The sequence below is a fragment of the Bradyrhizobium sp. BR 1432 genome, assembly GCF_051547705.1.
GTDB lineage: Bacteria > Pseudomonadota > Alphaproteobacteria > Rhizobiales > Xanthobacteraceae > Bradyrhizobium > Bradyrhizobium zhanjiangense.
On sequence record NZ_JBPUGF010000003.1, the window covers coordinates 2,362,113 to 2,416,656 of the forward strand.

Sequence of the window (54,544 nt, forward strand, 5' to 3'; positions counted from 1 at the left end):
GAAGCGCGCTTCGGGGCAGGTGACGCGGAAGTCGGCCGATACCGCAAGACCGAGGCCGCCGCCGATGGCGGCGCCCTGCACGGCGGCGACGATCGGCTTCTTGGCGCGGAAGATGCGCACGGCCTGAATGTAGAGATGGTTGATCGGCCCGAGACTGTCGGCCGGATCGCCCTTGGCGGTCTTCTCAGCCTCGCGCGCTTCCTGCGCCTGCCGTGCTGGATCCTGGAAATTGGCGCCAGCGCAGAACGCTTTGCCCTGCGCCGACAAAACCGAGGCACGGATCTCGATGTCGCGGTCGAACTCGTCGAGCGCATCCGCGATCTGGTTGATCAGCGAAATGTCGAAGAAATTGAGCGGCGGACGGCGGATCTCGATGGTGCCGACGTGTCCGACCTTCTCGACGCCGATATCCTTGTACGTGGTCATTTTGTGCCTCCAGTATCTCAGTAGCGAAGAACCACCTCTCCCAGAGGAAGAGGTCGATTTGCGCCAGCAAATCGGGTGAGGGGCTCAGCTCTATCGTGGGATCCTAACCCCTCACCCGGGGCTACGCGCCGACCTCTCCGGATGGGAGAGGTGAAGGGCGCGCGCTGCCAGAGCATCGCTCTCATCCGCACTATCGAAGTCCCAGTCCGCGGGCGATGATGCCGCGCAGCACCTCGGTGGTGCCGCCCTGGATGGTGAGTTTGGGTGCGGTCTTGATGGCGAAGTCGAGCTGCCGCTCCAGCGTCTCGCGGTTGGTCGCGGTCTCCTCGACGAAGGCGGCGAGATCGCGCACGCGGTGCGGCAGCTGCTGCTCCCAGACCGTGCCGATGTCCTTGACGATCGACGCCTCCACCACCGGCTCCTTGCCGGCTTGCAGCATGCCGGCAACCGAGACCGACATGCGCCGCATGGTGTGGAGCTGCGCGACGAGGCGCCCGATGCCTTCGGCACTGCGCGTGTCCGGGTTGGGACCGATCGCGCGCACCAGCTCGGTCAGCACGTAATAGGTTTCGAGGAAGCGTTCGGGGCCCGAACGCTCATAGGCAAGTTCGGATGTCGCCTGCTTCCAGGCGCCATCGACCTCGCCGAGCACATGATCGTCGGGGATAAAGTGATCGGTGAAGACGACCTCGTTGAACTCGTACTGGCCGGTGATCTGGCCGATCGGGTTCACCTGGATGCCGGGCTGCTTCATTTTGACCAGGAATTGCGTCAGGCCGTGGCGGCGATTCTCCTTGGTCGGCGGCGACGTCCGGAAGATCGCAATCATGTAGTCCGCGATATGCGCCGACGAGGTCCAGATCTTGGTGCCGTTGATGAGATAGCCGCCGTCGGTCTTGGTCGCGCGCGTTTTCGCGGCGAACAGGTCGGAGCCGGAGTTCGGCTCGCTCATGCCGATGGCAAAGCAGATCTCGCCGCGGCAGATGCGCGGCAAAATCTCCATCTTGATGTGCTCGGGCGCGTATTTCAGCAGCACCGGCCCGCTCTGGCGATCGGCGACGAAGAAGCGCCGCGTCGGCGCATTGGCGACGCGCATCTCCTCGGTCACCACGTAGCGTTCGAGGAAAGAGCGCTCCTGGCCGCCGTATTTTTTGGGCCAGGTCATGCCGAGCCAGCCCTTGGCGCCGACCCGGCGGGAAAATTCCGGCGCGTCGGTGTCTTCGCGATTGGGCTTGTGCGGATCGAAAGTGCCGGCGGCAATTTCCTCGGCGAGGAAGGCGCGCACTTCCTTGCGCAATTGCTCACATTTTTCCGGCAGGCGGATCGGATCGAAACGGAGGGCAGCGGTCATTGTGGTCGTCCCCTGATCAGCGCGAAGCCACGAGCGGCCACAATTCATCGGCGCCGCGTCTTGCAACGAGCTTGCCGAGCTCGACGGCCCAGTGGCTTTCCGAGCCGAAATCGTCGCGCCAGGCCAGTGCCCGCAGCGAATAGCGGTGCAGGATGTGCTCCATGGTGAAGCCGATTGCGCCGTGAACCTGGTGGGCGATGCCGCCGCCTTTCTCTGCTGCTTCCGCGCAACGGATCTTTGCGGAGGCGGCTTCGAGATAGACCTCGTCGTCGAACGATTTTGCGTTCGCGATGGCATCGGCCGCCGAGGTCGCCGCTGCAAGCGCTGCGGCGGATTCACCGGCGAGGCGTGCGAGATTGTGCTGCACCGCCTGGAATTTCGAGATCTTCTTCTCGAAGGCGACGCGCTCGTTGGAATAGCGCACGGAGATATCGAGCATCGATTCCAGCGCGCCGGCGATCTGGAGACTGCGCGCGACACCGCCCATCAGCATCAAGGTAGTCTGGTCAAAACCTTTCGGAGCGGGCTTGACGGTGACGGGCTGAACCTTGTCGAGCGTGACGGTGTCGCTGTGGTCGTAGCCGACGTTGATCCCGGCTTCGATCCGCGCCTTGGCCGCATCGACCAGCGCGATGGAAATGCCGTCCTTGCCGTGCGCCAGCACCGCAAAATGCTTCGCCGCCTTGGCAAAGGGCACGCCGCGGGCGCGGCCGGAGAGCGCGCCGTCGGCATCGAGCGTGATGCGATCCTTTGGCGAGGCCGGCAGCACCGTCATCTCGCCCGCGGGCGATGCGATCTTGGCCTGCGCCAGCAGCCAGCCCGCGAGCATGGTCTCGGCCAGGGGAACGGCGACCGCAAAGCGGCCGGCAGCGTTCAGAAGCGCAAAACCGTCGGCAAGGCTGGCGCCGGAGCCGCCGAGGTCGTCAGGCACCCACGATAGCGGCAGGCCGGCCTCGCTCAGCGCCTGCCACAGCGGTGCCTGCCACGAATTCTTCTTGTCGTTGTTGATGGTTTGCGGATCGGCGAGATCAGCGAAGATTTTTTCCGCGGTCTCGACGACGATATTGTCACTCTCCGCCACAGCGTTCCCCGTGTTTTGCCATTGGCGCGTCCGCCCCGGTGGGCCGGCGCGCAGGTTCTTCTTGCGCCCGATGATCGGAAAAAGCCATGGCCCTGACAAGCGCTGATCGCAGGTCAACCTGCGGCGCAGGCATGGGCGCAAAGACCAATAGGAGGTTAATTCCGCTTAGCGGAGTTTGCTCGATTTGCAGGGCGCGGCAAACTCGCTAAACAAGGCGCCGAGATCAGAGACAGGGGAAGGAAACCAGGATGGCCAAGGATAGTTTGTGCGCAATCGTGACGGGATCGGCATCCGGCCTTGGTGCCGCGACCGCGGAAATTCTCGCGCGGAACGGGGCCCGGCTCGTCATCAACTATTCCTCGAGCCAGAAGGAAGCTGAGGCCACGGCTGAGCTCTGTCGCAAGGCCGGCGCCGCGGAAGTCTTGGTCGCGCAGGGCGACGTCTCGAAGGATGACGATTGCCGCAAGATCGTCGCGACGACGGCCGGTTGGGGCCGGCTCGACGTGCTCGTCAACAATGCCGGCACCACCAAGCACGTTGTCCATGCCGATCTCGATGGCTTGTCGGCGGAAGATTTCCAGCGCCTCTACGGTGTCAACACCATCGGTCCGTTCCAGATGGTGCGCGCGGCGCGCAGCCTGCTCGAGGCCGGCGCCAAGGCCTCGGGGCGGCCCTCCGCCGTCGTCAACGTGTCCTCGGTCGCCGGCATCAGCGGTGTCGGCTCGTCAATCGCCTATGCCGCGAGCAAGGGCGCGCTCAACACCATGACGCTGTCACTGTCGCGCGCGCTGGCGCCGCTGATCCGCGTCAACACGGTGTGCCCCGGCTATATCGACACGCCCTGGTTCACCAAGGGCCGCGGCGAGGCCGGGGCCAAGCAGGTGCGCGACAGCGTGGTGGCGAAGGTGCCGCTCAAGGTCGCCTCAAGCGCGGAAGACATCGCGCAGCTCGTCTGCTTCCTCGCAATGCCGGCCTCCAGCAACATGACCGGCGAGGTCGTGCGCATGGACGCGGGGATGCATTTGATTACGTGATTGCGTTCGCCGAGCGCGGCAAATACCGCTGTCGTCCCGGCGAAAGCCGGGACCCATAACCACGGGCCGCGATTGTAGCGCAAAGTCGGCAATTGCCAGTCTTCGCCAAACTCAGTTCGGTGGCTATGGGTCCCGGCCTTCGTGCGCAATTGCGCACTAGGCCGGGACGACACCGAGTTTGTTGATAGGTCATACCGCAAAGCGACAGCGGTCTACCCCTTGATCACGCCGCTGGCCACCAGGCGGTGCCAGATGAACAGCACCACCACCGCGCCGATGGTCGCGGTGATGAAGCCGGCGCCCTGGTCGGGGCTGTAATGGCCGATGGCCTGGCCGACGAAGGTCGCCAGAAACGCGCCGGCGATGCCGAGGATGGTGGTGAGGATGAAGCCGCTCGGATTGTTCGGCCCCGGTGCGAGCCAGCGCGCGATGAGGCCGGCGACGAAGCCGACGAGGATGATCCACAACAGGCCGCCCATGCTCATGACAGTGCTCCCCTCCCTTTGTCGACAATCAGATGCGACCCGAGAGCTCGTTCTCGGTCGGCAACCTTCCGTCCGGCGTCAAATGATCGATCACCTGCGGTAGATACTGGCTGAGGCCGGACAGCAGCTCCTCGCGTGACAGGCCGCTCTGGGCGGACAGGCTGTCGATCTGGTCGGCGCCGAGCGCGCTGGCGAGATCGCCCGGCGCAATCGGCTTGTTCTCGCCCTTGCCAACCCAGGAATTTGCGGTGTCGCCGTGTCCGCTCTGCTGGAGCTGGTTGAGGAGATCGCCGAGCCCGCCGCTGAGCACAGTGCCAGCCGCGCCGCCCGCGAGCAGGCCGCCGAGACCGCCCTTGAGCAAATCGCTGAGGCCACCGCCCGCGCCGGCGTTGACCGGCGGCGGCGCAGGCGTCGGCGACGGTTGCGGCGCCGTGCCGGATTGGTTTGCGGTCAAATGCTTGAACGCCTTCCAGGCGATCAGGCCGAGCAGCGCCATGGTCATCGGCGACATGCCGCCGGAGGATTTCTCGGAGCTCGGCGCGCTGGGCCCGCGCGGGCCGTTCTGCATGCCGTTGAGGACGTCGAGTAGACCCATGGTGCTCTCCTTTGGCGTCTCGTTCGGCGAGCGCTCGCCGCTGACAGGCTCCCCCGGGGCGAAAACATATGGGGCGGTCATGACGGTTACAAGGCGGCCGCGACGCGATGGGCAGCCGGCCTCGCCTCTGCTATCGAAGGCCGGTCATTCAGGGAGCGAGGTCAGTGGTTACGGATCGACCGATCGTGGTGGCCGGCGCCGGTGCCATCGGCTGTTTCGTCGGCGGCATGCTGGCGGCCGCGGGCCGCCGCGTCGCGCTGCTGGTGCGGCCGCGGGTGAAGACCGAGATCGAGCGGTTCGGCCTGCGGTTGACCGATTTCGACGGCTCCGAGAACAAGCTCGGTGCTGGCCAGCTCGCGTTGTCGGAGGATCCTTCGATCTTCCACAGCGCCGGCATCGTGCTGGTGACAGTGAAGAGCGCCGACACCGCCGATGTCGCGGAGCAGATCGCGCGGCATGCGCCGCACGACGCCGTTATCGTCTCGCTTCAGAACGGCATTGGCAATGTCGCGGTGCTGCGCGAGCATCTCGGCGATCGACGTGTGCTCGCCGGCATGGTGCCGTTCAACGTGATCGCGATGGGCGAGGGCCGTTTCCACCGATCGACCTCCGGCGACATCCATGTTGGTAAGGACGATGCGAACACAGCTCTCGCGCTGTCGGTGGCCCGCCTCACGGTACGCGCGAGCCGCGACATCACCGGCGTGCAATGGGGCAAGCTGATCATTAATCTGAACAATGCGCTCAGCGCGCTGTCCGACATGCCGCTCGCCGCGCAACTGGCGGACCGCGACTGGCGAAGGCTGTTCGCGGACCAGATGGCGGAGGGCCTCGCCGCGCTGAAGGCCGCCGGCATCGCGCCGGTCTCGGCAACGCCGATCCCAATGGGATGGACGCCGGCCTTGCTGCGGCTGCCCGACGTGATCTTCAACGCGATCCTGGGACGCACGATGAAGATCGATCCCGAAGCGCGCTCCTCGATGTGGCAGGACCTGAAGCACGGGCGCAAGACCGAGATCGACTATCTCCAGGGCGCCGTCATCGCGCTGGCCGAGCAAAGCAATGTGGATGTGCCGCTGATGCGCCGCATTGTTGCGCTGATCAAGGAAGCCGAAGCCGCGGGCAAGGGGCCGCCCGGGCTGACGCCGCAGGCAGATTGGGGGGCAGCGTGAGTGAAGGAGGAGCGCGATGAAGCGTTGTTTGGCGGTCGGGATCGCGCTGGCTGCGCTCTGCGGCGCATCGACGCTCGCTCATGCAAGACCGCCGACGGTCGTGAACTCTCCAGGCTATGACGCGCGATTGCAGGAGAGCCGCAAGGCGCTGAGCGCTTCGCCAACGGCAGCGGCGCCCGCGAGTGCGTCGGTGGCCAAACCGAAGCGGAGCAAGAAGAAGCACGCGAATTGACGCCAGCCTCGGCGCAACAACCTCCGCTGTCGTCCCGGCGAAGGCCGGGACCCATTACCCCAGGGAGTAGTTGGGGCGCGAGACTGGTCACCACGAGTCTTCGCCAAACTCAATTTGGTGGTTATGGGTCCCGGCCTTCGCCGGGACGACTGCGGAGTGTGGCGACAGCGTTACAAAAACAGCGAAACTCAGCCCTTCTTCGCCGGCTTGGTCGGCGTTGGATTGAACAACTTCTTCAAATCGTTCAAGCTTTCCGACAGCCGCGGCCATTCGCAGGAGAAGGAGCCCTTGGTGCAGGGCGCGCCCTTTCGCTGGCCGACATTCTGCTGCACTTTCGGCCGCTGGACCGGGACGGGCACGCGCTCGATGTCGGTTCGCAGCGCGACCTGGTGGAACTGCTGTACCTGTTGTTCCTGCTGCTCGCGCTGCTGACGCGCGGTGGCCTGGGCCGCTTCATTAATGCGGCGCTGGTTGGCGAGATAGGCGGTGTAGGCTGCGTCGATCTTCTTCTGCTCTTCCGGGGTCGGATTCGGCCCGGCGATGTCGAAGGTGCGATCCTGGAGGAAGTCGTAATAGGAATAGCCGCCGCCAGCCTTGCGGCGGCCGGCGAATTTCGCGTTGCAGTCGGCAAGCGCCGCGGTCTTCTCGGCCTTTGTCGAGGATTTTTCAGCGGCGTCGGCGCATTCCTCGAAGTCGACGGGCGCGCGCTTCCACCATTGGGCCTGGGCATGCGGCAAGGTCAGCAGAAAAATCCTGCTGCGGCAACGAGAAGCGCCGCACGACGCGATGCAACTACGACCGACATTCTACGAGAGCATTCCTTGCAAAACTCAACCCGCCCCGAGTCGAGTTCGGATTTTTGCCTCTTTATCGCCGGCTTGTCACCCATGGAACCCGGGAATTTCATGGCTGGGCTGCTGACATTTTTTGCTTGACGTGGCGCGCGAGTCACAGCCGCGCGCAGATGATGTGCTTAGACTTTTATCGATTTGACTTCGAAGGGGAATGTCCGTCATGCGAGCGTTGGCCGGTCTCGTCGCAATCGCGCTGGTGCTGATTTGCGGCCATGCCTTCGCGGCGGACGAAGCGGCGCCCAACCGCAAGCCGGTGAGGGCGATTGCGGACGCGCGGCTCGCGGTCGGCGCCCAGGGCATTCTGCCGCTCTACCTCTCCAGCGACTGGTCGATGCCGCTGCCGGCGATCTCGCGCGCGATCATCGTGCTGCATGGACGGCTGCGCAATGCCGACGAATATTATCTGTCAGCCCACACCGCGCAGGTCGCAGCGGGCGACGACGGCAAGCGCGCGCTCATGATCGTGCCGCAGTTCTTGGCGGAGATCGACGTCGAGGCCCACAAGCTGCCGGCAGATATGCTGCGCTGGTCGCTGGAGGGATGGGAGGGCGGGGACGCCGCGCTGGCGCCCAATCCGGTCTCCTCGTTCGAGGCGCTCGATGCGATCATGGCAAAGCTCGCCGACCGGCGCATCTTCCCGAACCTGAAGCAGGTCGTGGTCGCCGGCCATTCCGGCGGCGGCCAGGTCGCGCAGCGCTACGCCATCGCCGGCAAGGGCGAAGCGATGCTGTCGCGCCAGCACATCGATGTCCGCTACGTCGTCGCCAACCCGTCGTCCTATGCCTATTTCAGCGCCGAGCGGCCGGTGCCCGCCATCGCCGCCTCCTGTCCGGGCTACAACAATTGGAAATACGGCATGGATGAGCGGCCGCCCTATCTTGCGAACGTCACGCCGGCTGCGCTCGAACAACGCTATGTCGAGCGCGAGGTGATCTATCTGCTCGGCACCCTCGACACCAATCCGGAGCATCCCGCGCTCGACAAGAGCTGCATGGCGAAGGCGCAAGGGGCCACGCGCTACGCCCGCGGTCACGCCTATGCGGAGACGATGGCCAAGCGCAACCACGGCACGCCCAATCACCGGGTCTGGGACGTCGCGGGCGTCGGCCACGACGCCGACAAGATGCTGACCTCGACATGCGGGCTTGCGGCGCTGTTCGATAGTCCGGGCTGCGGCGCGGAGCGCTGATGTGCATGCGTTGAAGGCTTGCGTCTTGAAGGCTCGTCTCCGGCTGTTACACTTCGCACCGTGAACGCCTCATCGTGAGGCGGCGCCAAGAAGACGAAGTGGAAACGCCTGATGCTGCTGCCCCTGTCCGACGTGCCGCGCTGGTACGCTGAACGCAAACCACACGGCACGATCGCCGTTCGTCATGGGCAGGATACGCTGACATGGGATGAACTCGAGCGTGGCGCCAACCGGCGCGCGCAGGCGTTCATGGCCAGGGGCGTCAAGCCCGGTGACTTCGTCGCGATCGGATTGCCCAACGGCAACGCGTTCTTCGAGACGTCCTTTGCGGTGTGGAAGTGCGGGGCGACGCCGACCTCGCTGTCGTGGCGGCTACCGCGCGGCGAAGCCGCCGCGGTGCTCGACATCCTCAAGCCGGCGCTGGTGGTCGGCGGCGAGGCTGATTGGAACGCGCCGAACCGCCTGCCCGCGGATTTCGTGCCGCAAGGTTTTTCGGACGAGCCGCTCAATCCGCCGGTGGCGCGTTATTGGAAGGCCATGACCTCGGGCGGCTCGACCGGCCGGCCGAAGGTGATCCTCGATCACCATCCGGCGGTGACCGACACGGTGGCCGCGCCGCCGCTCAACATTCCGTTCGGGGTCTCGTTGCTCAATCCCGGTCCGCTCTATCACAATGCGCCGTTCATCGTGTCGCACTACGCGCTGTTCACGGGCGGCCAGCTCACCGGCCTCGTCAAGTTCGACGCCGAGGAGACGCTGCGGCAGATCGAACGCGAGCGCGTGCAATGGGTCAATTTCGTGCCGACCATGATGCACCGGATCTGGGCGCTGCCGGAGAGCGTGCGCAATGCCTACGATCTCTCGAAGTCTTCAGACGGTCTTCCACATGGCAGCTCCGATGCCGCCCTGGCTGAAGGAGAACTGGATCGCCTGGCTCGGGCCTGACAGGATCTGGGAGCTCTATGGCGGGACCGAGCGCCAGGGCTCCTGCATCATCTCCGGTGCGGAATGGCTGACGCACAAGGGCTCGGTCGGCAAGATCGGCGACATGGCGAAGCTTCGCATCATCGGCGAGGACGGCAACGACGTCGCGCCGGGCGAGACCGGCGAGATCTATTTCCTCAACAATGACGGCAAGGACGCCACCTATCACTATCTCGGCGCCGAGCCGAAGCGCCGCGCCGACGGCTGGGAATCGCTCGGCGATATCGGCCGGCTGGATGCGGAAGGCTATCTCTATCTCGGCGACCGCCTCGCCGACATGGTGCTGCGCGGCGGCGCCAACATCTATCCGGCCGAGGTCGAGGCCGCCGTCTCCGCCTGCCCCGGCGTGCGCTCCTGCGTCGTGGTGGGATTGCCCGATCCGGAATTGGGCCAGCGCGTGCATGCCATCATCGAGCCGGAGCCGGACGGCGGACGGCCAGGCCATCGCTGATGGCATGGCGGAGTTTTTGAGGGACAGGCTCAGCCGCTACAAGCATCCGGAGAGCTTCGAGATCGTCAGCACCCCGCCGCGCGATGATTCCGGAAAAGTCCGCCGCACCCTGTTGCGCGACGAGCGCGCGGCGTGGATGAAGGAGGGGCGCGCCTTCCGGATTTGGCCGGCCAAGGCGCGAGCGCACGCCGACTGAGACACATCACGGAAGGACTGACGAGATGACCATCACCATCGCTGCCAACGGCGTGCCGAAGCCGCCCGCCGACATCATCGAGGGCTTCCGCGGTGCGCCGACCTCGGTCATTTCAGACAATCTCGCCCGGTTGCCGGGCGCGGTGGGGCTGAAGCCGTATCACCGCGGCGGCAAGCTGGTGGGGACGGCCTTCACGGTGCGTACCCGTCCCGGCGACAATCTCGCCATCCATCGCGCGCTCGAGCTGGTCGGTCCCGGCGACGTCATCGTGGTCGACGGCGGCGGCGACGAGACGCGAGCCCTGGTCGGCGAGATCATGAAGAACATTGCGCAGTGGCGCAAAGCCGAGGGCTATGTCATCGACGGCGCGATCCGCGATGTTGCGGCGTTCGCGGCCGATGACTTTCCCTGCTACGCCCGCGCCGTGATCCACCGCGGCCCCTACAAGAACGGTCCCGGCGAGATCAACGTGCCGGTGGCGATCGGCGGCAGCGTGATTGCACCCGGCGACATCGTCGTCGGCGACGAGGACGGCGTGGTGTCGTTTCCCGCCGCGGGCGCCGCCGCGCTGCTGGAAGCCGTCCGCGCCCAGGTCGCGCGCGAGGAGGAAACATTGAAGGCGATCCGCGAGGGACGCTATCAGGGCTCGTATGGAAAATCCTGATCAGGCGAGAACGAAGGGGAGGATGGCGTGAGCCAGAAGGACGAATTCCATAACATTGATAATCCCAGCGACGGCTTGTTTCGCGAGCTCGCGGCGGGAGTGACCACGCGCATCTTCTCGGGCGAGCAGGCGATGCTGTCGGTGGTGACGCTGGCGCCGCATGCGCAGGGCACGCTGCATCATCATCCCGAGGAGCAATGGGGTGTGTTGCTCGACGGCTCCGCCGTCCGCGTCCAGGGCGACGAGGAGATCCCGGTGAAGAAGGGCGATTTCTGGCGCACGCCTGGCAATGTGCCGCACACCATGCGCGCCGGCCCCGACGGCGCCCGCGTGCTGGACATCTTCAGCCCGCCGCGGCCAGAATACAGAAAACCGGGGTCGGGCTTCGGGACGACCTAAGCGCTTCGCGCTTAGGTTATTTTCTTGAGCATGATCTTTCGGAAAACCGCTGCACACTTTGCGCTAACGCGGCCCTTCGAGTCCGGATCATGCTCTAGCGCCAAAGAGCAAAAGCGGGGCGCAAAGATCAAAGGGAGGGGACCATGACGATCACACGACGCACGCTCTTGGCCGCGCCGGCCATTCTCGCAATGGCGCCGGCAGCGGCGCAGGCCGGAAAGATCACGCTGGTGGTGCCGTTCCCGCCGGGCGGATCGACCGACGCCATGGCGCGGCTGTTGCAGTCCAACCTGCAAACCAAGCTTGGCCGCATCGTCGTGGTCGAGAACAAGTCGGGCGCCGCCGGCGCGCTCGGTGCGGCACAGGTCGCCAAGAGCCCGGCGGACGGCTCGACGTTCCTGGTGACATTCGATTCCCACGCGGTGATCCCGGCCATCCTCGACAAGCCGCCGGTCGATGTTGAGCGCGAGCTGATGCCGGTGCTGCTGATCGGCACCGCGCCTTACGTGATCGCCGCCGGCGCGGGCCGTCCCTACAAGAGCTTTGCCGACGTGGTCGCCGCCTGCAAGGCGACGCCCGGCGCGGTCAAATACGCTTCCGTCGGCATCGGCACGCTCGGCCATCTCGCCATGACCGTGCTCGGCAGCAAGGCCGGGGTCGAGATCATGCACGTGCCCTATCGCGGCGGCGGCCCGGCCATGAACGACGTGCTCGGCGGTCATGTCGATCTGATCGCAGGATCGGCGGCGCTGGTCGCGGCCCAGCTCGGCACCAACATGCTGCGCCCGATCCTGCAGCTCGGCCGCGAGCGGCTGCAGGCCTTGCCGGATACGCCGACCGCGATCGAGGCCGGCTTTCCGGATTTCGAGACGCTGGCCTGGTGGGGCATCTTCGCGCCGGCGGGCACGCCGCCCGACATCGTCTCGGCCATGGCGACGGCGTCCAGGGAGATCCTGAGCGAGCCCGCGACCGCCGCTCAACTCAAGGACACGCAGCACATGACCTTGCTGCTCGAGGGCGGCGCCGCATTCAAGACCTTCTTCGACAAGCAGGTCGCCTATTGGGGCAAGGTGGTCAGGGACAACAATATCAGGGCGTAGCCGACCGCCGTTTCACGGCCGGCGCAGGGGGCGCGCGAAGCTGAGCTCATGGCCGTCGGGGTCGGTGAGATGGAAATAACGTTCGCCCCATTCCGCATCGCGCGGCGTGGTCGACGGCTGCCATCCGGCGGCGCGCGCCTGCGCAAAGGTCGCATCGACATCGGCGACATAGAAGATGATGCGGTCCCACCAGGACCAGCGCTTGTCGTCCGGCTGTGCCGTCAGGTTGAGATAGCCGGTCCCGGCGCGAAAGCTGGTAAATGCAGCGGCTTCGCCGCCATGGAGGAGCTCGAACCCCAGCGAACGATAGAAGTGCACAGCACGCGCCATATCATGCGTGCCGAGCGTGATGGCGCTGATGCTTTCGATCATGTGGGCTGCTCCGCAGAGAGGGATCCGGGAGGAGATTGTACAGCCGCCTCGCTTCCCTTGACGACAACCCGGCCCGCGATGCGGCTGGCGAACGGCATCCTGCTCTGCTAAGAGGGGACCGAACCCGCAACGTTCGGGTTCCGCGGTCCCGTAGCTCAGCCGGATAGAGCGACGGTTTCCTAAACCGTAGGTCGGAAGTTCGAGTCTTCCCGGGATCGCCATAATCTCAGATACTTAACGTATTGCTCGCCAGATGCTGGGTGGGCTCGCGCGCATATTCCCTATCTTTTAGTTTCGCCCTCGCGTTCGCTTGCTGTGACCCTGCGGGGGCCAATTGCAACGCAACATCATCCGACTAGCGCGAAAATAGCGCCGGGTCTATCGTGCTCGCTCTGCGGTTGAATATCTGGACGCCTGTTCATAGCGAAACAGCCCGCAATCATTTCCGCGAACTCGCTCATCATCATTCTTTTTGGAAAGTTCTGGCGGTGATCAAGCAGAAGTCAAATAGCCGCGGCGGGATCGGGCCGCGTTCATTTCTGGACGACAATAGAGAGTTCGAGCGCTGGCTGCGTTCCCAATGCAAGGTCGTCGAGCGCGACCTCGACGAAAAGCACAAAAAGATGAAGGACGACCCGTTCGTCTTCCTTCGTGCAACCTTCTTCCGCTGGGCCAGGTCTATCGAAGCGCTCTGCCCGGAGTTGACGGACGCGCCGCGCGTGCCGTCCGTGGGGGACACCCATATCGAAAATTTCGGGACTTGGCGCGACGCGGAGGGACGCCTCGTCTGGGGCGTCAACGATTTCGACGAGGCCGCGAGCATTGCCTATCCCTTCGACCTCGTGCGCCTTGCGACAAGCGCCCGGCTCGCGCCAAAGGCCAAGAAAAAGAAGGCGAGGGCCATGACCCACGTCGGCAATGGTGACGCCGCAAAGGCGATTCTCGATGGTTACAAGAAGGGTCTCAAACAACCGCGGCCCTCGCTCCTGGATGAGCAGGCGAGCTGGATGCGCGCTTACGTGACATGCACCGACGACGAACGCCATGAGTTCTGGGGCGACGTGGAGAAATATCCGCGAGCGAAGCCACCGTCTGCTGTTGCCGCAACACTCCGCAAGAAATTACCGCCCGATGCCGCATTCGATCGCTTCGCGACGCGCGTGGCAGGTGTCGGCAGCTTGGGCCGGCCGCGATTCCTCGCCATTGCCGATTGGTGCGGCGGCCAAATCGTCAGGGAAGCTAAGGCGCTGGTGCCGTCGGCCTGGGATTGGGCGCATGATCGGAAAGGCAAGCTGCGCTTTCTCGACCTCGCAAAAGGTTCGTATCGAGCTCCCGATCCACACCTCGTGCTCGAACGCCAAAATGGCTTCGTGATCCGGCGCCTTGCGCCCGACTCCCGCAAGATCAATCTCGGGGATCACGCGAACATGAGCCTGGAGCTCGATCTGCTCAACGTCATGGGCTTTGACATCGGCGCCATTCACGCCGCGACGGCAGGCGCATCGACCACGATCGCCGCAGACCTGATTAAACGCGACAACGATTGGCTGGATGCTGCTGCAAAGGCCGCCGCCGCATTCGTCGAAGATGATTTCAAGGAGTGGCGCAGGCACGGTTGACCGGCGAGCGGCGGGCTCCGATCACCTCCGCGCTTTGCCCGGTTGGTGCAAGATTTGCTACAAGATTTGCTATAGGCAGGACGGCGACTAAGGTCGCACGGCTGCCATCTGCAATGCCTGCCCACAATTCCGGAGACCATGATGCCTTTCGACTTGATCCTGCGCGGCGGCCGTGTGGTCGATCCGTCCCAGAAGCTCGACGCCGTGACCGACGTCGCCTTTGCCGGCGGCAAGGTCGCGGCGGTCGGCGGCGGGCTCAAGGCCGATCCGGGCACCGAGGTCCGCGACGTCTCGCGGTTCATCGTCACGCCGGGGCTGATCGATCTCCATACCCACGTTTACTGGGGCGGCACCTCGCTCGGCATCGATGCCGAGGAATTTTGCCGCCTCTCCGGCGTCACCACGGCGATCGACACCGGCAGTGCAGGGCCGGGCAATTTCGCCGGCTTCCGCAAGCATGTGATCGAGCCGAGCCAGGTCCGCATCCTCGCTTACCTGCACGTCTCGCATGCCGGCATCTTCGGCTTCTCGCACCGGATCATGGTCGGCGAGAGCGAGGAGCTGCGGCTGATGAATCCGGTCGATGCGGCGAAGGTTGCCGATGCCAACCGCGACCTCATCGTCGGCATCAAGGTGCGCGTGGGCCTGCATTCGTCGGGCACGTCGGGGACCGTGCCGCTCGACATTGCGCTGGAAGTTGCCGACGAGGTCGGCATGCCCCTGATGGCGCATATCGATCATCCGCCGCCGAGCTATGAGGACGTGCTGGCGCGCCTGCGTCCCGGCGACGTGCTCACCCACGCGTTCCGGCCCTTCCCCAACACGCCGGCGACCGCGCAGGGCACGGTGAAGAAGGCGGTGCTGGATGCGCGCGAGCGCGGCGTGCTGTTCGACATCGGCCACGGCAAGGGTTCGTTCGCGTTCAAGACCGCGCGCGCCATGCTCGCCAACGGCTTCTATCCGGACACGATCTCATCCGACATCCACATGCTGTGCATCGACGGTCCCGCCTACGACCAGGTCACGACCATGTCGAAATTCCTGTGCATGGGCATGGAGCTGCCGGATGTGATCGCGGCCTCGACGGTGAATGCGGCGATGGCGTTGCGGCGCCCCGAGCTCGGCAGCCTCAAGCCGGGCAGCGTCGGCGACGCCACGCTGATCTCGGTCAAGCAGGGCCAGTTCGATTACGAGGACGTCGTCGGCGAGCACCTGATCGGCGACCGCAAGATCGTCTCCGAAGGCGTCGTGATCGGCGGCCGCTGGTGGCATCCGAATTGATGATCGCTAGCCCTGCTCGCGATAGAATTGGAGCAGGCGCGCGCCCGCGGGCGAGAGCCACTCGGGCGCACCGGTGATGTAGCCCTCGACGCGGCCGCTCATTCCGACGAGATAGGTGATGGGCATGCCGACAAGCGAGAACATCGCGGTGGATGCTTCGGCCGCTGTGCCATAGGCATCGACATAGCAGGCGAGGTTTTGCACGGCGAGGCCGCCAAGGAATGTGCGGATCTTGCGCAGGTCTTTGGTGTCCGTGCAGATCGCAACGATGTCGAGCCGGTCAGGCCGTGATGCCGCCAGACTTGCGAGCATGGGTAGATCGAGCCGGCAGGCTGCGCACCAGGTGGCCCAGAAGTTCACCAATGTGATGTGGCCCGGCTTGGCCGTCACGACGGCGTCCCGACCGTGCGGGTCCTGAAGCCTGAGCTGTGGCATCGGCGCGCGGGGCCGCACCACAGTAAATTGGCTGCGGCCGGCCTCGAACACTGGCGGCCAGCTGTCCTGGGCGTGACCTGCGCGCAGGAAAGCGAGACAGGCCGGCGCGGCCATCAGGATCGATCGTCGCGACAGCACTGAGCCTCCTTCGCGCGCCGCCTCACGCATGGATATAGGCCCAGTCCTTCAGCTGCAGATCGACCACGCGTCCGATGCCGAATGGGACGAGGCTCGCGCCTGCTATCAGCGGGATCGAGACCTGCTCCTTGGCCTCCGCAATCGCCTTGGACGAGGCGCACATGCTGTAGGTGAGGTTCGGCAGCGACTGCCGCAGCGTCGCGAGCGGCTCGACCAGGGGAGTCTTGTCGGCCCGGAAGACGTCGATGCCCTTGCCGTTGGCGACGACCTCGATCAGCAATCTCGCGCCCCTCTCGGCAAAATGCTTGGAGAGATTGGCGGAATAGCTGATCGCGTGACCCATGACGTAGGGCTCGTTGCTGTCGATCAGGATCACGACGCCGTCGGCGAGACGATCCTCCTTGGCCGCGGCGGGGCCGCCGGCCGTGAGGATTGATGCGCCGGCGAGCAGCCCCTGCGGGACCATCCGTTGGCTGAAATCATGGCTGTGGCGACCGGTCAGAAATGACGCGGTGCGATCGGAGCCTTGCTGTTGCGTCCCCACAGCACGAACAGGCTGAGCGCCAGCAGGACGACGTTGAGCGGCGCGATCGGAGCCTCGCCGCGCGAGAGGTGGAAGACCAGCGCGAACACCTGCAGCACGGAACAGCCGAGCGCGGCCAGCACGGTCAGCCGCGGCAGGATCCGTGTCAGGGCTGGCAGCAGAATGCCGATGCCGCCGGCGAGATCGACCAGCGCGACGAAGCGGACGAAGGGCTCGGAATACTGGCCTGCCCAAGGCATCATCGCCGCAAGCTGGGGAATGGGTGTCGTCAGCTTGACCAGCCCCGCCGAGATAAAGACGAAGGCGAGGAGGACCTGCGCGACCCAGAGGCCGATGCGCAAGGCGCGGCCGGGGGCGGCGGTCTCGAAGGTGGTGGTGGACATGGTGGTTCTCCAGGGATGTGAGGGTCGCCACCATTTGATAGTTTCACCATTTTTGATCATTATCCGTTCCAGGATTGGTTCATTTCCTGGATATTGATGATCTCGTGGACAACCTGGTCAGCATGAGGGTGTTTTGCCTGGTCGCCGAGCTGAAGAGCTTTGCGACTGCGGCGCAGCGGCTGCGCATCTCGCCCGCGATGGCGAGCAAGCATGTGATGCAGCTCGAAAAGCGGCTCGGCACCCGGCTGTTGAACCGGACCAGCCGGCGCGTCAGCCTGAGCGAAAGTGGCGCACTCTATTTCGAGCAGGCGCGGCAGATGCTCGACTCGCTCGACGAGGTCGAGGCCGCCGTCAGCAAGGCGACCGTTGTTCCGCGCGGCACGCTGCGGCTGACCGCGCCGGTGTGGATGGCGAACGCGATCTTTGCCGGCGTGCTGGCAGACTATCAGGCGCGCTATCCGGACGTGCGCCTCGATGTCGATCTCAGCGGACGGCTGGTCAATCTGGTCGAGGAGGGAATCGACCTCGCCCTGCGCGCGACCGGCGCGCCCGACGAGGCGCTAATCGCGCGGCCCATCACCAAAGTCCCGTTCTATTTGGTTGCAGCCCCTGCGTTTCTCAAACGCGCAGGCCGCCCGACGACCTTTGCCGATCTCTCCGGCCAGGCGCTGTTGCACTACGCGCTTTATCCCGGCGAGAGCTTCTCCTTCCAGGGCGAGCACGGCCCCGAGACCGTCAAGCTCAATCCGGTGCTGCGCAGCGCCAACGAAACGCTGCTGCACATGGCCGCGCTGGAGGGCATGGGCCTCGCCTTCCTGCCGAAATGGCTGGTCACTGATGACATCGCCGCCGGACGTCTCGAGCACCTCATGTCCGAGCAGGTCATTTTCGAGGGAAAGCTGTTCGCGGTGTATCCGAGCCGCAAATATCTCTCAGCGAAAGTGCGGACCTTCATCGACTTCATCGCCGCCGACAAGCGGATGAAGTAGCCGGACCGGCGCACGCGATGAATGGAGCTACAGCGGCTTGATCATCATAGCGACCTTGCGATCAACAGCTTCATGATTTCGTTGGTGCCGCCGTAGATCTTCTGAATGCGGGAATCGATGAAGATGCGGGAGATCGGATATTCCTGCATGTAGCCGTAGCCACCGAACAGCTGGAGGCATTCGTCGGCGGTCTCGACCTGCTTCTCCGAGCACCAATATTTCGCCATCGACGCCGTGACCGTGTCGAGATCTTTTGCGATCAGACGCTCGATGCACCAGTCGACGAAGACGCGGGCGATCATCGCCTCGGTCTTGCGCTCGGCGAGGGTGAAGGCGGTGTTCTGGAAGTCCATCAGCGGCTTGCCGAAGGCTTTGCGCTCCTTGGTGTAGTCGGTGGTGAGCTTGATCGCGCGCTCCATCGCGGCAACGGCGCCGACCGCGAGCGCAAGGCGCTCCTGCGGCAATTGCTGCATCAGCTGCACAAAGCCCTGGCCTTCCTCCTTGCCGAGCAGGTTTTCCGGCGGCACGGTCACGTTGTCGAAGAACAGTTCCGACGTGTCGGAGGCGTGCAGGCCGATCTTGTCGAGATTGCGCCCGCGCTTGTAGCCGTCCGCGCCGGCGGTCTCGACCACGATCAGCGAAATGCCCTTGGCACCAGCATCGCCGGTGCGTGCGACCACGATGACGAGATCGGCGGCCTGGCCGTTGGTGATGAACGTCTTCTGGCCGTTGATGACGTAGGAATTGCCCTGCTTCTTCGCCGTGGTCTTCACGGCCTGCAAATCCGAGCCGGTGCCGGGCTCGGTCATGGCGATGGCGCCGACCATCTCGCCCGAGGCCATCTTCGGCAGCCAGCGCTTCTTCTGCTCCTCCGAGCCGTAATTGAGGATGTAGTGCGCGACGATGGCGCTGTGCACGGAGACGCCTGTCGTCAGCTCCGGCACCGTGCTCTCGAGATCGTCCAGCACTGCCGCATCATAGGCGAAGGTGGCGCCCAGCCCGCCATATTCCTCCGGCACGCTCGCTAGCAGCGCGCCCATCTCGCCGAGCCCGCGCCAGGCGAAACGGTCGACCATCTTCTGCTCGCGCCATTTTTCGGCGTGCGGCGCCAGGTCCTTGGCAAGGTATTTCCGGAACTGGTCGCGGAAGATTTCGAGCTCTTCGGTCATCCAGGAGGAGCGGTAGGACATGGAAACCTCGATCGGTGATGTCGCGCCTTGCGACAGCCAGCGTGTCAGGCCTGCCACAACGGCTGGCACGGGCGCAAGGCTGCTCCTCTTGGTACGTCATTCGAGCTCGCCGCGAATTGTGTTTTCAGGCTGCGCCCGATCTAGCCGCCATGTGCGGTCTTGCCGCCGTCGATGATGAACTGACCGCCAGTCGTGTAGGGATGATCGTCGGAGGCCAGCACGAGCGCGAACGCGGCGATCTCCTCGGGCGTTGCCACGCGCTGCAAGCCCGGAACATTGGATTTGGCCCATTGCGCGATGCCGACGTGCCAGGCTGCATCGGGCAGATTCTCCATGCCGGCGAGCCGGCGAATCATCGGCGTGTCGGTGGTGCCGGGAACCAGCGTGTTGATGCGGATGCCATGCTTTGCGTAGTCGAGTGCCGCGGCCTGGACCAGGCCGACCAACCCGCGCTTGGCTGCCGAATAGGCCGAGCGTTTGGCTGTCGTGGCAATGGCGTTCGACGATGCCGTGACGACGATCGCGCCGCCTTTCTCCAGCATGTGAGGGATCTCATACTTCATCGACAGAAATACGCCGCGCAGGTCGGTGCTGATCACGTCGTCGAATTCGGCCGCGCTGTATTCGTGAAGGGGACGCTCGATGGAAATGCCGGCATTGTTGAAGGCGACGTCGAGCCGTCCGTAGCGTTCGATCGTCTTGTCGACCAGCGCCTTGATCTCGGCCTCGTCGCGGACGTCGGCGCGAACGAAGACCGCGTCGCCGCCGGCCTCGCGCACCTCGTTCTCCACCTGTTTGCCGCGCTCGGCGTTGCGGCCGCAGAAGGCGATCTGGCCGCCTTCGGCCGCGAACATCAGCGTCGCGGCGCGGCCGATGCCGGAGGTGCCGCCCGTGACGATGACGACCTTGCCCTCGAATCGGCGCTTGCCGCTGGGCTTCTGCTGCGGCAGCGCTGCGCCCTGGCCGAGCGCCACGCCGCCGGCGAGGCCACCGACGGCGCTCGCGAGCATGCCGAGCGCGGCGCCTCCGACCAGATGACGCCGCTTTACGGGACTACTTGGGGTGATATCCTGCATTTCGGTCATTTCGAACTCCGGGGCCACCTATCTAAACAGTGTTAAGATAGATATGCCGCAATCTGAACAGTGTCAAGTTACATGAAGAAACACGCCAAGCGCGGTGCCGGCGCGACGCGGCCAAAGCCGGAGCCCGGTTATCATCACGGTGAATTGCAGGAGGCGTTGATCGCTGCGAGCGAAGCCATTCTTGCCGAGCAGGGTGCCGAGGGTTTCACGCTGCGCGAAGCCGCGCGCCGCGCCGGGGTTTCGCCGGCTGCCCCGTCGCATCATTTCGGCAACGCGCAGGGGCTTCTCACCGAAGTCGCGATCCGCGGTTACGACGCGCTTGCCGGTGCTTTGCGCGAGGCGGCATCCGGCAAGCACGGTGCGCGCGACAAGCTCCATGCTCAGGGACTTGCTTATGTCGATTTTGCGCTGACACATCCCGGCCGGTTCCAGATGATGTTTGCGAACAAGCGCCTCGTGGCAGACGATGCGCGTTTGAGGCAGGCGAGCAGGGCCGCCGGTCACGCGTTCGAGATCGTCGTCGCCGAGCTGGTCGGCGGCACCGCGAAGGAGGCGAAGACAGCGGCTGCGGCGGCCTGGTCCACCGTTCACGGCTTTGCCAAGCTTGCGCTCGAGGAGAAATTCGGCTCTGTGAAGAACGAGGCCGGACGCCGCGAGATCATGATGACCCTCGACCAAGTCCTGAACTATCTATGGCCGGCGAGCGGTATGCGCCATTGAGCGAGGGCCTGACGACGTCATGACAAGCAAGACGACCGAGCTCAAGCTCGACATTGAACGCATCGGCACGGTCTCCGCAATCTTGACGCTGCCGGCCCACGCGCGCGCCTGCTACGTCCTTGCGCATGGCGCGGGTGCGGACATGCGGCATTCCTTCATGGAGAAGGTCGCGGCGGGCCTTGCGGAGCGCGGCATTGCGACATTCCGCTTCAATTTCCCCTACATGGAGGAGAAGAAGGGGCGTCCCGACCAGCCGGCCGTCGCGCACGCCGCCATCCGCGCGGCGGTCGCTGAGGCGGCACGGCTCTGTTCCGGTCTCAAGCTTGTGGCGGGCGGAAAATCGTTCGGCGGGCGCATGACATCACAGGCGCAGTCCAAGGCTGCATTAGCTGATGTCAAAGGGCTCGCCTTCCTCGGCTTCCCCTTGCACGCCGACAAGAAGCCGTCCTCCGAGCGCGCCGAGCACCTCGCCGGCATCGCTATTCCCATGCTGTTCTTGCAAGGCACGCGCGATGGGCTTGCCGATCTGAGCTATCTCAAGCCTGTCGTCGAGAAGCTCGGCCCGAAGGCGACGCTGCATCAGGTCGAAGCCGGCGACCATTCGTTTGCGGTGCTAAAGAAGTCCGGCCGTACCAATGATGAGGCGCTCACCGAGGTGCTGGACGCGCTGGCGGCCTGGATCGACGGGCTCGCCTGAATCTCAGGCCGAGTAAAGCCCCTTGTCGCGCGCCTTCTGGATCGCGAGCGCGGCGATCAGGTCGAGCGTCGGCGTCGACAGCCCGGCGGTGCGCGCGAAGGCAGCGGGCGCCTTCACCAGCACGTCGATCTCCATGGCGCGGCCGAGCTCGTAGTCCTGCAGCAGCGACGGCTTGTGGTTGGGGGCGGGGCCGCTCCGGGTCACGCGTTTGACCTCGGGAATGAAATGCTGGGCGATGTCGTTGGCCTCGTTCAGCATGCGCGGAATGACTTCAGTGAAGGCGGGGTCGTCGCGCACGCCGCGCGCGGTCTGGCCGGTGAGCAGGCACAGCACCGACAGCGACATGTTAGTCAGCAGCTTTGACCAGATCGCCTCGCGGATCTCGGCCACCGGCGGCGATTCCAGCCGGGCATCGTTGAAGACGCCGCGCAGCTTGGTGATGCGCTCGCAATTGCGGTCGTCGCATTCCCCGATCAGCAGGCGGTTGCGGTCCGGCGTCAGGTTCTGCACCACGCCGGGCGCGATCACCTCGTTGGAGGAGAAGACGACGCCGCCGACGATCCGTTCCTTCGGGATGCAGGCACGCAACCGACCGCCGGGATCGAGAAAGGAAATGTCGGGCGGGCCCGGATGCCGCGGCGGCAGGCCGATGCCGTACCACCAGGGAATGCCGTTTTGCGCGAACACGATCGCGGTGTCGTCCTGGAGCAGCGGCTTGATGCTGGAGACCAGCCCCTGAAGCGCTGTGGCCTTCAGCGTCGAGATCACGACGTCTTGGGGACCGAGCTGGGCCGGATCGCCTGACGCGTTCACCTTGGCGCTGACCTCGGAATCGCCGACGCGCAGCTTGAGGCCGCCTGCGCGAGCCGCCTCCAGATGCGCCCCCCGCATCACGCACGAGACCTCATGGCCGGCGCGTGCGAGCCGGACCGCAATGTGGCTGCCGACGGCGCCCGCGCCGAAAATGCAGATGCGCATGTGATGTCCCGTCCTGATCCCTTGGTGCCATCAGCCGCCAGCATGACACAAGCCGCCATGCGATGGACGCGGCCGCCCTACGCCGGAAAGATATGGATCAAGGCAAGCAGCCTCGGTCATAGTGCAGGGCAAACAAACCGACCGGAGGAGCGCCGATGACTGCCAGCCCCGTTCTGTGGACCCTTGATCAGCGCGGCGTCGCGACCGTCACCTTGAACCGTCCCGAGGTCAACAACGCCTATGACGGCGCGCTGATCGCGGGCGTGCTCGCGGCCATGGACGATCTCGGCAACAAGCCGAACTTGCGCGTCGTCGTGCTCCGGGGCAATGGCAAGCATTTCCAGGCCGGCGCCGACCTCAAATGGATCAACGGCGTGCGGCCGCAATCGACTGAAGCGAACGAGGCGGCGTCGCGAGCGACCTTCGAGGCCGTGCAGCGGCTCAACACACTGCCGGTTCCGACGGTCGCGCTGGTGCAGGGCGGCTGTTTTGGTGGCGGCACCGGCGTGATCGCGGCCTGCGATGTCGTCATCGCGGCCGAAAACGCCCTATTCTCGATCACCGAGGTGCGCTGGGGCCTGACCGCGGCGATCATCATCCCCCAGCTTTGCGACGCCATCGGCGTGCGCCAGGTCCGCCGGTACGCCCTGACCGGCGAGCGCTTCGGCGCCGAGGACGCCCGCCGCATCGGCCTCGTTCACGAGGTGGTGCCGCTCGCCGATCTCGAAGTCGCCGGCGCCAAGGTGGTCGAGCAACTGCTCGCCAACGGGCCGGAGGCGATGGCCGAGACCAAGCGGCTCGCGCTGGAGAGCTCGTTCGGCGGCATGGCGGTGGACGATGCCGCGTACACGCGGCTCGTACACCTGCATTCGGTCAAGCGCCAGAGCGTCGAGGCGGCGGAAGGGTTGGCGTCGTTTGCCGAGAAGCGAGCGGCGAATTGGGGCGGCGGCAAAGGTTAGGCGTTAGCAGCCGCGGCAGATGTTGTTGATGCTGCGATGGACGGCGTCGTCCTCCTGCCGCATCTGGCGTAGGGTTTCGAGTGTCTTGCTTTCGTCGGTGGCCGGTGCAGGCTTGCGCTTGGCCGCCAGCTCGTCCTCCTGCCGTTTGTAGCAGGCCTCGCGATCGGCCTTGGCCTGGATGAAGCGGCAGTTTTGCTCAAGGGCTGCGACGGGAGCGGCTGAGATCAGCAGGGCGATCAAAGCGGGGAGGGGAAATTTCATAAGCGTCGAGTCCATGCTGGCACTTCTGTCAGGTCCGTCATTCTCGGGCAACCGTCTCGAGGCAAGCATGTAGCCCGGATGGAGCGGAAGCGAAATCCGGGGCCGGTGTCCCCGCATTCCGCTGCGCTCCATGCGGGCTACGGCGCGCCGCAAGGCTCACAGCGACGTCGCCAGTGATGTTTTCAGCAGCGTGAGCAGCGCCTGCACCGCAGCGGCGTTGCGGCGCCGTTCGGGAATCGCGGCCTTCACCCACAATTCCGGAATTGGGAAATCGCGCAGCACCGGCTTGAGGCTACCGTCACGCAAGGCATCCGCGACGAGATAATGCGACATCAGCGCGATGCCGTTGCCGGCGATGGCGCTGCGCGCCAGCACGTGCCCCTCGTTGGAGGAAAGCAGCGGGCTGACCTGGATGCTGATGCGGCCACGCGGTCCGTCGAAGACCCATTCGGGGCCGGTCGGCATGAAGCTGAGGCAGCGATGCTCGACGAGGTCGCGCGGATGTTTTGGCGTGCCGTGCTTCTTCAAATAAGTCGGTGAAGCACAAAGCAGCCGCTTCAGCGGGCACAGCGGCTCGTCGACCACGCCGCCGAAGGAATGCGGGAAGGCGCCGATGGCGATATCAAAGCCTTCGGTGACGGGATCAACCGGGCGATCGATCAGCACGATCTCAAGCTTCAGCCGCGGGTTCTGGGTCTGGAACGCGCTGAAGGCGTCGGCGAGACGCGCCACAGTCAGCGAGGTCGGCGCCTTGATGCGGAGGTGATCGACGAGATCGTGGCCTTTCTCGCCCATGCGCGAGAGCAGGTCGGTGGCGTCAGCCACGACGCCGCGCGCGCGATGCACGTAGCGCTGTCCGGCCTCGGTCAGCCGCAACTGCCGGGTCGAGCGATGAAACAGCGGTGTGCCGATCCGCGCCTCTAACTGCGTGACGCGCTTGGCGACGACCGAGGTCGAGACATCAAGCTTTCGCCCGGCGGCGGAGAATCCGGCCGCATCCGCCGTGGCGAGGAAGGCTTGCAGGTTCACGAGGATGTCCATGGCGACCTTTCTCGATTCGCGAAAGCTGATCGCGTATTTTAGTGGATTGTAGCTCCTCGCGCGCTAATTCATAGTCGTCCCAAGCAAGAGATTTGGGAGCGGACGCGCCATGCGGGCCATGATGATCGAAGAACCGGCACGACAGGTGCCGCTCTATGGCGAATATGAAGTCGTCGTGCTCGGCGGCGGCCCCGCCGGCATTGTCGCTGCGGCCTCAGCCGCGCGCGCCGGGCGGAAGACGCTGCTGGTCGAGCGCTATGGCTTTCTCGGTGGCATGGGTACGGCAGCCGGCGTCACTAATTTCTGCGGCCTGCACGGCAATGTCCATGGCGAGCACCGGCGGCTGGTGCAGGGCATGGCGTCCGAGCTGCTGGCGCGGATTGATCGGCTCAACGGTCTCAATGCGCCGCACCTGATCCTCGGCAAGGTCTTTGCACAGGCCTATGACACCGCCGCCTACAAGATCGCGGCCGACGAGCTGCTTGCCAGCCACAAGGTGAACATCCTCTTCCATGCACTCGGCGCCGGCGTGGTGATGGGCGACGACAGCCGCATCGATGCGCTGATGGTCGAGACCAAGGCCGGCCGGCAGGCGGTGCGATCCGAGATCTTCATCGACTGCTCCGGCGACGGCGATCTCGCGGTGTGGACCGGTGCGCCGTTCGAGATCGGCGACGAGCACGGCCATCCGATGTATCCCTCGATGATGCTGCGTCTCAACGGGATTGATCCCGCGAAGGCGGGAGATGCCTGGCGCACCATTCCGCAATTGATGGAAAAGGCCATCGCGGCCGGCACCCACACATTCCCGCGCAAGAGCGCGATCGTGCGGCCGCAAAAATCCGGCATCGAATGGCGGGTGAACTTTACCCAGGTGGCGCGCGAGGACGGCCACGCCATCAACGGCGTCGAGCCCGACGATCTCACCCGCGGCGAGATCGAGGGCCGCAAGCAGGCCCTCGCCGCGTACGAGTTCCTTCGTAGCACCGTGCCAGGCTTCGAAAAGTCCTACATCGTCGATCTGCCGCCGCAGCTCGGCATCCGCGAGACGCGCCGCATCAAGGGCGGTTATCAGCTCAGCGGCGAGGACGTGCTCGGCTGCGCTTCGTTCGAGGATTCCATCGGCGTCAATGGCTGGCCGATCGAGGCCCATGTGCCCGGCGACGTCGTCTTCACCTTCCCGCCGATCCCGGAATCGCGCGGCTATAACGAGCTGCCCTATCGCATGCTGGTGCCCGAAGGCGTCGACAATCTCCTGGTCGCCGGCCGCTGTGCCTCGATGACCCATGAGGGCCAGTCGGCGGCGCGGGTCTCCGGTGCCTGCTTCGTGATGGGCGAGGCCGCCGGTTCCGCCGCCGCGCTGGCGCTGTCCGGAAACCGGATCCCGCGTGACATCCCCGTTGAAAAATTGCAGGAAACGTTGAAACAACAGGGCGCCTTCATCGGGCGGGACCAGATGGTGCCCGAGGGCCTGTAGCGGACGGCAAGAACGACCAAGAGCACCACTGGAGGAAACGGGATGATCGGGATTGCGCGGCTCGCGCTAGTGGGCCTTTTGGCGATCATGGCGATGAGCACGGCCAGGGCCGAAGACGCGTTGAAGGCGAAGATCGGCGTGCTTCGTCTGTCGTCCTCCGCGCCGGTCTTCATCGCCCAGGACAAGGGCTATTTTCGTGAGGCTGGCCTCGAGGTCGAGCTGAAGTTCTTCGATGCGGCACAGCCGATCGCGGTCGCCACCACCTCGGGTGACGTCGATTTTGGCATCACCGCCTTCACCGCAGGTCTCTACAATCTCGCCGGCAAGGGCACGCTGAAGGTGATCGGCGGCATGAGCCGCGAGAAGGCCGGCTATCCCCTGATCGGCTATTTCGCCAGCAACAACGCCTATGCCGCCGGCCTGAAGACGCCGAAGGATCTTGCCGGCAAGCGCGTGGCGGTGACGCAGGTCGGGTCAAGCTTTCACTATTCGCTCGGCCTGCTCGCCGACAAATACGGCTTCAAGCTTACGGACGTGAAGATCGTGCCGCTGCAATCGCTGTCGAATGCGGCGGCCGCGCTGAAGGGCGAGACGGTCGACGCCGCGCTCCTGCCGATCTCCACCGCGCGCAAGCTGATGGACGAGGGCGGCGCAAAGTTTCTGGGCTGGGTCGGTGACGAGACGCCGTGGCAGCTAGGGGCCGTGTTTGCTTCGCCGAAGACACTGACCAACAAGGTGCTGGTGACAAAACTGCTCGGCGCGCTCGCGAAGGCCGACCGCGAATATCACGACGTCATCCTCGCCGCGATGAAGGACGGCGTCGCGCCGATCAACGACAAGACGAAGCCGCTCTTGGAGATCATTGCCAAGTACACCAACCTGCCGGTCGAGCAGGTGGTCGGCAATTGTGCCTATATCGACCCCGACGGCAAGCTGGACGTGAAGAACGTCGACAACCAGATCAAATGGCTGCAGGAGCAGGGCTTTGCCGACAAGGGCTTCGATGCGAACGCGATCATCGCGAAGGACTATGTGAAGGCGGATTGATGTTGACGATGCAGACTCTTGCGGCGAGCGATCTGCCACCCTCCCCTGGAGGGGGAGGGTCGATCGCACCGGCGATGCGCAGCATCGACCGGGGCGAGCGGGGTGGGGTGAGCCACGGCGGCGGTCTGTCCGTCGTTCGCACCGATCGTTCGCAGAAAGCTCGAGAGCAGGCATCGTCAGCGTCAATGCGGATAGACCGTCACCCCACCCCGGTTCGCATTTCGCTTCGCTCAGTACGAACCGACCCTCCCCCTCCAGGGGAGGGTGAAGAAGGCGGGCTCGCCGCATGGACCTGATCGCCAACCACATCTCCCACCGCTTCGGCGATCTCGCCGTGCTCGACGATGTCTCCTTTACGGTCAGCGCCGGCGAGGTGGTGGCGATCGTCGGTCCCTCCGGTTGCGGCAAGAGCACGCTGCTGTCGATCCTGGGCGGCCTGCTGCAGCCGAGCTCCGGTGCGCCCGAGCTGCGCGGGACGCCGCCGGCGGACAGCCTCAATCCGCTGACCTTCGTGTTCCAGGATTTTGCGCTCTTGCCCTGGGCCACGGTCGAGGAGAACGTCGAATTCCCGCTGCTGCATACGCAGCTCTCGGCGACGCAGCGCCGGGCGCTGGTCGACGATGCGCTCCGCCGCACCAGCCTGACCGATTTTCGCAAAACCTATCCAAAACAGCTCTCCGGCGGCATGCGTCAGCGCGTCGGCATTTCGCGCGCGCTGGCGGTCAAACCTGCGATCCTGCTGATGGACGAGCCGCTGTCGGCGCTGGATTCGCAGACGCGTGAGCTGTTGATGGAGGATTTCGTTAGCCTGCTCGCCGATGGCGGCATGGGCGCGGTCTATGTCACGCACAATCTCGAAGAGGCGGCGCGGCTTGCCGACCGCATCGTGGTGCTGTCGCGGCGGCCGGGGCGGATTCGCGAGGTTGTGACCGTGCCGATGACGCGCGCCGAACGCGGCGAGACCGCGGCGCGGGAGAAGCTGCTCGCGCTGCAAAACCAGATCTGGTCGCTCATCCGCAATGAGGCGATCGATGCCGAGCGCGAGGTCCAACATGCTTGATCGGGCCTTGGCGGAAACTTCAGCGAAGGACGAGGCGACCCGGCGCGTCCGCTTCCGCGGTGCGGGCTTCGTGCCTGCGTCGAGCCGCTTCGGCGGCTGGATCGCGCTCGCGCTCGTCATCGCAGTCTGGCAGGCCGCCGGCACCGTGGGCCTCGTCAATCCGCTGTTCCTGCCGGCGCCATCGGCGATCGCGCGCGCGATCTACGAGCTCGCAATCTCCGGCGCGCTCTGGCAGCACGTTTCGGCCTCGCTGCTGCGCATCGGCGTCGGCTGGCTGCTCGGGACTGCGGCCGGCGTTGCCGTCGGCTTCGCCATCGGCCTGTCGCGGCTCGCGCGCAGCGTCGGCATCACCTTCATCTCGGCGCTGTTCCCGATCCCCAAGATCGCGCTGCTGCCGCTGTTGATCCTCTGGCTCGGCATCGGCGAAGAGCCGAAGATCGCGACCATTGCGCTCGGGGTGTTCTTCTCGACCGCGATCTCGGTCTATAGCGGCGTCGATGCGGTGCCGCGCAACCTGATCCGCATGGCGCAGAGCTTCAACGTTCCCTTCGCCACCATCGTGCGCAAGGTGATCTGGCCCGGCGCGCTGCCTGCGATCCTCGCCGGCTTCCGTATCACCGCCTCAGTCGCGCTTCTGCTCGTCGTCAGCGCCGAAATGATCGGCGCGCAATACGGCATCGGCGCGTTCGTGCTCCAGGCCGGCAATCTGATGCAGACCGATCAGCTGCTCGCGGGCGTGGTGATCCTGTCGGTGTTCGGGCTTGCGGTGGGGAAAGTGATCGGCGGGCTGGAGATGCGGCTGTTGCACTGGCGGTAGCCACGATCCGAGCTGCCGTAGGGTGGGTTAGCCTTGCGGATTGCGTAAAGCGCAAACCGCAAGGCGTAACCCACCTCTTCTGCTTCTGCGTTTGCCGAACGAAGTTGGTGGATTACGCCTTCGGCTAATCCACCCTACGAGACCTTCGCCTCACGCATTCCCGCGATCTTCCCGGAACAGATCCAGCTTCTGCTGCACCGGCCGGTCCGAGAAGCTGAACAGCACGGCGTCCTCATCCGCCTCGTGCGTGACCCAGTGCCAGCTCGGCACCACGAACAGATCGCGCGGGCCCCATTCGAAAACGGTGTCGCCGATCCGGCTGCGCCCCTTGCCCTCGATCGGGCAAAACACCGTCGCATCGGTCGCGCGATAACGTGCGGTCTTGAAACCCTTCGGCAGCAGCTGGATGAAGGTGCCGATGGTCGGCATCGCGAAATCGCCGGTCTCGGGATTGCTGAACTTCAGCTTCAGGCCGTGGCAGGCGTCCCATTCCTGGCTTACGCGGGCTTTCTCCAGGGCCTCGCGGGTGTAGGCATAGGGATAGCTGAAGATCGGCGAGGTCTTCGAGCTCCGCTTCACGTCCACCGGCAGCAGATTATGACCGTAGCGCGCGAAGCTGTCGCCGGCCGGCTTGGTGATCTTCTGCTGGTCTTCCTTGGAGCCTTCCGCAAAGGAGCAGTCGAAGAACTGCACCAGCGGGATGTCGAGGCCGTCGAGCCAGAACATCGGCTCATTGGTCTCGTTGGAATGATCGTGCCAGGTCATCGACGGCGTGATGATGAAGTCGCCGGGCTCCATCGCGGTGCGCTCGCCATCGACAGCGGTGTGGGCGCCCTTGCCTTCGAGCACGAAGCGCAGCGCGGACTGGCTGTGGCGATGGGCGGGCGCGACGTCGCCTGGCACCACCATCTGCACGCCGGCATAGAGTGACGTCGTGATCTTCGACTGTCCGCGCAGGCCCGGGTTCTCCAGCACCAGCACGCGCCGCTCGGCTTCCTTGGCGGTGATCAGCTTGCCGGCTTCCGTCATGTAGTCGCGGATGACGTCGAACTTCCAGAGATGCGGCCGGCAGGCGCTCTTCGGCTCCGGCGTGATCAAATCGCTCATCACCGTCCACAGCGCGGTGAGATTTTCGCCGTCGATCTTCTTGTAGAACGCCTCGCGTTCCGGCGTCTTGGTCACGGCTTCCATGGTTGCTGCTCCCGATCGTCTTGTTGATTGACAGTATACTGACGATCTGGCTAGCGTCAACGTGACGAACGACGTACAAGCAACGGGAAAACGGGAGGGTTCCGATGAAGCTGCATGGCTATTTCCGCTCCAGCGCCGCCTATCGGGTGCGGATCGCGCTGAACCTCAAGGGCCTCGGTGCCGAGCATTTGCCGCATCATCTGCGCAAGGGCGAGCAGTGCGCGCCTGCCTATCTCGCCATCAATCCGCAAGGTCTGGTGCCGGCGCTGGAGAGCGATGCGGGTGTAGTGCTGACCCAATCGGTTGCGATCATTGAATGGCTCGACGAAATGCACCCCAATCCGCCGCTGCTGCCGAAGGATCCGCTGCGCCGCGCCAAGGTGCGCGCCTTCGCGCTGGCGATCGCCTGCGACACCCATCCGGTGCAGAACCTGAAGGTGCTGGCGCGGCTGCGCGAGCTCGGCCTGCCCGAGGAAAAGGTCCAGGAGTGGGCGGCGTGGGTCAACCGCGAGGGGCTGTCGGCATGCGAGACGCTGATCAAGGACGAGCCTGGGCCGTTCTGCTTCGGCGATGCGCCGACGCTTGCTGATCTCTGTCTGGTGCCGCAGCTCGCCAACGCCCGCCGCTTTGGCGTCGATGTGTCGGCCTATCCGCGCCTGCTGAAGGCAGAAGCCGCCGCCAAGGCGCTAGCGGCCTTTGCCGATGCCGCCCCGGAGAAGCAGCCCGATGCCGAGTAAGCCTCTTCCTCCGATCACGATGGACGCGGTCTATGCCGCGCCGGGCTATCTGTTCCGGCGCATGCAGCAGATCGCGGTCTCGATCTTCATGGAGGAGTGCAAGGCGTTTGACCTGACGCCGGTGCAATATGCGGCGCTGATCGCGATCCACACCCATCCCGGCATCGACGCGACGCGTCTGTCGGCGGTGATCGCCTTCGACCGCTCCACGCTCGGCAGCGTGATCGAACGTCTTCAGGCCAAGGATTTCATCGAGCGCAAGCCGGCGCCCGAGGACAAGCGGATCAAGCTGCTCTATTTGACGAAATCCGGCGCCGCGATCCTGCGCGAGATCATCCCCGCCGTGGAGCGGGCGCAGGCGCGTATGCTTGAGCCGCTCAAGCCCACTGAGCGCAAGGCACTGCTGGGGCTCTTGGTGCAGCTCGTCGACCTCAACAACGAGGCGTCACGGGTGCCACTGCGGGCCGAGGACGCGCTGGAGCATCTGGGGAAGGGTGGGTGAGGGATTGCAGCCTAACACTCAGTGTCGTCCCGGCGAAGGCCGGGACCCATAACCACGAATCATAATTTGGCGAAGATTGGAAAGGACCACCTGACGCCACAACTACTGCTGCGGCGTATGGGTCCCGGCCTGCGCCGGGACGACACCTAATGTGTGGCGCCATCCTCGTCGCCTCACATCCGCAGCAACGCCTGCCGGTCGATCTTCCCCGTGCCCGTCTTCGGCAGCTCGTCGATGAAGATCACCTCGCGCGGATATTTGTAGGGCAATAGCTTGCCCTTCACATAATCCTGGAGCTTGCGCGTCGTCTCGCTCTGATCAATGACGCGGTTGTTCATCACCACCACCGCCTTCAGCGTCATGCGCCGGTCCGGCAGCTCGGCCGCGAACACTGCACATTCGCGGATGTCCGGGTGATCGGCAAGGCACAGCTCGACCTCGAGCGGATAGACCCACTGGCCGGAGATCTTGATGAGATCGTCGGCCCGGCCGCGGAAGAAGTGGAAGCCGTCGGCATCGCGGACGAAACGATCGCCGGTGTAGATCCAGCCGCCGTCGCGGATGGTCTCGGCGGATTTGTCCGGCCGGTTCCAGTACAGCGGCGTGTTGGAATCGCCGCGCACCCACAAGATGCCTTCCTCGTCGTCGCCGACGTCGCGGCCGTCCTTGTCGCGCAGCGCGACCTCGTAGCCGGGTACGCGCAGGCCGGCGGCGCCGAGTTTTTTCTGCTCTGGACGGTTGGAGAGATAGATGTGCAGCACCTCGGTCGAGCCGAGGCCCTCGACGATCTCGAGGCCCGTGAGCGTCTTCCAGCCGTTGAAGACCTCGGCGGAGAGCACCTCGGCCGCAGAGAGCGACATGCGCAACAACGAGAAGTCGGTCTTCTCGGCACCTTCGGCCTTGGTCAGCGACGTGTAGAGCGTCGGCAGGCCGAAGAAGACCGTCGGCTTATACTGCGTGATCACGGAGAAGATCGCCGCGGGCTTCGGCTGGCCCGGCAGCAGCAGTGTTGCCGCGCCCGCCGAGAACGGGAAGGTGACGGAATTGCCAAAACCGTAGGCGAAGAAGATTTTTGGCACCGAGAAGCAGATGTCGTCAGACGTCAGCTTCAATACGCTCTGCGCAAAGGCAGCCTCGCTATAGGCCATGTCGTGCTGGAGATGCACGATACCCTTGGGCCGGCCGGTGGAGCCGGAGGAGTACATCCAGAACGCCATCTCGTCGCGATTCGTGTCGGCTTCCGCGAGCTCGGCCGGGAATTGCGTGAGCCAGCTTGCAGCTGCCATCGCAACAGGCGCCGCGTGGTCGCGCGCCTCGCCATTGACGACGATCAGCGTGCGTAGATCCGTATCCTTGCAGGCTTCCGCATTGAAGCGCGTCGCGAATTCGGCATCGGCCACCGCAACGGTCGCGCCGGAATCGGCGAGATAGAATTGCAAGAGGTCTGGCGGCGTCAACGTGTTGATCAGGAGCGGCACGAAGCCGGCGCGCACTGCGCCGAAGAAGGCGGCCGGATAGGCCGGCGTGTCGTCGAGGAACAACAGCACGCGGTCGCCGCGCTGGAGACCAAGCGATACGAGGCCGTTGCCCCAGCGGCAAGCCTCTGCGCAGAGCTCAGCATAGGTTCGCATGCCCGCCGGACCGATCAGCGCGAGCTTGTCGCCGCGTCCTTTGTCGAGATTGTCGAACAGCACGCGGCTGGCGTTATAGATTTGCGGGACGGCAAAGCCGATCTCGCGTGCGCCCGCGCTGTCCGCGGGCACCTGGTCGCGAATCACGTTGCTCATGCCGCACCTCCACCGTTCTTGGCGACCTCGTAACGCGCCATGAAGGCTGGGGACATCGCCCGCAGCCGGGAATCGTCGATGCGGCCGGACCGGGTGATGTAGCTGTAGGCGAAATCCATCAGATCGAGCTGCATGTGCTCGGCAAAATGCTCGTACCAGAAGGCCGAGGTGCGCGCGGCGTTGACGAGCTTCTGCACCACCGGCTTGCGCGCGGCCTGGTAGCGGTGCAGCGCGGTCGCCAGATGCGCGTCCGATTCCAGCGCCTTGACCAGCGCGATGGCATCCTCGATCGCGAGCCGCGTGCCCGAGCCGATCGAGAAATGCGCCGAGTGTAGGGCATCGCCGAGCAGCACCATGTTCTTGAACGACCAGTACTCGTTCCAGACCCAGGGAAAGTTACGCCAGACCGATTTGTTGGAGACGAGGCAATGGCCGCCAAGCGTATCGGCAAACACCTCCTCGCAAATGCCCTTGGACTGCTCGACGTCCTTGTAGGCGAAGCCATAGGCGTGCCATGTCGCGTGATCGCATTCGACCAGGAAGGTGCTCATGGTGGGCGAGTAGCGGTAGTGATGGGCGTTGAAGGCGCCGCGGTCGGTCTTCACGAAAGTCTGCGATAGCGTGTCGAAGCGTTTCGAGGTGCCGTACCAGACGAACTTGTTGGAGGAGTAGGACAGCGAGGTGCCGAAATCGCCCTCATAGGCCCGGCGCACCAGCGAGTTGAGCCCGTCGGCGGCGACGATCAAATCGTGGCCGTTGAGCTGGTCGATCGCATGGATCTGGGTGTCGAAGCGCGGGGTGACGCCGGCATCGAGCGCGCGCTGCTGCAGGAACTTGAGGAGCTCGAGCCGTCCGATCGAGGAGAAGCCGACCCCGTCGATGGCGACGCTGTCGCCGTGCAGGTTCAGCGTGATGTTCTCCCAGCTCTCCATATGCGGCGCGATCGCATCGACCGTTTCGGGGTCGTCGGCGCGCAGGAATTCCAGGGCCTGGTCCGAGAACACGACGCCAAAGCCCCAGGTCGCGTCGGCCGGGTTCTGTTCGAACAGGTCGACTTGATCCTCGGGGTGACGCTTCTTCCAGAGATAGGCGAAGTAGAGCCCACCGGGCCCCCCGCCAATCACGGCGATCCGCAACGTCTGCCTCCATAATTGACAGTATACTTACTATCTAGGGGTAGACTAATGTGCTCCGGCGTCCGGCGCCAGCAGAATTATCGGCAAAGCGTGGCGCGCCGAAGCTCACTCTCGGACCGCGCCTTTGGCGCGTGTCCGAAGCAGTTTCGCGCGCAAGCATAGCCAAACCACGCGGACTTGGCCATCCGCACCGTCAGACGCAGCGCTTCACGTAGACCCCGTTCACCAGCACCCGGGTGCAGCGGACGGCCGGAACCGGCTTGCGGACCACGACGGCCGCGTTCGGCCCGGCGCAGCCAGCGCGATACACGCCACGGGCGCAGACCACCGCGTTGGCGTCGGTGGCCTCGAATGTCATGGTCGCCGCGAAGGCGAGGAGTGCAGAAGCGACGAGCAGCAATGAACGCATGTTGTCCTCCCGGTCTGGTCGTGATCGAAATCGGATCCTTGCAAAAGGTTTGTCGTTGCAGGCGTGCGGGAATTCACTTGCGCACGCCGCCAACCATTGCCCCGTGCCTTGGCGCGCGATCCAGCGCCGCCTCATCGCGCTGCGAACGGGGCGAGCACGTCCTTGCACGCCGGCGATAGCGAGGCGGCATTGCTGGAGATGCATTGAACGATGCGGCCGCCGCCGGGCGCGACGCCGGCGCAGAGCGTGCGGATATCGGCGCCGCAGGCCGACCTGACGATGAACAGCTCTTCGCGCGGCCGCAGCGGGCGTAAAACGATCGCCGCTGGTGCGGCCGCCGGCGCTGCTGCCGCGGGAGCTGCACCCGCGGGCGCTGCCGTTGCTGCCGCGCCACCGCCGGCTGCGGCGCTCACGGCCTTCTCGCAGGCCGGCGAGACCTTGGCCTTGTTCTTCTCCAGGCATTCGAGCGCGGCGGCGCCGCCCGGCGGCACGCTGGCGCAGACCTTGGGATAGTCGGCGCGGCACGCGCTCTTGACCGCCGCAACCTGTGCGCTGCTCGGCTGCGTGGCGGCAGCAGCCTTCGGCGCCGGCGCGGCGGCCGGCTTTGCAGCGGGAGCGGAGTCAGCCTTCGGCGTGGCAGGCGCCGCTGCTGCCTTGGGTGGAGCCTCGGACTTCGGCGCGGCGGGCGCGGCCTCGGTCTTCGGAGCCGCAGCAGGCTCGACCGCGCGAACCGCGGTCTGGCATCCCGATGACAGGCTCGACATGTTCTTCGCCAGGCATTGATACGCTTCCACCCCGCCGGGCGTCACGCTCGCGCAATGCGCCATGAAGTCCGAGCGGCATGCCGAGCGGATGGCGCTCTTCTGCGCCTCGGTCGGCGTTTGCGCGAATGCGCTTGTTGCAGTTGCGAAGAACGCTGCGGCCAGCAACGCCTGGCGCGTTGATGCATGTTTCAACGTGTTGAACATCTGAGTATTTCCTGCCCCGTCGGTGACGCCGACGATTCTGAAAATGTGATGCGATCGCAATCGTCGCGAGTAATGCCTCGCGAGCGGCATCATTCGCCGCTTTGACCTCTGCCGCAAGTCAATTATGCCGGCGCAATTGCGCCGCAACGAGAGCATGATCCGGATCCGACGGGCCGCGCTAGTGCAAAGTCTGCAGCGGCTTTTCGAAAATCATGCTCAAACGATACGGCGTCAGAGCCTGACCATCCGCTTGCCGCGGTTTTCACCCGCGAGCAATCCGATCAGCGCCTTCGGTGTGTTCTCGAGGCCATCGATGATGTCCTCCTGCACCTTCAGCTTGCCGGATTTGACCCAGGCCTGGAGGTCTGCGAGCGCGCGCTGGCTGTCCTTCATGTAGTCCATCACGATGAAGCCCTGCATGACGAGCCGCTTCACCACGATCAGCCCGGGCACGCCGCGCGGGCCATGGGCGGCAGGAGCGCCGTCATATTGCGAGATCGCGCCGCAGCAGGCGATGCGGCCGTAATTGTTCATCTGCGGCAGGCAGGCTTCCAGAATGTCGCCGCCGACATTGTCGAAATAGACGTCGATGCCTTTTGGCGCGGCTGCACGTAGCGCCTTGAACACCGCGCCGTCCTTGTAGTCCACGGCGGCATCGAAGCCGAGCTCGGCGGTCAGCCAGTTGCACTTGTCCGCGCCGCCGGCGATGCCGATCACGCGGCATCCCCTGATCTTGGCGATCTGTCCGACGATCGAGCCGACCGAGCCCGCGGCCGCGGAGACAACGACCGTCTCGCCCTCTTTGGGCTTGCCGATCTCCAGCAGGCCGAAATAGGCGGTGAGGCCGGCGATGCCAAACACGCTGAGCAGATGCGTCATTGGTTCGAGCTTCGGCATCTTGGTGAGGTGCTTCGCAGGCACCGCGGCATATTCCTGCCAGCCGGTGTCGCCGAATACGATGTCGCCCGCCGCAAGCTCCGGCGCCTTCGAGCTGACGACCTCGGCGATGGCGCCACCGGCCATCACACTGTTGGCTTCGACGGCGGAGCGATAAGTCGCGCCGTGCATCCAGGCACGGTTGGCGGCGTCGAGCGAGATGTAGCGCACGCGCAGCAAGGCCTCGCCGTCCTTCGGCTCCGGCAGTGCGCTCTCCACCATCTTGAAATGCTCGGGGCCAAGTTTGCCGCTGGGCTTTTCCACCAGGAGAATCTGACGATTGATGTTGCCGCTCATGGCGTTCCCCTCTTCGATTGTTTGGCAATTATTGATGCAGCCGCAGCCAAGAAAACGTGCAAGCCGCATCTGTTGTGCGCTGCGTGAAAGCTAGATCGCCGCGATCCATTTCACAATGGGAACATCCGGCCAACGCGAACACACGCAAAGCGTGTTGCGTCGCTGTGATATCTGCGACATCATGAAGCGCCGGTGTACGTGGGGGTAAGCGATGTCCAACAGGTTCACGCAATACATTCTGGCCGCGATGGTGCTGGGCATCGTCATGGGCTCGGCGATCTACAACTTCCTGCCCGATACGCGCGCCGATTGGGCATCCTCCATCAACCTGATCGCCATGATGTTCCTGCGCCTGATCAAGATGATCATCGCGCCTTTGGTGTTCGCGACCCTGGTCGGCGGCATCGCCCATATGGGCTCGGGCTCCAAGCTCGGCCGCATCTTCGCCAAGACCATGGGCTGGTTCGTCAGTGCCTCCTTCGTATCGCTGCTGCTCGGCCTCGTGATGGTCAATCTGCTCCAGCCCGGCGCCAACTTCCCCGGCACGCTGCCCGCGGCAGGCCAATCGACCGGCCTGCCGGTCTCGGCCTTCTCGATCGAGAAATTCTTGACCCATCTAATCCCGACCTCGATTGCGGACGCGATGGCGCAGAACGAGATCCTCCAGATCGTGATCTTCGCCGTGTTCTTCTCGGTGGCGATGGGCGCGATGCCTGAACGTTCCAAATCGATTCTGGCGCTGATCGACGACGTCGGCCACATCATGCTGAAGGTGACAAGCTATGTGATGCTGTTCGCGCCGCTCGCAGTGTGGGCCGCGATCACCGCGACGGTCGCCAAGAACGGGCTTGCCGTGCTGTGGAAGCTCGTCGTCTTCATGGGCGGCTTCTATCTCTCGCTGGCGATCCTCTGGGGCCTTCTGGTCATCGTCGGCTTCATCGTGATCGGGCCGCGCTACAGTCATCTGCTCAAGCTGATCCGCGAGCCGCTGATGATCGCGTTCTCGACGGCGAGCTCGGAGGCGGCCTATCCGAAGACGCTGGAGGGCCTCAACCGCTTCGGCGCCTCGTCGCGGATCTCGAGCTTCGTGCTGCCGCTCGGCTATTCCTTCAACCTCGACGGCACGATGATGTACTGCACCTTCGCGAGCATCTTCATCGCGCAGAGCTACCACATCGACATGCCGCTCGGCACCCAGCTCGCGATGCTGGCGACGCTGATGATCACCTCCAAGGGAGTCGCTGGCGTGCCTCGCGCCTCCCTCGTCGTGATCGCCTCGACGCTGGCGCAGTTCAACATCCCCGAGGCCGGCCTCTTGATGATCATGGGAATCGACACCTTCCTCGACATGGGCCGCAGCGCCACCAACGTGATCGGCAACACGCTTGCGACCTCGGTGGTTGCGAAATGGGAAGGCGAGCTCGGGCCCGAGCATGCGCTTGAACCGGGCGACCTCGTGCCTGAGGACATGGTTCCGGGCGAAGTGCCTGCGATGGCCGGCCATGGATAGGAGCGAACCATGGGCCAGACACTGGCGAGGTTAGTGATCGTCGGCGTCCTGTGGGTCGCAGCAGCATCGTTGCTCGCGACCTCGGCGGTCGCACAGACCGGCGGCAGCGAGGGGCTCAGCCCGACGCTGTCGGCCATCAAGACGGCGCACACCGTGCGGCTCGGCTACCGCGAGAGCTCGCCGCCGTTCTCCTTCCTCGACCAGGCGGGGCGCCCGATCGGCTACAGCCTCGAGCTCTGCGAGGCCATCGTCGAGGAGATCGGCGTCGAGGTCGACGATCCCAATCTCAGAATCGACTACGTCAAGGTCACCTCGGACGATCGCATCGAGGCCGTGCTTCAGAACAAGATTGATCTCGAATGCGGCTCGACCACGGCCAATGCCGAGCGTGGCAAGCGCGTCGCGTTCTCGCCGCTGATGTTCGTCGCCGGCACCAAGCTGATGGTGCCGAAGGGAGCGGCCGTTTCCGGTGTCGCGGATTTGAAGGGCAAGACCGTCGTCGTGACCAAGGGCACGACCAACGAGCAGGCGATGCACGCCGTCGACAAAAAGCTCTCGCTCGGCCTTAACATCGTGACCGCGCCGGATCACGAGCAGTCGTTCCGGATGGTGGCCGACGGCAAGGCGGATGCGTTCGCGACCGACGACATCCTGCTCTACGGCCTGATCGCGCGTCACAAGGCGCAGGAATATTTTCGCGTGGTCGGGGACTATCTGTCCTACGACCCCTACGGCATCATGTTCAGGAAGGGCGAACCGCAACTCGCCGCCGTGGTCGAACGCGCCTTCCGCAAGCTCGGCTCCAACCGCGACCTCGTCCCGCTCTACAACAAATGGTTCACCGCAAGGCTCCCCACCGGCGAACGGCTGAACGTGCCGATCTCGCTGCAGCTGGAGGAAGCCTTCAAGGCCATGGACGATTCGCCGAGCGCGAATAATTAGGTTGAATTTGTTGCAGGGCTGGGCGCCGCGGACTCACTGCTCTTCCTTCTCCCCTTGTGGGAGAAGGTGGCGCGAAGCGCCGGATGAGGGGTATGCATCCGCGAATTCAATCGTGAAAGGGCGCGCGCGGAGAGAAACCCCTCACCCGTCTCACCGCTACGCGGTGAGCCACCCTCTCCCACAAGGGGAGAGGGGCAGCGAGCTCGCGGCGAGAGTTCAAATCACCTGTCGTCCCCAAACACCCGGTCCAGCGCCGCGTCATAGGTCGCCTGCACCAGCTCCGGATGCAGCTTGCCCAGCGTTTCCATCATCACGCCGGAGTTGATCTCGAGCACGCGCCAGGTGCCATCAACGCGGACCACGTCAATTGACGCAAAGGCGATGCCGATGGCGTTTGCTGCGTGGGTGGCGAGTCTCACGCAAGCCTCGCGAGCCTCGCCGTCCTCCAGCAACACCGGCTTTGCGCCGGCATCGAGATTGTGTCGCCAATCTGTGCCGCGCTGCTTGCTGTAGACGATGAGAGGTACATCATCGAGCAGCACCACACGGACCTCCTCCTCGATCGCGACATAGGGCGAGATCACGAGTCCGGCGCTCATCGAGAAAACTTCACCAACCGCGTGGTCGAGTTCCGCCTCCGTCGTCACCTTGAACACCAAGCGCCCCGATGTCCCCTCGTTGGGCTTCACCACCACGCCTTGCGGATGGTCGCGAAGCAGCTCGAGCATTGCCTCTCGCCAAGTGGGGCCAACAACATTCTTGCCCAGCTTCGGGTTGAGGAAGAGGTGATGGGGAATGCAGGGCACGCCCGCAAGCGCCAGCACTTCGGCCGTGGCCGATTTGTCGTTGGCGAGACGATGCGCGATGGCGCTGTTGAGGCCGATGTCGTAGCCGAAAGCGAAGCGGCGCTCGTCGCCCCGGCGCATCGCGATCAGCCAGCCACTGGCGCGGACATCGACCGTGATGCCGTGCTGTGCGCAATAGCGCCTGATCGCCTGGACAAAGATCCGCTCGCCGTTTGCCATGTGATTCAGTCGTTCCTGTCGCCAAAAGCCGCAAAAATGCGGAAAACGGCGCCCAACCGGGGTGAAAATCAGAGCTATTCTTAATGAAATTCTCGTTAGCGCGATGGAAATTAAGTGCTGCCGTCGAGCCCCCAAGGGAAAAGAAATTGCCCGCCGCGCGCGCTGGGCAGAAAATTCATTAATGATGCGCCCAATTCAGCCCAAATGCCGGTTTGATCGGCATCAATTGCTTCCGAAACGAGGTTGATTATTGGTCTCAATGGCGTAGATCACACACGCGAAATCCTCCGCCATGGCAGATGGTGCCCGCCCCGCTGTCAGGGGCCGGGCAATGCTTTTGCCCGAAAACCGCAAATATTCGGAATATCGAAAATCATGAGCGCGTTTTACCGAGAGAAGGTTCTTTCCGTCCACCACTGGACCGACACGCTGTTCAGCTTCCGCGCCACACGCGACACCGGCTTCCGCTTCCAGAACGGCCAGTTCGCCATGATCGGCCTCGAGGTCGACGGCCGCCCGCTGCTGCGCGCCTACAGCATGGCGAGCGCCAATCACGAGGAACAGCTCGAGTTTTTCTCGATCAAGGTTCAGGACGGTCCGCTGACCTCGCGCCTGCAGAAGATCAAGGAAGGCGACACCATCCTGGTCGGCCGCAAGGCGACCGGCACGCTGATCACCGACAATCTCCTTCCCGGCAAGCGGCTGATGCTGCTCTCGACCGGAACCGGCCTTGCGCCGTTCGCGAGCCTGATCAAGGACCCCGAGGTCTACGATCAGTTCGAGTCGATCGTGCTGGTCCATGGCTGCCGCCAGGTCTCCGAGCTCGCCTATGGCGAGAAGCTCGTCGCGAATTTGCGTGAGGACGAGGTGTTCGGCGAGTTGCTCGCGGACAAGCTGGTCTACTATCCGACCGTGACCCGCGAGCCGTTCCGCAACCGCGGCCGCATCACCGACCTCATCAACTCCGAGCAGATCTTCAACGACATCGGCCAGGGCCCGCTCGACATCGCAACCGACCGCGTCATGATGTGCGGCAGCCCGGCGATGCTCGAAGAGCTGAAGCTGATGTTCGAGGGCCGCGACTTCGTCGAGGGCTCCGGCAACAAGCCCGGCCATTTCGTGATCGAGAAGGCGTTCGTCGAGCGGTAAGCCCGCTCTTTGTGCGCTCTCGGTTGTCGTCCTGGCCTTGTGCGCAATTGCGCACGGGAGCCAAGACCCATACCCACCGAGTGAAGTTTGGCGAAGGCTGGTCGTTGTCAGTCTTCGCAACAACCCCGCTTAGGGGTTATGGGTCCTGGCTTTCGCCAGGACGACGGCGGTGGGTGAAGCGTCTTGCCCGGCTGACCGTCCCTTTCTCTCCCATCTTCCTGCTGCACTGCAAAAGCCCGCCCATCGGGCTGATTGATTTGTCTCAGCCGAATTCGCTAGCCTGAAACAAGGGCCGCGTCATATCCGTATGACAGGCACAGGCGTATCGTAGCGCTCATGCTGGCGAGAGGACGTGATCGTGGCCGATAACAACAAGACGCAAGAAGCTCCGAAACGCCTGCCACTGGCGGAAGAGGGGGTCATGGAAACCCTGCTGCTTCCATTCTCGCCGCGCTTCATCGTGCTGACGATCTGCGCGGTCGTCACCGCGCTCCTGATCGGCGTCGGTATCGCCGACCGCAAGATCTTCGACATCCTGCTGGTCCCGATCCTGATCTTCGCCGCGCTGACCCTGCTCGGCGTCCGCGATCTCCTGCAGAAGAGCCACGCGGTGCTGCGCAACTATCCGATTTCGGCGCATATCCGCTTCCTGCTGGAAGAAATCCGCCCCGAGATGCGGCAATACTTCTTCGAGAGCGAGAAGGACGGCATGCCGTTCTCGCGCGACACCCGCGCGGTGGTCTATCAGCGCGCCAAGATGGAGCTCGACAAGCGGCCGTTCGGAACCCAGGAGGACGTCTATCGCGAGGGCTACGAGTGGATGCATCACTCGGTATCGCCCAAGGCGCATGCCAGGGAAAAATTCCGTGTCGCCATCGGCGGGCCGGATTGCGCAAAACCCTATTCGGCCTCGGTGTTCAACATCTCGGCGATGAGCTTCGGCGCGCTCAGCCCGAACGCGGTGCGTGCGCTCAATGCCGGCGCGAAGAAAGGCGGCTTCGCGCATGACACCGGCGAGGGCGGCGTCAGCCCCTATCACCGCGAGATGGGCGGCGACATCATCTGGGAGATCGGCTCCGGCTATTTCGGCTGCCGTCATCGCGATGGCACCTTCGACCCCGAGGCGTTCGCGCGCGTGGCCGGCGAGGACCAGATCAAGATGGTCGAGCTCAAGATCAGTCAGGGCGCCAAGCCGGGTCATGGCGGCGTGCTGCCGGCCGCAAAAGTCTCGGAAGAGATTTCCAAGATCCGCGGCGTCGCGATGGGAGAGGATTGCATCTCGCCGGCCTCGCACCGCGCCTTCTCCACGCCCATTGGCATGATGCAGTTCATCGCCGAGATGCGCCGCCTGTCCGGCGGCAAGCCGGCGGGCTTCAAGCTGTGCATCGGCCATCCCTGGGAATTCCTGGCGATCTGCAAGGCGATGATGGAGACCGGCATCTATCCCGACTTCATCGTCGTCGACGGCAATGAGGGCGGCACCGGCGCGGCGCCGCTGGAGTTCATGGATCATCTGGGCATGCCGATGCGCGAGGGCGTCAATTTCGTCCACAACGCGCTGGTCGGCATCAATGCGCGCGACCGCATCAAGATCGGCGCGTCCGGCAAGATCGCCACCGCCTTCGACATGGCGCGCGCCATGGCGATCGGCGCCGACTGGTGCAATTCGGCGCGCGGCTTCATGTTCTCGCTCGGCTGCATCCAGTCGCTGAGCTGCCACACCGACCGCTGCCCGACCGGCGTCGCGACGCAGGACCCGACGCGTGCGCGCGCGCTCTACGTGCCGCTCAAGATCGACCGCGTGCAGAATTACCACCATGCGACGCTGCACTCGCTGACCGAGCTGATCGCCGCCGCCGGCCTCGAACATCCGCAGCAACTGCGCCCGATCCATTTCAGCCAGCGGACATCGACGACCCAGGTGCAATCCTTCGCACAGCTCTATCCGGCGCTGCGGCCCGGCGAGCTGCTCGATGGCACGGAAGATCCGCGGTTCCGCGACGGCTGGCGGATGGCGCGCTCCGAGACGTTCCAGCCCGCGCTGTGAGCGTCGCCTCGGTTGCAAGACCGCCGGCTCCGGCGCATAATTCATTGCCGGAGAGGCTGCGTTAAACGCTTGGTTCAACTTTGGGTGTAGCCCCATGGACGAACGGCGCGACAAGGCGAGACATCGTGTTCTGAAAGCCGGAACCATCGAGTTCGGCGGTGGCGCGATCGACTGCACCGTCCGCAACCTGTCCGAGACCGGCGCAGCCCTCGACGTCACCAGCCCGGTCGGCATCCCCGACCGTTTCACCCTGTTCGTCCACGCCGACGGAAAGCATCTGTCCTGCACCGTGGCGTGGCGCAAGGAAAAGCGGATCGGGGTGAGGTTCGGGTGAGGATGTACCCTCTCCCCCTGTGGGAGAGGGTGGCTCGCCGCGTAGCGGCGAGACGGGTGAGGGGTTGTCTCCGCGAGCACTCCTCTTACGATTAACTGTGCGGAAAGAACCCCCTCATCCGGCGCTTCGCGCCACCTCCCGAACTAGGCGGATCTCCCGACGGGCCCAGTTGTCACCTCTAGTCTGACCCAGTGTTACGTAACACTGAGTCCAGCACGTCCGAATAGAGGCGAAGGGATTATCGGCGAGGTGTCGTCCACCAGCAGAAGTTTTTATCACTGCTGAAGTTGATGGACGGCTGCAGGCAGACTAGTCGACCGTGCTCCCAGTCCTGAACACGGATCACGGTCCACATCATGTCGTAGGTGTTGCGCGACGATCTGAATTCCATGCACCCGGTCTTGCTGTTCATCGGGTCGTGCTGGTCGAGGAAGTCCAGATAGTTCGAGGCAAGGACACCCTGCTTCATGACTTCGGCGCTGTAGCAGCCGAAGCCAAACTTGGCGTGCAACGTCTGATCCTGAAACACGTCGCCGACGTGCAGAAGATACGGCGGCGGTGTTGTGTCCGCCTTGGCTGGGACAGCCGGGATCAGCAGCACAAGCGCTACCGCAGTAAGAAGACGTTTCATGCGTTCACCTTCTTTCTGACCGAAGTCCTGACTAGGAGGTCCTGACTGGCGGGCGAGCATCAGCGCCGCATCGTGAACCGTCCGATGTTCCTCCCGGACGAGTCATAGATCGTCGTCTGATTGCCACTGGTCGACTCGCGGCCGACGACCTTGCCGCGTGTTGGTGATGTCCATCAGGTGCTTCTCCTAGAAGTCGTGCTTTGTTTCCTTCATGAACGTCGAATCCGTCTCCCACATGAACAGGCCGTCGTTCCGGTCGTCGTCGTAGAACCCGATCCGGTAGTAGAGCCGATGGCTCTTGATCTTCTCGCCACCGCACACGAACGTCGCGCGATACTCGACGTCGCGCCGCGTGGGTTTTTGCGGTGTCAGACCGATAAGGCGGCAGCCAAACTCGCCTGCCTCGTACTCGAAACCGTCAGCCGTGATGCGGATGCCGTCATCGTTCTTCCCGCAATGCTTCAGCATATGGTTCTCGCCGCACCATCGGCCGTGGAACATCGACGGCATCTTGGGTGCGGCGTCTGCGGTAGTGGCCAGCAATAACGGAACTGCCGCAGCGATCAGATATTTTTTCATTGGCTTGCTCCATGCGTTGAGCAGGCGGTCGGCACCATGCGTCTGCTCCTCCGACCCAGTGACACGTTTCACTGACTCTGACGCCTTCGCCCGCGACTCAGGGGTTCGTCGCGCGTCCGATGACTCTACCGGCGGGATCGTAGATCGTCGTCGTGTTGCCGCTGGTGCTCTCGCGGCCGACGACCTTCCCGCTCGCGTCATAGAGGGTCTTCGTGCCTTGGCTGTCGGTAGCGGCGCGGCCGACGACCTTGCCGGACGAGTCGTAGAAGGTGCGCTGTTGCGCCGACGCTGCGCCGGTCAGCAGCGCGACAATGAGCGGGATAAGCAGGACCTTGGCCGTGGGACTGGTCATTCACCACCAAAAAGAAAATCGTGTACCACAATCGCCTCTTCTACCAGATAGAGGCCACGGCGCAGCGATTTCCACGCAATGCGATGTGCGCCAGTTCCTGCCAATCTTCGCATAAGCGCGTCGTTGGCCAGCATTTCGTGCGCAATGTAGTTGCGACACCCCTTCAACTCTTCCATCAAGTGGATGAAGTCTTGTCGCAACCCGCGCTCGCCCAGTTCTTTTACCACGCGCCCGAGCGTCCAGCGTTTGATCCTCTCTTCGTCATAGCCGTGCTTGCTCATTAGGAGGTTCTTCAGTCCTAGCTCAACAAGCTGGGCTTTGCCCATGAAGATGGCGAAGCTCTCCAGAAAACTAAGCCTGTCGAGGCTACGAAGTCGCCGGGCAACGATCGAATGGACTTGCTTTCCGCTGAGTGATCGCCGCGTGGTTTTTAGGGGCTTGTCTATCGACGTTCCGAATTCCTTGCTGTCACTCATCCTGCGGACCTGTAGCTCCCATGTGTCATCCCAAGAAGGCAAACCATTTGAACGCCACCGCGCTCCAGCGTGCGAAGTCGAGCAACGACAGTTCGGCGCGCCAATCGTTGCGCCCCTTGCTTCCATACAGGTAGAGGCGTGGTTGGTAGTAAGCACCCTCCTCATCTGGGTTGTTGGCTGCATCGGGGACTACGACATCGAACCGGATGTCAGTTGCGTGAATGATCTTGTTGCACGCCTCGCGCAAGGTGAGCACCTCGAACTTGCTCTTGTCCGTCGCCCAGTTTGGAAACAGCTTTCCGCAATCCGACCCCGGCTCGTCTGCTGGTCCCCCCGATTGATCGAAGTGGATTCGCACGCCAGCCGCACAGGAGATCAAGATGCGCGTGACCTCGGATTTGAAGTAGCCTCCCTGCATCATCGCGATGGCGGGCGAGGTAAGGCCTTGCCTCGCCACGTCGCGAGATGACGAGACCATGCAAATGAGCCGATAGAGGTCGAGCAGAAACGCGCCCGGCTCAATCGCGTGGACCTGCTTGTCGGCAAGGTACGGTTGTTCTTCAGCCATGAGGACAGCATAGGCGATTCGTGCAGCGTCTCGCCGCCCCGGCACGCCCGTCCGTGCGTTGATCTAGCTCACCCGCAGTGCGACAATGACGGCGGCTTATCGATGCATCCACAGCCTTTTCCGGCGTCCCGGCCGGGCGAGACAGAACGGCAGACAGCAGTCCGTCAATGCGTTGATTTTACACAGAAAATATCAACATCCCTTCTCCCACAAGGGGAGAGGGAAGCGGTGCCACAAACTTCGCCCGTGCGGGGACACGACTGAAGATATTAGCGAGCGCGCGCCTCACGCCGCCGCCTGCTCGCCGCGCCGGCTCGCCAAAATCTTGTCGATCCGTCGTCCATCGAGATCGACCACCTCGATGTGCCAGCCGGCGAAGTCGAAGGCGTCGCCGACATTGGGCAGCATGCTGAACTGTTGCAGCACGAGGCCAGCGACCGTGTTGTAGCGGTGCGGCGGCAGCTCGATGCCGAGCAGCTCGCCGAACTCGTCGACCGGCATCCAGCCGGAGATCAGGAGCGAGTCGTCGTCGCGCCTGACAAAGGCCGGCTCGGGCGGCCCCTCCTCGGAATGAAAGGCGCCGACGATCGACTCGAGGATGTCTGCGGCCGTCACCATGCCTTCGAAGGCGCCGTATTCGTCGTAGACGAAGCCGACATGGACCGGCGCAGCTTTCAGGATGGTCAGCACGTTCGCGGGCATCCGCCGAGGCCGGAATGCCCGGCGCCTCGCGCACGAGTGCGCGCAGATCCGGCGCGCGCTGGTTCATATAAGCGATCAGCAGGTCCTTGGCCTGGAGCACGCCGATCGGCTTGTCGCGATCGCCGTCCGAGACGGGGAAGCGCGAATGCGGGCTCTTTGCGATGATCTCGTGAATGGTCTCCGGATCATCGTTCAGGTCGATCTCGTCGACCTCGGTGCGCGGCGTCATGACGGCGCCGACTGGGCGGTCGCCGAGCCGCATCACGCCGGCGATCATCTCCTTCTCGCCGGGCTCGAGCACGCCTGCGCTCTCGGCCTCGCGGACAAGATGATGGATCTCGTCCTCCGAGACCTTTTCCTCGGCGCTGCCGCCGCGGCCGAGCAGCGTGAGGATCAGCTTGCCGGAGACATCGAGCAGGAACACGAGCGGCAGCGAGATCCGCGCCAGCAGGTGCATCGCGGGCGCGACCCTGACCGCGATGCTCTCGGGATCGCGCAGCGCCACCTGCTTCGGCACCAGCTCGCCGACGATCAGGGTGGCGTAGGTGATGAGCGTGACGACGAGGCCGACGCCGACGATGTCGGCAATGCCTGATGACATGCCGAGCTCGACCAGCCATTGCGTCAGCCGCTGCCCGAGCGTCGCGCCCGAGAATGCGCCGGAGAGCACGCCGACCAGCGTGATGCCGATCTGCACCGTCGAAAGAAATTTGCCGGGATCGGCCGCCAGGGTCAGCGCCCGCTCGGCGCCACGGACGCCCTTGGCCGCGAGCAGCGACAGCCGCGCCGGACGGGACGACACCACGGCCAGCTCGGACATGGACAAGAGGCCGTTGATGACGATCAGGACGACGACGATGACGAGTTCGATCGAGAGCATTGACGTTCCGAGAGTAAGCCAGTGTCGCCGGATGAGGGCACGAGTATTGATATAGGTATTCCGGGAGGAAATGCCGACCATTCTGTCGCATCCGGCACCACGGGGAACCGTGATCGACGGCGTTCCGACAGGTCCGCGACGAGATGGCACTCCGCGGAACTACGGGGCGTTACTTAACGGGCTCTTAGTGGCCGCCGGCTAGGTTTTCCGACATTTGCAGAATGTATTCGGGGACCAGGATGCGGATCGGGAAGCTTTTCGCGCTGTCGATGCTGACGGTGACGGTTTTTGCAGTCATCCTCGGCGCCGAGGTGCTCATACCCCAGGCGCGCATCTTCACGAACCGCTCCGACGCGATCAAGACCGTCGACGCTTTTGCGGCGACCCTGATGGTCAGCCAGCAGGTTGCCGGCCTTCGCGCCCCCTACATTGGACCGATCTTCCAGGATGCCGCAGCCACACAGGCCCAGATCGATAATGCCGCGAAGGCGGGGAAAGCCGCCGATGCCGCATTCGAGGGCGCAAGGCGAGCCATCATTGTGCTCGATGACGGTGCTGCGATGGTCGAGAACCTCGACCGTGCCACGCGGCGGTTGAAGGAGATCTACACCGCGGCCGATCGCGCGATGGGCCTTCCTCTGGCGGCGCGCGATAGCTCTGCGATCAAGGGCTTCCTGCCCGGAGTCGCCGAGGTCCTCGGCAGTATCGAGCCGATCATGAACCGGCTCGAGGCGAAGGTCATCAATGCCGATTCCTCGCTTGCGGCGCTGTTGAGCCTGGCGCGGACGGCGCAGGATCTGCGCGTTGCCGCCGGCAGCCGCGCGGCCACGCTGTCCCCGCGCTGTCCGCGCGTCGCCCGCTCACGGCGGCCGAATTCTCGCTGATGGATCGCATGCAGGGGCGTGTGGAAGCCGACCGCGAGCGCATCGAGGCCGGCATCGACCAGCTCGGGAATCCGCCGCGGATCGCCACCGCGCTGAAGGCGGCAACGGAATCTATTTCGGAAAAGCAGCGGCTGCGGTGGACAAGGAGATGGCTGCTGCGCGCAGCGATGGCAAATATGGAATCGACAGCGATGAGCTGGCAAAGGTCATCGTGCCAGCCATCCAGATGTTCTACGGCGTGCGCGACGCGGCGCTGGCCGAAGCGGCCGAGCGCGCCTCGTCCTCTCGTGATGGTGCGCTGGCGATGCTGGCGCTTGCGGCCGTCGCGGTGCTGGCATTGCTCGGCACGCTCGGTGGTGTGACCGTGATGCTGCGCAGCCGCGTGGTGACGCCGCTCGGCCGGCTCGCCGATGTGATCGGAACGCTCGCCGCCGGGCAGCACGAGGTCGAGATTCCCGCGAGCGGCCGCAACGACGAGATCGGTCAGGTCGCGGGCTCGCTCCGGCACTTCAAGGATTCACTCGTCGCCAAGAAAGCCGCCGACGAGGCCGCCGCGGTCGAAGCCGAGGCGAAGCTTCAGCGCGGCCAGCGCATGGATCAGATCGCGCGCGAGTTCGAGGCCATGATCGGCGACGTGATCAACACCGTGTCGTCGGCATCGTCGGAGCTGGAAGTCTCGGCGGGAACGCTGACGAATACGGCCGATCAATCGGAAAAGGTCACCGCGACCGTCGCTGCCGCCTCCGAGCAGGCCTCGACCAACGTGCAGACCGTTGCCGCGGCGGCGGAGGAAATGGCCTCGTCGGTCGACGAGATCAGCCGGCAGGTCCAGGATTCCGCGCGCATCGCCGGCGAGGCGGTGCAGCAGGCAGGGCGCACCAACGATTATGTCGGCGAGCTCGCCAAGGCGGCGGGGCGGATCGGGGACGTGGTCGAGCTCATCAGCCAGATCGCAGGCCAGACCAATCTTCTGGCCCTCAACGCCACCATCGAGGCGGCGCGGGCCGGCGAGGCCGGCCGCGGCTTCGCCGTGGTCGCCTCCGAGGTCAAGGCACTGGCCGAGCAGACCGCCAAGGCCACCGGCGAGATCAGCCAGCAGATTACGGGCATTCAGACCGCGACGGAGGATTCGGTCGGCGCCATCAAGGCGATCGGCGGCACCATCGGCCGCATGTCCGAGATTGCTTCCGCAATCGCCGCGGCGGTCGAGGAGCAGGGCGCGGCGACGCGGGAGATTTCCCGCAACGTGCAGCAGGCGGCGCGCGGCACTCAACAGGTCTCCGCCAGCATTGTCGACGTGCAGCGCGGTGCGAGCCAAACCGGATCGGCCTCCGCCAACGTGCTCGCGTCCGCGAGATCGCTGTCCGGCGAGAGCAGCCGTCTCAAGCTCGAGGTCGGAAAATTCCTGGACGCGATCCGCGCCGCGTAGGTTCACCTCTCCCGCTTGCGGGAGAGGTCGGCGCGAAGCGCCGGGTGAGGGCTTTCTCCTCTCGGGGATTGTCCCACTGCGGAAGCACCCTCTCCCCGACGCTCTCCCGCAAGCGGGAGAGGGGGCGCACCTCCGTCATTGCAGCGATCAAGCCTCATTTCATCGCGCTTTAGAACTCCCCGTGCAGCCGTCCTGAAAACACCGACACCGGTCCGCGGTCGGCGTTGTAGGCGGGGTTGACGATGAGCTGATAGTCGGCAGTGAGAGTGAGATTCTTGTTCAGCGCATAGGCGTAATACGTTTCGAGGATGCGCTCCTTGCGGTAATTGAGCGCGCCGTCGCCGATGAGAATACCGAGACCGCCCGCCGCCAGGAAGTCCCGATAGTCTTGCGAGATGGCATTGATGGCGCCGCCGATGCCGATCACGTCGTCCGGCCGGCCCCATTTCGTGCCCTTGATCGACAGTCCGGCGGACAGGCTGCGGTTGATGTCGGTAAAGGCGATCGTCTCGCTCTTGCCATCGTTCCAGCTCCAGCGGCCGAACAGCCCGACATCGTCCGTGATCGCCTGCTCGAGGTTGAGCACATAGCCATACTTCAGGCGGCCGCGCCGGGTCTGCGCGATGTCGAGATTGAGCGCGGGATTATCCAGCGTCTCGCGGAGGCTGCCCATGTTGGCGCTGTCGAGCCAGCCCATGGTCCTGAGCTTGCCGGGCTGGCCGAACAGCGAGAAGCGCGTCTCGAGCTCGAGCACGTATTGGCCGCGCTCCCCGACTTTTGTGTCGAAATGATTTGAATTGGGCTCGGCGACCATCAGGAAATAGCCGCCGCGCAGCGCCCAGTGCTTCTGGTTGAGCTCGGCAGTGACGCCATAGGTGAGGCCGACCTTGTCGGCGGAATAGTCGAAGGCGCCCGGCGCCCATAGCGACCAGTTCATGAAGTCCTTGCGGGTGTCCTTGGCGTAAGCATTGCCGTCGAACACGTCGACGACCGCGAACTTGCCGGCCTGCAAGGTGAGCCTGGAAACGTCGACCTTCTGGCCGAGCTGCAACTGGCTGCTCGCAAGCTCCTCCTGCTCGCCGCCGAAGCCAAATGTCTGGCGCACGAACAGGCGCGAGGTGTTGTAATGCGGATAGGGGAAGTTCGACTTCTGCGCTTCGCCGTTCGGGAATCCGGCGGCACCGACCGTGTCGTTCAGTCCAAATCCCTGGAGGAGTTCGGGATTGTAATAGACCTCGCCGCCGTCCCAGAGCCGTGCGTTCAGGAACAGGCTGTTGCTCCACGTCGCTTTGGCCTGCGCCGAGGGTGAGAGCGAGTTCGGCCCAGTGTAGAGCGCGGGGAACGACGGATAGCCCTGCGGCAGATAGGTGCTCTGGCCGTGAATCTCCCAGCGATCGGATTCCGTGTCGATCAGGGAGCTCTTCGGCAAGTTCTTGGGGTCATAGCTCGGCATGCCTGGCCAATTGACCTTGCGGTTGAGGCCGAGCCTGACCTGTTGGAAGTCGAGCGACGAGGAAGTGTATTGGGCTCCCGTGGAGAAGGCGACATTGGCGCCGTCGAAGCGGCTGTAGAGATATTCGAGCCGCGCGCTCCAATGCGGCGCGAAGCCGTATTCGATGCCCGCGCCCGCAATCCAGCCGGGCCGCGTGTTCAGGATTTTCGGGACTTCGGCGCCGGAAGCCGGCGTGTCGAAATAGCGCTCGCCCATCCACGCAAAGCCGCCGGTGGCGTAGAGCAGCCACGGGCCGCTGGTGTAGCCGACGCGACCGCGCAGGCTCGTGGTGTAGTCCCATTGCTGGGTGACGGTGTTGGCGGGGGTGGCCAGGAAGGAGACGATCGAGTTCGAGGTGATGTAGTTGGGAAACGAGAAATCGCCTTCGACGCCGACCAGCCAGCCGGAATTGAGCCGGTAATTGTAGCCGGCCTGCACGCCGCCGATCATGCCGCTGAAGACGCCGCTGTCGCCGATTGCGGTGCCGTCGTTCAGCGCAAAGTGCGACGAACCCCGGCTATAGCCGGCATGCGCGCCGATATAGAGGCCCGTCCAATCATAGACCGCGCTCAGCGCCGGCGCCTTCAGCGGCAGATCGGCCGCGGTACCTTTGGCGGGCAAAGCCAACACGCCGGTGGCAATCGCCGCAGCCGTCCGCAAGTACCTGTAACGGTGACTTCTCAACGTCAAAACGCACGCCCCCAAACGCGAATGCATCCACCCGCCGCGACATCCCTGCCGATTCGCGGCGACCCTGTCATCAGGTCTTAGGTGCTCACGCGGTCGACCGAGATGATCTCGATCCGGCGCGATTTCGTCCCAAGCCCCTCGTCTTGCTACGGACCTTATTGCGATTAATTCGCAATAGCAACTGGCGCGCGTCGCCGCAGAGGATGGTTCGCACCCGTGTGTGACGGGACTGCAACAAAGTCGGAGTCCAAAACAGATGACCCCGCCCGGGGGACGCCGGGCGGGGTCGGGGGCACGACACGGGGTGGATGAGGCGCCCGTGTCGGACGCAGGATCCACGTGGGAGATCGGCCTCAGATACTCAGATCAGTAGCAGGTACGAACGCGGCCGACGTACTGGCCGAAGGCGTTGTACTGGGCGACCCAGCCGCAGCGGTGATAGCCGTAGTAGTAGGGATCATTGCTGGCGGCGATCGCGGAGCCGACGACGGCGGCGGTGGCGATGCCGGCGCCCACGCCCCAGACCCAGCCGGGCTGCTTGGCTTCGGCCGGGGAAGTGGTGGACACGATGCTGCCGGTCACGGCGAGGGCAGCCAGAGCTGTGGCGGCAATCTTGGTCTTGATCGACATGTGAAACTCCATCCGGGGTTGAGGCGGTCCGTTGTGGCCCGCGTGCCCAGTTGGACGGAGGCTCCTCGTGTCCGGTTCGAAGCCGGGAAAGGCGGTCGCCGAACCCTGTGCTTTCCTGAACAATTCCAGGGAGATGGGAGCTAGCCGAGGGGCCCCTTGGCGAGCCTGTTCACGTCGAAGTTATCGACCTCGCTCAGCAGTTCGCAAAAGGCTGTCGCGCCCTGATCGAGAAGCTGCTCGCCCTTTCCGCCCCAGCCAAGGTCGCGTTGCCGACGGCGCCGCTGGCGTTGAGATCCTGCGCCTGCCAGGCGAACGGCGCGGGACGCTGCGTCGACAGCCAGCGATACTGCTGCTCGATCGCGATGCTGCTCGCGGGAAAATCCGCGATCGCATTCATGCGCACCTGATCGGGATAGCGCGCCAGCATGATCGAGGTCTCGACCGCGCCGCCGTGAATGCCGTGGCGCACTTCATCGGCTGGGAACAGTTTGTCGGCGCCTGATAGCCGCGACCACGACGTCGTCACCACGAACAGCTTGTGATGCGCGCGAAGATCCTGCGCCACCAGCATCATGGCCGCGCTGTTGCCGCCGTGGCTGGTGATGATGACGAGCTTCTTCACGCCGCGACGAGCGACGTCTTCGCCGATCCCTGTCCATCGCTTCAGCGCGACGTCAATCGGCAGCGTCTGCGTGCCCGGATAGTCGATGTGCTCGGTGGAGATGCCAACTGGTTCAACGGGCAGAAAACTGGCCGGAACGGTTTCGGGCAACAGCTCGCGCACGCGCGCCAGATACGCGTTCGCGATCAGCACGTCGGTTTCGAGCGGCAGATGCGGGCCATGCTGCTCTGTCGCCGCCAGCGGCAGCACCGCAATCCAGCGCGAGACCTCGGCCGGGGCCGCATCGGCCCAGCGGTTCTCGGTCCAGTCGCGCGACGGCATCATTGAGCTTTC

52 protein-coding genes, 1 tRNA gene and 5 pseudogenes (1 of these 58 running past the window's edge) are annotated in these 54,544 nt (G+C 64.4%); 27 read left to right on the plus strand and 31 right to left on the minus strand.

Going from position 1 to position 54,544, the window contains the following annotated elements; translation table 11 throughout:
- From ACSKB8_RS11240 to ACSKB8_RS11250, 3 genes are all read right to left on the minus strand, one after another.
- A protein-coding gene (locus tag ACSKB8_RS11240; RefSeq protein ID WP_438104081.1) for an enoyl-CoA hydratase/isomerase family protein crosses the window boundary here: on the minus strand, positions 1-426 show its 5' portion. It extends 393 nt beyond the left edge of the window; 426 of the gene's 819 nt are visible here — the first part of the coding sequence; it begins with the start codon at positions 424-426; the stop codon falls past the left edge of the window.
- Between the two features lie 190 nt (positions 427-616).
- Positions 617-1,777 (minus strand): acyl-CoA dehydrogenase family protein, encoded by a 1,161-nt coding sequence (locus ACSKB8_RS11245; protein WP_128940312.1) that lies wholly within the window; start codon positions 1,775-1,777, stop codon positions 617-619.
- Positions 1,778-1,793: 16 nt separating this feature from the next.
- Complete coding sequence (locus tag ACSKB8_RS11250) at positions 1,794-2,858, minus strand: acyl-CoA dehydrogenase family protein (protein ID WP_438104083.1); 1,065 nt, start codon at positions 2,856-2,858, stop codon at positions 1,794-1,796.
- A 248-nt stretch (positions 2,859-3,106) separates the two neighbouring features.
- On the opposite strand from ACSKB8_RS11250, the gene ACSKB8_RS11255 reads away from it, so the two are divergent.
- The gene (locus tag ACSKB8_RS11255) at positions 3,107-3,892 is read left to right on the plus strand and encodes an SDR family NAD(P)-dependent oxidoreductase (RefSeq protein ID WP_438104085.1); all 786 of its coding nucleotides are present in this window, start codon (positions 3,107-3,109) and stop codon (positions 3,890-3,892) included.
- A gap of 212 nt (positions 3,893-4,104) precedes the next feature.
- Here the strand turns inward: ACSKB8_RS11255 and ACSKB8_RS11260 are convergent, their stop codons facing one another.
- Together ACSKB8_RS11260 and ACSKB8_RS11265 are read right to left on the minus strand one after the other, a co-directional pair.
- Positions 4,105-4,377, minus strand: coding sequence for a GlsB/YeaQ/YmgE family stress response membrane protein (locus ACSKB8_RS11260; protein WP_197962173.1), 273 nt, complete (start codon positions 4,375-4,377; stop codon positions 4,105-4,107).
- 28 nt (positions 4,378-4,405) lie between these two features.
- A complete protein-coding gene (locus ACSKB8_RS11265; protein ID WP_438104086.1) occupies positions 4,406-4,972 on the minus strand; it encodes a YidB family protein in 567 nt (188 codons plus the stop codon).
- 164 nt (positions 4,973-5,136) lie between these two features.
- On the opposite strand from ACSKB8_RS11265, the gene ACSKB8_RS11270 reads away from it, so the two are divergent.
- Both ACSKB8_RS11270 and ACSKB8_RS11275 read left to right on the plus strand, forming a co-directional pair.
- Positions 5,137-6,144 (plus strand): 2-dehydropantoate 2-reductase, encoded by a 1,008-nt coding sequence (locus tag ACSKB8_RS11270; RefSeq protein ID WP_438104088.1) that lies wholly within the window; start codon positions 5,137-5,139, stop codon positions 6,142-6,144.
- Between the two features lie 16 nt (positions 6,145-6,160).
- Positions 6,161-6,376: a hypothetical protein gene (locus tag ACSKB8_RS11275; RefSeq protein WP_438104089.1), complete on the plus strand. Its 216-nt coding sequence runs from the start codon at positions 6,161-6,163 to the stop codon at positions 6,374-6,376.
- 188 nt (positions 6,377-6,564) lie between these two features.
- Here ACSKB8_RS11275 and ACSKB8_RS11280 read toward each other — a convergent pair.
- Positions 6,565-7,181 (minus strand): annotated as a pseudogene (locus ACSKB8_RS11280) (hypothetical protein).
- A 209-nt stretch (positions 7,182-7,390) separates the two neighbouring features.
- On the opposite strand from ACSKB8_RS11280, the gene ACSKB8_RS11285 reads away from it, so the two are divergent.
- The 5 genes and pseudogenes from ACSKB8_RS11285 to ACSKB8_RS11305 all read left to right on the plus strand — a co-directional run bounded on the left by ACSKB8_RS11285 (position 7,391) and on the right by ACSKB8_RS11305 (position 12,213).
- Positions 7,391-8,419, plus strand: a complete 1,029-nt coding sequence (locus ACSKB8_RS11285) for an alpha/beta hydrolase (protein WP_438104090.1) — start codon at positions 7,391-7,393, stop codon at positions 8,417-8,419.
- A 111-nt stretch (positions 8,420-8,530) separates the two neighbouring features.
- Positions 8,531-10,050 (plus strand): annotated as a pseudogene (locus tag ACSKB8_RS11290) (AMP-binding protein).
- Positions 10,051-10,075: 25 nt separating this feature from the next.
- Entirely contained in the window at positions 10,076-10,714 is a 639-nt protein-coding gene (locus tag ACSKB8_RS11295) for an RraA family protein (protein WP_438104092.1), read from the plus strand.
- 27 nt (positions 10,715-10,741) lie between these two features.
- Complete coding sequence (locus ACSKB8_RS11300; RefSeq protein WP_130213649.1) at positions 10,742-11,113, plus strand: cupin domain-containing protein; 372 nt, start codon at positions 10,742-10,744, stop codon at positions 11,111-11,113.
- Positions 11,114-11,256: 143 nt separating this feature from the next.
- Positions 11,257-12,213: a tripartite tricarboxylate transporter substrate-binding protein gene (locus ACSKB8_RS11305; protein ID WP_438104094.1), complete on the plus strand. Its 957-nt coding sequence runs from the start codon at positions 11,257-11,259 to the stop codon at positions 12,211-12,213.
- 12 nt (positions 12,214-12,225) lie between these two features.
- Here the strand turns inward: ACSKB8_RS11305 and ACSKB8_RS11310 are convergent, their stop codons facing one another.
- Positions 12,226-12,585, minus strand: coding sequence for a VOC family protein (locus ACSKB8_RS11310; RefSeq protein ID WP_438104096.1), 360 nt, complete (start codon positions 12,583-12,585; stop codon positions 12,226-12,228).
- Positions 12,586-12,729: 144 nt separating this feature from the next.
- Between ACSKB8_RS11310 and ACSKB8_RS11315 the strand changes: the two genes are divergently transcribed.
- The 3 genes from ACSKB8_RS11315 to ACSKB8_RS11325 all read left to right on the plus strand — a co-directional run bounded on the left by ACSKB8_RS11315 (position 12,730) and on the right by ACSKB8_RS11325 (position 15,485).
- Positions 12,730-12,806: transfer RNA gene (locus tag ACSKB8_RS11315), tRNA-Arg, on the plus strand.
- A gap of 162 nt (positions 12,807-12,968) precedes the next feature.
- On the plus strand, positions 12,969-14,204 hold the full coding sequence (locus tag ACSKB8_RS11320) for a DUF2252 family protein (protein ID WP_438104098.1): 1,236 nt from the start codon (positions 12,969-12,971) through the stop codon (positions 14,202-14,204).
- A gap of 141 nt (positions 14,205-14,345) precedes the next feature.
- Positions 14,346-15,485 (plus strand): amidohydrolase/deacetylase family metallohydrolase, encoded by a 1,140-nt coding sequence (locus ACSKB8_RS11325; protein WP_438110499.1) that lies wholly within the window; start codon positions 14,346-14,348, stop codon positions 15,483-15,485.
- A 6-nt stretch (positions 15,486-15,491) separates the two neighbouring features.
- Here the strand turns inward: ACSKB8_RS11325 and ACSKB8_RS11330 are convergent, their stop codons facing one another.
- Genes ACSKB8_RS11330 through ACSKB8_RS11340 form a run of 3 tightly spaced genes read right to left on the minus strand, consistent with a single transcriptional unit; the run spans position 15,492 to position 16,985 of the window.
- Positions 15,492-16,088 (minus strand): TlpA family protein disulfide reductase, encoded by a 597-nt coding sequence (locus ACSKB8_RS11330; RefSeq protein WP_438104099.1) that lies wholly within the window; start codon positions 16,086-16,088, stop codon positions 15,492-15,494.
- Entirely contained in the window at positions 16,081-16,524 is a 444-nt protein-coding gene (locus tag ACSKB8_RS11335; RefSeq protein WP_438104101.1) for a DsrE family protein, read from the minus strand. Before ACSKB8_RS11335 ends, ACSKB8_RS11330 begins: the two co-directional genes overlap by 8 nt.
- A 32-nt stretch (positions 16,525-16,556) precedes the next feature.
- Positions 16,557-16,985 carry a DoxX family protein gene (locus tag ACSKB8_RS11340; protein ID WP_438104103.1) on the minus strand — a complete coding sequence of 143 codons (429 nt, stop codon included), beginning with the start codon at positions 16,983-16,985 and terminating at the stop codon, positions 16,557-16,559.
- A gap of 104 nt (positions 16,986-17,089) precedes the next feature.
- Here ACSKB8_RS11340 and ACSKB8_RS11345 point away from each other — a divergent pair, with 104 nt between their 5' ends.
- Positions 17,090-17,974 carry a LysR substrate-binding domain-containing protein gene (locus tag ACSKB8_RS11345; RefSeq protein ID WP_438104105.1) on the plus strand — a complete coding sequence of 295 codons (885 nt, stop codon included), beginning with the start codon at positions 17,090-17,092 and terminating at the stop codon, positions 17,972-17,974.
- Between the two features lie 44 nt (positions 17,975-18,018).
- Here the strand turns inward: ACSKB8_RS11345 and ACSKB8_RS11350 are convergent, their stop codons facing one another.
- Positions 18,019-19,164, minus strand: a complete 1,146-nt coding sequence (locus tag ACSKB8_RS11350; protein ID WP_438104107.1) for an acyl-CoA dehydrogenase family protein — start codon at positions 19,162-19,164, stop codon at positions 18,019-18,021.
- A 140-nt stretch (positions 19,165-19,304) separates the two neighbouring features.
- Entirely contained in the window at positions 19,305-20,249 is a 945-nt protein-coding gene (locus ACSKB8_RS11355; protein WP_438104109.1) for an SDR family NAD(P)-dependent oxidoreductase, read from the minus strand.
- A 72-nt stretch (positions 20,250-20,321) separates the two neighbouring features.
- Here ACSKB8_RS11355 and ACSKB8_RS11360 point away from each other — a divergent pair, with 72 nt between their 5' ends.
- Both ACSKB8_RS11360 and ACSKB8_RS11365 read left to right on the plus strand, forming a co-directional pair.
- Entirely contained in the window at positions 20,322-20,969 is a 648-nt protein-coding gene (locus ACSKB8_RS11360; protein WP_438104111.1) for a TetR/AcrR family transcriptional regulator, read from the plus strand.
- Positions 20,970-20,988: 19 nt separating this feature from the next.
- Complete coding sequence (locus ACSKB8_RS11365; protein WP_438104113.1) at positions 20,989-21,666, plus strand: alpha/beta hydrolase family protein; 678 nt, start codon at positions 20,989-20,991, stop codon at positions 21,664-21,666.
- A gap of 3 nt (positions 21,667-21,669) precedes the next feature.
- On the opposite strand, the gene ACSKB8_RS11370 is transcribed toward ACSKB8_RS11365, so the two are convergent.
- Entirely contained in the window at positions 21,670-22,644 is a 975-nt protein-coding gene (locus ACSKB8_RS11370) for a ketopantoate reductase family protein (protein ID WP_438104115.1), read from the minus strand.
- A 155-nt stretch (positions 22,645-22,799) separates the two neighbouring features.
- On the opposite strand from ACSKB8_RS11370, the gene ACSKB8_RS11375 reads away from it, so the two are divergent.
- Positions 22,800-23,603 carry an enoyl-CoA hydratase-related protein gene (locus tag ACSKB8_RS11375; RefSeq protein WP_438104116.1) on the plus strand — a complete coding sequence of 268 codons (804 nt, stop codon included), beginning with the start codon at positions 22,800-22,802 and terminating at the stop codon, positions 23,601-23,603.
- A 3-nt stretch (positions 23,604-23,606) separates the two neighbouring features.
- Here the strand turns inward: ACSKB8_RS11375 and ACSKB8_RS11380 are convergent, their stop codons facing one another.
- Together ACSKB8_RS11380 and ACSKB8_RS11385 are read right to left on the minus strand one after the other, a co-directional pair.
- A complete protein-coding gene (locus tag ACSKB8_RS11380) occupies positions 23,607-23,843 on the minus strand; it encodes a hypothetical protein (RefSeq protein ID WP_438104118.1) in 237 nt (78 codons plus the stop codon).
- Positions 23,844-24,020: 177 nt separating this feature from the next.
- Entirely contained in the window at positions 24,021-24,905 is an 885-nt protein-coding gene (locus ACSKB8_RS11385) for a LysR family transcriptional regulator (protein WP_438104120.1), read from the minus strand.
- Positions 24,906-25,014: 109 nt separating this feature from the next.
- Here ACSKB8_RS11385 and ACSKB8_RS11390 point away from each other — a divergent pair, with 109 nt between their 5' ends.
- The 4 genes from ACSKB8_RS11390 to ACSKB8_RS11405 all read left to right on the plus strand — a co-directional run bounded on the left by ACSKB8_RS11390 (position 25,015) and on the right by ACSKB8_RS11405 (position 29,306).
- Complete coding sequence (locus ACSKB8_RS11390; protein ID WP_438104121.1) at positions 25,015-26,382, plus strand: FAD-dependent oxidoreductase; 1,368 nt, start codon at positions 25,015-25,017, stop codon at positions 26,380-26,382.
- Between the two features lie 42 nt (positions 26,383-26,424).
- On the plus strand, positions 26,425-27,429 hold the full coding sequence (locus tag ACSKB8_RS11395; protein ID WP_091893558.1) for an ABC transporter substrate-binding protein: 1,005 nt from the start codon (positions 26,425-26,427) through the stop codon (positions 27,427-27,429).
- Positions 27,430-27,715: 286 nt separating this feature from the next.
- The gene (locus ACSKB8_RS11400; RefSeq protein WP_438104123.1) at positions 27,716-28,489 is read left to right on the plus strand and encodes an ABC transporter ATP-binding protein; all 774 of its coding nucleotides are present in this window, start codon (positions 27,716-27,718) and stop codon (positions 28,487-28,489) included.
- Positions 28,482-29,306: an ABC transporter permease gene (locus ACSKB8_RS11405; RefSeq protein ID WP_438104125.1), complete on the plus strand. Its 825-nt coding sequence runs from the start codon at positions 28,482-28,484 to the stop codon at positions 29,304-29,306. Before ACSKB8_RS11400 ends, ACSKB8_RS11405 begins: the two co-directional genes overlap by 8 nt.
- Before the next feature lie 150 nt (positions 29,307-29,456).
- Here the strand turns inward: ACSKB8_RS11405 and gtdA are convergent, their stop codons facing one another.
- Complete coding sequence (gtdA, locus tag ACSKB8_RS11410; protein ID WP_438104126.1) at positions 29,457-30,497, minus strand: gentisate 1,2-dioxygenase; 1,041 nt, start codon at positions 30,495-30,497, stop codon at positions 29,457-29,459.
- A 104-nt stretch (positions 30,498-30,601) separates the two neighbouring features.
- On the opposite strand from gtdA, the gene maiA reads away from it, so the two are divergent.
- Positions 30,602-31,234, plus strand: coding sequence for a maleylacetoacetate isomerase (maiA, locus tag ACSKB8_RS11415; protein WP_438104128.1), 633 nt, complete (start codon positions 30,602-30,604; stop codon positions 31,232-31,234).
- Positions 31,224-31,736, plus strand: a complete 513-nt coding sequence (locus ACSKB8_RS11420; RefSeq protein WP_438104129.1) for a MarR family winged helix-turn-helix transcriptional regulator — start codon at positions 31,224-31,226, stop codon at positions 31,734-31,736. The genes maiA and ACSKB8_RS11420 overlap by 11 nt, the downstream gene beginning before the upstream one ends.
- 173 nt (positions 31,737-31,909) lie before the next feature.
- Here ACSKB8_RS11420 and ACSKB8_RS11425 read toward each other — a convergent pair whose 3' ends face one another.
- The 5 genes from ACSKB8_RS11425 to ACSKB8_RS11445 form a co-directional block, all read right to left on the minus strand.
- A complete protein-coding gene (locus tag ACSKB8_RS11425) occupies positions 31,910-33,523 on the minus strand; it encodes a benzoate-CoA ligase family protein (RefSeq protein WP_438104131.1) in 1,614 nt (537 codons plus the stop codon).
- Positions 33,520-34,659: an FAD-dependent monooxygenase gene (locus ACSKB8_RS11430; protein WP_438104132.1), complete on the minus strand. Its 1,140-nt coding sequence runs from the start codon at positions 34,657-34,659 to the stop codon at positions 33,520-33,522. The genes ACSKB8_RS11425 and ACSKB8_RS11430 overlap by 4 nt, the downstream gene beginning before the upstream one ends.
- A 193-nt stretch (positions 34,660-34,852) precedes the next feature.
- On the minus strand, positions 34,853-35,068 hold the full coding sequence (locus tag ACSKB8_RS11435; RefSeq protein WP_018316432.1) for a hypothetical protein: 216 nt from the start codon (positions 35,066-35,068) through the stop codon (positions 34,853-34,855).
- Positions 35,069-35,199: 131 nt separating this feature from the next.
- Positions 35,200-36,036 (minus strand): cysteine rich repeat-containing protein, encoded by an 837-nt coding sequence (locus tag ACSKB8_RS11440; RefSeq protein WP_438104134.1) that lies wholly within the window; start codon positions 36,034-36,036, stop codon positions 35,200-35,202.
- Positions 36,037-36,267: 231 nt separating this feature from the next.
- The gene (locus ACSKB8_RS11445; RefSeq protein ID WP_438104136.1) at positions 36,268-37,269 is read right to left on the minus strand and encodes an NADP-dependent oxidoreductase; all 1,002 of its coding nucleotides are present in this window, start codon (positions 37,267-37,269) and stop codon (positions 36,268-36,270) included.
- 211 nt (positions 37,270-37,480) lie between these two features.
- Here ACSKB8_RS11445 and ACSKB8_RS11450 point away from each other — a divergent pair, with 211 nt between their 5' ends.
- Both ACSKB8_RS11450 and ACSKB8_RS11455 read left to right on the plus strand, forming a co-directional pair.
- The gene (locus tag ACSKB8_RS11450) at positions 37,481-38,779 is read left to right on the plus strand and encodes a dicarboxylate/amino acid:cation symporter (protein ID WP_438104137.1); all 1,299 of its coding nucleotides are present in this window, start codon (positions 37,481-37,483) and stop codon (positions 38,777-38,779) included.
- A 9-nt stretch (positions 38,780-38,788) separates the two neighbouring features.
- Positions 38,789-39,721: an amino acid ABC transporter substrate-binding protein gene (locus ACSKB8_RS11455; protein WP_438104139.1), complete on the plus strand. Its 933-nt coding sequence runs from the start codon at positions 38,789-38,791 to the stop codon at positions 39,719-39,721.
- A gap of 221 nt (positions 39,722-39,942) precedes the next feature.
- On the opposite strand, the gene ACSKB8_RS11460 is transcribed toward ACSKB8_RS11455, so the two are convergent.
- On the minus strand, positions 39,943-40,746 hold the full coding sequence (locus ACSKB8_RS11460; RefSeq protein WP_438104141.1) for an ATP-grasp domain-containing protein: 804 nt from the start codon (positions 40,744-40,746) through the stop codon (positions 39,943-39,945).
- Positions 40,747-41,121: 375 nt separating this feature from the next.
- On the opposite strand from ACSKB8_RS11460, the gene ACSKB8_RS11465 reads away from it, so the two are divergent.
- The 3 genes from ACSKB8_RS11465 to ACSKB8_RS11475 all read left to right on the plus strand — a co-directional run bounded on the left by ACSKB8_RS11465 (position 41,122) and on the right by ACSKB8_RS11475 (position 44,276).
- Positions 41,122-41,895 carry a ferredoxin--NADP reductase gene (locus tag ACSKB8_RS11465; protein WP_091896801.1) on the plus strand — a complete coding sequence of 258 codons (774 nt, stop codon included), beginning with the start codon at positions 41,122-41,124 and terminating at the stop codon, positions 41,893-41,895.
- A 358-nt stretch (positions 41,896-42,253) separates the two neighbouring features.
- The gene (locus ACSKB8_RS11470; protein WP_438104142.1) at positions 42,254-43,942 is read left to right on the plus strand and encodes an FMN-binding glutamate synthase family protein; all 1,689 of its coding nucleotides are present in this window, start codon (positions 42,254-42,256) and stop codon (positions 43,940-43,942) included.
- A gap of 94 nt (positions 43,943-44,036) precedes the next feature.
- Positions 44,037-44,276, plus strand: coding sequence for a PilZ domain-containing protein (locus ACSKB8_RS11475; protein ID WP_438104144.1), 240 nt, complete (start codon positions 44,037-44,039; stop codon positions 44,274-44,276).
- A gap of 238 nt (positions 44,277-44,514) precedes the next feature.
- Here the strand turns inward: ACSKB8_RS11475 and ACSKB8_RS11480 are convergent, their stop codons facing one another.
- The 6 genes and pseudogenes from ACSKB8_RS11480 to ACSKB8_RS11505 form a co-directional block, all read right to left on the minus strand.
- Complete coding sequence (locus tag ACSKB8_RS11480) at positions 44,515-44,907, minus strand: hypothetical protein (protein ID WP_438104145.1); 393 nt, start codon at positions 44,905-44,907, stop codon at positions 44,515-44,517.
- 186 nt (positions 44,908-45,093) lie between these two features.
- Positions 45,094-45,486 carry a hypothetical protein gene (locus ACSKB8_RS11485; protein WP_438104147.1) on the minus strand — a complete coding sequence of 131 codons (393 nt, stop codon included), beginning with the start codon at positions 45,484-45,486 and terminating at the stop codon, positions 45,094-45,096.
- Positions 45,487-45,583: 97 nt separating this feature from the next.
- Positions 45,584-45,838, minus strand: coding sequence for a hypothetical protein (locus ACSKB8_RS11490; RefSeq protein WP_438104148.1), 255 nt, complete (start codon positions 45,836-45,838; stop codon positions 45,584-45,586).
- Positions 45,835-46,314 (minus strand): hypothetical protein, encoded by a 480-nt coding sequence (locus ACSKB8_RS11495; protein ID WP_438104150.1) that lies wholly within the window; start codon positions 46,312-46,314, stop codon positions 45,835-45,837. Before ACSKB8_RS11495 ends, ACSKB8_RS11490 begins: the two co-directional genes overlap by 4 nt.
- 25 nt (positions 46,315-46,339) lie before the next feature.
- The gene (locus ACSKB8_RS11500; protein WP_438104152.1) at positions 46,340-46,882 is read right to left on the minus strand and encodes a hypothetical protein; all 543 of its coding nucleotides are present in this window, start codon (positions 46,880-46,882) and stop codon (positions 46,340-46,342) included.
- Between the two features lie 285 nt (positions 46,883-47,167).
- Positions 47,168-48,464, minus strand: a pseudogene (locus tag ACSKB8_RS11505) (hemolysin family protein).
- Positions 48,465-48,703: 239 nt separating this feature from the next.
- On the opposite strand from ACSKB8_RS11505, the pseudogene ACSKB8_RS11510 reads away from it, so the two are divergent.
- Positions 48,704-50,777 (plus strand): annotated as a pseudogene (locus tag ACSKB8_RS11510) (methyl-accepting chemotaxis protein).
- Between the two features lie 169 nt (positions 50,778-50,946).
- Here the strand turns inward: ACSKB8_RS11510 and ACSKB8_RS11515 are convergent.
- From ACSKB8_RS11515 to ACSKB8_RS11525, 3 genes and pseudogenes are all read right to left on the minus strand, one after another.
- Positions 50,947-52,986: a carbohydrate porin gene (locus ACSKB8_RS11515; protein WP_438104153.1), complete on the minus strand. Its 2,040-nt coding sequence runs from the start codon at positions 52,984-52,986 to the stop codon at positions 50,947-50,949.
- A 339-nt stretch (positions 52,987-53,325) separates the two neighbouring features.
- Complete coding sequence (locus ACSKB8_RS11520; RefSeq protein WP_438104155.1) at positions 53,326-53,589, minus strand: hypothetical protein; 264 nt, start codon at positions 53,587-53,589, stop codon at positions 53,326-53,328.
- 140 nt (positions 53,590-53,729) lie between these two features.
- Positions 53,730-54,535, minus strand: a pseudogene (locus tag ACSKB8_RS11525) (creatininase family protein).
- Between the last annotated feature and the right edge of the window lie 9 nt (positions 54,536-54,544).

Excerpts from the sequence above, each read along its gene's own strand:
- ACSKB8_RS11295 (WP_438104092.1), top strand. The coding sequence starts at position 10,076 with ATGACCATCACCATCGCTGCCAACGGCGTGCCGAAGCCGCCCGCCGAC.
- ACSKB8_RS11515 (WP_438104153.1), bottom strand. The coding sequence starts at position 52,986 with ATGCATTCGCGTTTGGGGGCGTGCGTTTTGACGTTGAGAAGTCACCGT.
- ACSKB8_RS11395 (WP_091893558.1), top strand. The coding sequence starts at position 26,425 with ATGATCGGGATTGCGCGGCTCGCGCTAGTGGGCCTTTTGGCGATCATG.
- ACSKB8_RS11325 (WP_438110499.1), top strand. The coding sequence starts at position 14,346 with ATGCCTTTCGACTTGATCCTGCGCGGCGGCCGTGTGGTCGATCCGTCC.
- ACSKB8_RS11445 (WP_438104136.1), bottom strand. The coding sequence starts at position 37,269 with ATGAGCGGCAACATCAATCGTCAGATTCTCCTGGTGGAAAAGCCCAGC.
- ACSKB8_RS11455 (WP_438104139.1), top strand. The coding sequence starts at position 38,789 with ATGGGCCAGACACTGGCGAGGTTAGTGATCGTCGGCGTCCTGTGGGTC.
- ACSKB8_RS11370 (WP_438104115.1), bottom strand. The coding sequence starts at position 22,644 with ATGCGCATCTGCATTTTCGGCGCGGGCGCCGTCGGCAGCCACATTGCG.
- ACSKB8_RS11255 (WP_438104085.1), top strand. The coding sequence starts at position 3,107 with ATGGCCAAGGATAGTTTGTGCGCAATCGTGACGGGATCGGCATCCGGC.
- ACSKB8_RS11450 (WP_438104137.1), top strand. The coding sequence starts at position 37,481 with ATGTCCAACAGGTTCACGCAATACATTCTGGCCGCGATGGTGCTGGGC.
- maiA (WP_438104128.1), top strand. The coding sequence starts at position 30,602 with ATGAAGCTGCATGGCTATTTCCGCTCCAGCGCCGCCTATCGGGTGCGG.
- ACSKB8_RS11440 (WP_438104134.1), bottom strand. The coding sequence starts at position 36,036 with ATGTTCAACACGTTGAAACATGCATCAACGCGCCAGGCGTTGCTGGCC.
- ACSKB8_RS11305 (WP_438104094.1), top strand. The coding sequence starts at position 11,257 with ATGACGATCACACGACGCACGCTCTTGGCCGCGCCGGCCATTCTCGCA.
- gtdA (WP_438104126.1), bottom strand. The coding sequence starts at position 30,497 with ATGGAAGCCGTGACCAAGACGCCGGAACGCGAGGCGTTCTACAAGAAG.
- ACSKB8_RS11400 (WP_438104123.1), top strand. The coding sequence starts at position 27,716 with ATGGACCTGATCGCCAACCACATCTCCCACCGCTTCGGCGATCTCGCC.
- ACSKB8_RS11340 (WP_438104103.1), bottom strand. The coding sequence starts at position 16,985 with ATGTCCACCACCACCTTCGAGACCGCCGCCCCCGGCCGCGCCTTGCGC.
- ACSKB8_RS11285 (WP_438104090.1), top strand. The coding sequence starts at position 7,391 with ATGCGAGCGTTGGCCGGTCTCGTCGCAATCGCGCTGGTGCTGATTTGC.
- ACSKB8_RS11435 (WP_018316432.1), bottom strand. The coding sequence starts at position 35,068 with ATGCGTTCATTGCTGCTCGTCGCTTCTGCACTCCTCGCCTTCGCGGCG.
- ACSKB8_RS11245 (WP_128940312.1), bottom strand. The coding sequence starts at position 1,777 with ATGACCGCTGCCCTCCGTTTCGATCCGATCCGCCTGCCGGAAAAATGT.
- ACSKB8_RS11420 (WP_438104129.1), top strand. The coding sequence starts at position 31,224 with ATGCCGAGTAAGCCTCTTCCTCCGATCACGATGGACGCGGTCTATGCC.
- ACSKB8_RS11360 (WP_438104111.1), top strand. The coding sequence starts at position 20,322 with ATGAAGAAACACGCCAAGCGCGGTGCCGGCGCGACGCGGCCAAAGCCG.
- ACSKB8_RS11405 (WP_438104125.1), top strand. The coding sequence starts at position 28,482 with ATGCTTGATCGGGCCTTGGCGGAAACTTCAGCGAAGGACGAGGCGACC.
- ACSKB8_RS11500 (WP_438104152.1), bottom strand. The coding sequence starts at position 46,882 with ATGGCTGAAGAACAACCGTACCTTGCCGACAAGCAGGTCCACGCGATT.
- ACSKB8_RS11265 (WP_438104086.1), bottom strand. The coding sequence starts at position 4,972 with ATGGGTCTACTCGACGTCCTCAACGGCATGCAGAACGGCCCGCGCGGG.
- ACSKB8_RS11275 (WP_438104089.1), top strand. The coding sequence starts at position 6,161 with ATGAAGCGTTGTTTGGCGGTCGGGATCGCGCTGGCTGCGCTCTGCGGC.
- ACSKB8_RS11385 (WP_438104120.1), bottom strand. The coding sequence starts at position 24,905 with ATGGACATCCTCGTGAACCTGCAAGCCTTCCTCGCCACGGCGGATGCG.
- ACSKB8_RS11495 (WP_438104150.1), bottom strand. The coding sequence starts at position 46,314 with ATGAGTGACAGCAAGGAATTCGGAACGTCGATAGACAAGCCCCTAAAA.
- ACSKB8_RS11310 (WP_438104096.1), bottom strand. The coding sequence starts at position 12,585 with ATGATCGAAAGCATCAGCGCCATCACGCTCGGCACGCATGATATGGCG.
- ACSKB8_RS11365 (WP_438104113.1), top strand. The coding sequence starts at position 20,989 with ATGACAAGCAAGACGACCGAGCTCAAGCTCGACATTGAACGCATCGGC.
- ACSKB8_RS11520 (WP_438104155.1), bottom strand. The coding sequence starts at position 53,589 with ATGTCGATCAAGACCAAGATTGCCGCCACAGCTCTGGCTGCCCTCGCC.
- ACSKB8_RS11375 (WP_438104116.1), top strand. The coding sequence starts at position 22,800 with ATGACTGCCAGCCCCGTTCTGTGGACCCTTGATCAGCGCGGCGTCGCG.
- ACSKB8_RS11335 (WP_438104101.1), bottom strand. The coding sequence starts at position 16,524 with ATGGTCCCGCAGGGGCTGCTCGCCGGCGCATCAATCCTCACGGCCGGC.
- ACSKB8_RS11390 (WP_438104121.1), top strand. The coding sequence starts at position 25,015 with ATGCGGGCCATGATGATCGAAGAACCGGCACGACAGGTGCCGCTCTAT.
- ACSKB8_RS11350 (WP_438104107.1), bottom strand. The coding sequence starts at position 19,164 with ATGTCCTACCGCTCCTCCTGGATGACCGAAGAGCTCGAAATCTTCCGC.
- ACSKB8_RS11490 (WP_438104148.1), bottom strand. The coding sequence starts at position 45,838 with ATGACCAGTCCCACGGCCAAGGTCCTGCTTATCCCGCTCATTGTCGCG.
- ACSKB8_RS11330 (WP_438104099.1), bottom strand. The coding sequence starts at position 16,088 with ATGCGTGAGGCGGCGCGCGAAGGAGGCTCAGTGCTGTCGCGACGATCG.
- ACSKB8_RS11485 (WP_438104147.1), bottom strand. The coding sequence starts at position 45,486 with ATGAAAAAATATCTGATCGCTGCGGCAGTTCCGTTATTGCTGGCCACT.
- ACSKB8_RS11480 (WP_438104145.1), bottom strand. The coding sequence starts at position 44,907 with ATGAAACGTCTTCTTACTGCGGTAGCGCTTGTGCTGCTGATCCCGGCT.
- ACSKB8_RS11355 (WP_438104109.1), bottom strand. The coding sequence starts at position 20,249 with ATGACCGAAATGCAGGATATCACCCCAAGTAGTCCCGTAAAGCGGCGT.
- ACSKB8_RS11260 (WP_197962173.1), bottom strand. The coding sequence starts at position 4,377 with ATGAGCATGGGCGGCCTGTTGTGGATCATCCTCGTCGGCTTCGTCGCC.
- ACSKB8_RS11475 (WP_438104144.1), top strand. The coding sequence starts at position 44,037 with ATGGACGAACGGCGCGACAAGGCGAGACATCGTGTTCTGAAAGCCGGA.
- ACSKB8_RS11460 (WP_438104141.1), bottom strand. The coding sequence starts at position 40,746 with ATGGCAAACGGCGAGCGGATCTTTGTCCAGGCGATCAGGCGCTATTGC.
- ACSKB8_RS11465 (WP_091896801.1), top strand. The coding sequence starts at position 41,122 with ATGAGCGCGTTTTACCGAGAGAAGGTTCTTTCCGTCCACCACTGGACC.
- ACSKB8_RS11425 (WP_438104131.1), bottom strand. The coding sequence starts at position 33,523 with ATGAGCAACGTGATTCGCGACCAGGTGCCCGCGGACAGCGCGGGCGCA.